The 43,963-nt window shown below is 70.7% G+C and carries 47 protein-coding genes and 2 pseudogenes; 19 read left to right on the top strand and 30 right to left on the bottom strand.

Going from position 1 to position 43,963, the window contains the following annotated elements; all coding sequences use genetic code 11:
- On the top strand, positions 1-562 hold a 562-nt coding region (locus Air01nite_RS32580; RefSeq protein WP_275408320.1), incomplete at its 5' end, for an exodeoxyribonuclease VII large subunit.
- Positions 559-765, top strand: a complete 207-nt coding sequence (locus Air01nite_RS32575) for an exodeoxyribonuclease VII small subunit (RefSeq protein ID WP_203707194.1) — start codon at positions 559-561, stop codon at positions 763-765. The genes Air01nite_RS32580 and Air01nite_RS32575, both read left to right, overlap by 4 nt.
- Positions 766-768: 3 nt before the next feature.
- Here the strand turns inward: Air01nite_RS32575 and Air01nite_RS32570 are convergent, their stop codons facing one another.
- From Air01nite_RS32570 to Air01nite_RS32555, 4 genes are all read right to left on the bottom strand, one after another.
- On the bottom strand, positions 769-1,533 hold the full coding sequence (locus Air01nite_RS32570; protein WP_203707193.1) for a hypothetical protein: 765 nt from the start codon (positions 1,531-1,533) through the stop codon (positions 769-771).
- On the bottom strand, positions 1,533-2,297 hold the full coding sequence (locus Air01nite_RS32565) for a hypothetical protein (RefSeq protein WP_203707192.1): 765 nt from the start codon (positions 2,295-2,297) through the stop codon (positions 1,533-1,535). The genes Air01nite_RS32570 and Air01nite_RS32565 overlap by 1 nt, the downstream gene beginning before the upstream one ends.
- A 77-nt stretch (positions 2,298-2,374) precedes the next feature.
- Entirely contained in the window at positions 2,375-3,109 is a 735-nt protein-coding gene (locus Air01nite_RS32560) for a hypothetical protein (protein ID WP_203707191.1), read from the bottom strand.
- A 50-nt stretch (positions 3,110-3,159) separates the two neighbouring features.
- Positions 3,160-3,711, bottom strand: a complete 552-nt coding sequence (locus tag Air01nite_RS32555) for a DUF4245 domain-containing protein (protein ID WP_203707190.1) — start codon at positions 3,709-3,711, stop codon at positions 3,160-3,162.
- A gap of 146 nt (positions 3,712-3,857) precedes the next feature.
- Here Air01nite_RS32555 and glpX point away from each other — a divergent pair, with 146 nt between their 5' ends.
- Entirely contained in the window at positions 3,858-4,883 is a 1,026-nt protein-coding gene (gene glpX, locus Air01nite_RS32550; protein ID WP_203707189.1) for a class II fructose-bisphosphatase, read from the top strand.
- 538 nt (positions 4,884-5,421) lie between these two features.
- On the opposite strand, the gene Air01nite_RS32545 is transcribed toward glpX, so the two are convergent.
- From Air01nite_RS32545 to Air01nite_RS32530, 4 genes are all read right to left on the bottom strand, one after another.
- Positions 5,422-6,390: an NAD(P)/FAD-dependent oxidoreductase gene (locus tag Air01nite_RS32545; RefSeq protein ID WP_203707188.1), complete on the bottom strand. Its 969-nt coding sequence runs from the start codon at positions 6,388-6,390 to the stop codon at positions 5,422-5,424.
- 104 nt (positions 6,391-6,494) lie between these two features.
- Positions 6,495-7,097, bottom strand: coding sequence for a rhomboid family intramembrane serine protease (locus tag Air01nite_RS32540; RefSeq protein ID WP_239091114.1), 603 nt, complete (start codon positions 7,095-7,097; stop codon positions 6,495-6,497).
- Between the two features lie 27 nt (positions 7,098-7,124).
- Positions 7,125-7,922, bottom strand: a complete 798-nt coding sequence (locus Air01nite_RS32535; RefSeq protein ID WP_203707187.1) for a S1 family peptidase — start codon at positions 7,920-7,922, stop codon at positions 7,125-7,127.
- 77 nt (positions 7,923-7,999) lie between these two features.
- Entirely contained in the window at positions 8,000-8,674 is a 675-nt protein-coding gene (locus Air01nite_RS32530) for an aggregation-promoting factor C-terminal-like domain-containing protein (RefSeq protein ID WP_203707186.1), read from the bottom strand.
- A gap of 220 nt (positions 8,675-8,894) precedes the next feature.
- Here Air01nite_RS32530 and Air01nite_RS32525 point away from each other — a divergent pair, with 220 nt between their 5' ends.
- Positions 8,895-9,485 (top strand): dihydrofolate reductase family protein, encoded by a 591-nt coding sequence (locus Air01nite_RS32525; protein WP_203707185.1) that lies wholly within the window; start codon positions 8,895-8,897, stop codon positions 9,483-9,485.
- Positions 9,486-9,522: 37 nt separating this feature from the next.
- Here Air01nite_RS32525 and phoH2 read toward each other — a convergent pair whose 3' ends face one another.
- From phoH2 to Air01nite_RS32510, 3 genes are all read right to left on the bottom strand, one after another.
- Entirely contained in the window at positions 9,523-10,911 is a 1,389-nt protein-coding gene (phoH2, locus tag Air01nite_RS32520) for an RNA 5'-3' helicase PhoH2 (protein ID WP_203707184.1), read from the bottom strand.
- Positions 10,912-11,295: 384 nt separating this feature from the next.
- Positions 11,296-11,628: a hypothetical protein gene (locus tag Air01nite_RS32515; RefSeq protein WP_203707200.1), complete on the bottom strand. Its 333-nt coding sequence runs from the start codon at positions 11,626-11,628 to the stop codon at positions 11,296-11,298.
- Between the two features lie 15 nt (positions 11,629-11,643).
- Complete coding sequence (locus tag Air01nite_RS32510) at positions 11,644-12,000, bottom strand: hypothetical protein (protein WP_203707183.1); 357 nt, start codon at positions 11,998-12,000, stop codon at positions 11,644-11,646.
- Positions 12,001-12,270: 270 nt separating this feature from the next.
- Here Air01nite_RS32510 and Air01nite_RS32505 point away from each other — a divergent pair, with 270 nt between their 5' ends.
- The 3 genes from Air01nite_RS32505 (at position 12,271) to otsB (ending at position 14,156) form a co-directional block, all read left to right on the top strand.
- Positions 12,271-12,711, top strand: a complete 441-nt coding sequence (locus Air01nite_RS32505) for a helix-turn-helix domain-containing protein (protein ID WP_203707182.1) — start codon at positions 12,271-12,273, stop codon at positions 12,709-12,711.
- Positions 12,712-12,881: 170 nt separating this feature from the next.
- Positions 12,882-13,250, top strand: coding sequence for a hypothetical protein (locus Air01nite_RS32500; RefSeq protein ID WP_203707181.1), 369 nt, complete (start codon positions 12,882-12,884; stop codon positions 13,248-13,250).
- A gap of 81 nt (positions 13,251-13,331) precedes the next feature.
- Positions 13,332-14,156: a trehalose-phosphatase gene (gene otsB / locus Air01nite_RS32495; RefSeq protein WP_203707180.1), complete on the top strand. Its 825-nt coding sequence runs from the start codon at positions 13,332-13,334 to the stop codon at positions 14,154-14,156.
- On the opposite strand, the gene Air01nite_RS32490 is transcribed toward otsB, so the two are convergent.
- The 5 genes from Air01nite_RS32490 to Air01nite_RS32470 are packed head-to-tail and all read right to left on the bottom strand — an operon-like array spanning position 14,153 to position 19,345.
- On the bottom strand, positions 14,153-14,623 hold the full coding sequence (locus tag Air01nite_RS32490; RefSeq protein ID WP_203707179.1) for a hypothetical protein: 471 nt from the start codon (positions 14,621-14,623) through the stop codon (positions 14,153-14,155). The two genes, otsB and Air01nite_RS32490, sit on opposite strands and share 4 nt — an antisense overlap.
- Before the next feature lie 53 nt (positions 14,624-14,676).
- The gene (locus tag Air01nite_RS32485; protein ID WP_203707178.1) at positions 14,677-15,447 is read right to left on the bottom strand and encodes an isoprenyl transferase; all 771 of its coding nucleotides are present in this window, start codon (positions 15,445-15,447) and stop codon (positions 14,677-14,679) included.
- A 10-nt stretch (positions 15,448-15,457) separates the two neighbouring features.
- Positions 15,458-16,612: a geranylgeranyl reductase family protein gene (locus tag Air01nite_RS32480; protein ID WP_203707177.1), complete on the bottom strand. Its 1,155-nt coding sequence runs from the start codon at positions 16,610-16,612 to the stop codon at positions 15,458-15,460.
- A complete protein-coding gene (locus Air01nite_RS32475) occupies positions 16,612-17,469 on the bottom strand; it encodes a hypothetical protein (protein WP_203707176.1) in 858 nt (285 codons plus the stop codon). Before Air01nite_RS32475 ends, Air01nite_RS32480 begins: the two co-directional genes overlap by 1 nt.
- Positions 17,470-17,518: 49 nt before the next feature.
- Positions 17,519-19,345: a phosphoenolpyruvate carboxykinase (GTP) gene (locus tag Air01nite_RS32470; RefSeq protein ID WP_203707175.1), complete on the bottom strand. Its 1,827-nt coding sequence runs from the start codon at positions 19,343-19,345 to the stop codon at positions 17,519-17,521.
- Positions 19,346-19,725: 380 nt separating this feature from the next.
- Here Air01nite_RS32470 and Air01nite_RS32465 point away from each other — a divergent pair, with 380 nt between their 5' ends.
- From Air01nite_RS32465 to Air01nite_RS32450, 4 genes and pseudogenes are all read left to right on the top strand, one after another.
- Entirely contained in the window at positions 19,726-20,481 is a 756-nt protein-coding gene (locus Air01nite_RS32465) for a sigma-70 family RNA polymerase sigma factor (RefSeq protein WP_203707174.1), read from the top strand.
- Positions 20,482-20,598: 117 nt separating this feature from the next.
- Positions 20,599-21,150: a GtrA family protein gene (locus Air01nite_RS32460; protein WP_203707173.1), complete on the top strand. Its 552-nt coding sequence runs from the start codon at positions 20,599-20,601 to the stop codon at positions 21,148-21,150.
- A 70-nt stretch (positions 21,151-21,220) separates the two neighbouring features.
- A pseudogene (locus Air01nite_RS32455) lies at positions 21,221-21,808 on the top strand (GtrA family protein); the annotation flags it as partial.
- Between the two features lie 14 nt (positions 21,809-21,822).
- A complete protein-coding gene (locus Air01nite_RS32450; protein ID WP_203707171.1) occupies positions 21,823-23,004 on the top strand; it encodes a GNAT family N-acetyltransferase in 1,182 nt (393 codons plus the stop codon).
- Here Air01nite_RS32450 and Air01nite_RS32445 read toward each other — a convergent pair.
- The 3 genes from Air01nite_RS32445 to Air01nite_RS32435 are packed head-to-tail and all read right to left on the bottom strand — an operon-like array spanning position 23,001 to position 24,860.
- Positions 23,001-23,561, bottom strand: coding sequence for a PH domain-containing protein (locus tag Air01nite_RS32445; protein WP_203707170.1), 561 nt, complete (start codon positions 23,559-23,561; stop codon positions 23,001-23,003). The two genes, Air01nite_RS32450 and Air01nite_RS32445, sit on opposite strands and share 4 nt — an antisense overlap.
- Before the next feature lie 56 nt (positions 23,562-23,617).
- Positions 23,618-24,499, bottom strand: coding sequence for a biotin--[acetyl-CoA-carboxylase] ligase (locus Air01nite_RS32440; protein ID WP_203707169.1), 882 nt, complete (start codon positions 24,497-24,499; stop codon positions 23,618-23,620).
- A gap of 22 nt (positions 24,500-24,521) precedes the next feature.
- Complete coding sequence (locus Air01nite_RS32435; protein ID WP_203707168.1) at positions 24,522-24,860, bottom strand: hypothetical protein; 339 nt, start codon at positions 24,858-24,860, stop codon at positions 24,522-24,524.
- Positions 24,861-24,962: 102 nt separating this feature from the next.
- Between Air01nite_RS32435 and Air01nite_RS32430 the strand changes: the two genes are divergently transcribed.
- Positions 24,963-26,552 (top strand): acyl-CoA carboxylase subunit beta, encoded by a 1,590-nt coding sequence (locus Air01nite_RS32430; RefSeq protein ID WP_203707167.1) that lies wholly within the window; start codon positions 24,963-24,965, stop codon positions 26,550-26,552.
- A gap of 64 nt (positions 26,553-26,616) precedes the next feature.
- Here the strand turns inward: Air01nite_RS32430 and Air01nite_RS32425 are convergent, their stop codons facing one another.
- Complete coding sequence (locus tag Air01nite_RS32425; protein WP_203707166.1) at positions 26,617-28,155, bottom strand: LLM class flavin-dependent oxidoreductase; 1,539 nt, start codon at positions 28,153-28,155, stop codon at positions 26,617-26,619.
- Positions 28,156-28,240: 85 nt separating this feature from the next.
- Between Air01nite_RS32425 and Air01nite_RS32420 the strand changes: the two genes are divergently transcribed.
- Positions 28,241-28,738, top strand: a complete 498-nt coding sequence (locus tag Air01nite_RS32420; RefSeq protein WP_203707165.1) for a MarR family winged helix-turn-helix transcriptional regulator — start codon at positions 28,241-28,243, stop codon at positions 28,736-28,738.
- A gap of 5 nt (positions 28,739-28,743) precedes the next feature.
- Here the strand turns inward: Air01nite_RS32420 and Air01nite_RS32415 are convergent, their stop codons facing one another.
- The 5 genes and pseudogenes from Air01nite_RS32415 to Air01nite_RS32395 form a co-directional block, all read right to left on the bottom strand.
- Positions 28,744-29,667, bottom strand: a complete 924-nt coding sequence (locus Air01nite_RS32415) for a hypothetical protein (protein ID WP_203707164.1) — start codon at positions 29,665-29,667, stop codon at positions 28,744-28,746.
- Complete coding sequence (locus Air01nite_RS32410) at positions 29,660-30,163, bottom strand: SigE family RNA polymerase sigma factor (RefSeq protein WP_203707198.1); 504 nt, start codon at positions 30,161-30,163, stop codon at positions 29,660-29,662. Before Air01nite_RS32410 ends, Air01nite_RS32415 begins: the two co-directional genes overlap by 8 nt.
- A 30-nt stretch (positions 30,164-30,193) precedes the next feature.
- Positions 30,194-30,934 carry a M50 family metallopeptidase gene (locus tag Air01nite_RS32405; RefSeq protein ID WP_203707163.1) on the bottom strand — a complete coding sequence of 247 codons (741 nt, stop codon included), beginning with the start codon at positions 30,932-30,934 and terminating at the stop codon, positions 30,194-30,196.
- Between the two features lie 14 nt (positions 30,935-30,948).
- Positions 30,949-31,146, bottom strand: coding sequence for a hypothetical protein (locus Air01nite_RS32400; RefSeq protein ID WP_203707162.1), 198 nt, complete (start codon positions 31,144-31,146; stop codon positions 30,949-30,951).
- Positions 31,147-31,197: 51 nt separating this feature from the next.
- Positions 31,198-33,174 (bottom strand): annotated as a pseudogene (locus Air01nite_RS32395) (serine/threonine-protein kinase).
- An 83-nt stretch (positions 33,175-33,257) separates the two neighbouring features.
- On the opposite strand from Air01nite_RS32395, the gene Air01nite_RS32390 reads away from it, so the two are divergent.
- Both Air01nite_RS32390 and Air01nite_RS32385 read left to right on the top strand, forming a co-directional pair.
- On the top strand, positions 33,258-33,455 hold the full coding sequence (locus tag Air01nite_RS32390) for an acyl-CoA carboxylase subunit epsilon (RefSeq protein WP_203707160.1): 198 nt from the start codon (positions 33,258-33,260) through the stop codon (positions 33,453-33,455).
- An 87-nt stretch (positions 33,456-33,542) separates the two neighbouring features.
- A complete protein-coding gene (locus Air01nite_RS32385) occupies positions 33,543-33,944 on the top strand; it encodes a hypothetical protein (RefSeq protein ID WP_203707159.1) in 402 nt (133 codons plus the stop codon).
- 1,089 nt (positions 33,945-35,033) lie between these two features.
- Here Air01nite_RS32385 and Air01nite_RS41375 read toward each other — a convergent pair.
- On the bottom strand, positions 35,034-35,315 hold the full coding sequence (locus Air01nite_RS41375) for a hypothetical protein (RefSeq protein ID WP_239091117.1): 282 nt from the start codon (positions 35,313-35,315) through the stop codon (positions 35,034-35,036).
- On the opposite strand from Air01nite_RS41375, the gene mycP reads away from it, so the two are divergent.
- Positions 35,259-36,212 (top strand): type VII secretion-associated serine protease mycosin, encoded by a 954-nt coding sequence (gene mycP, locus Air01nite_RS32380; protein WP_239091115.1) that lies wholly within the window; start codon positions 35,259-35,261, stop codon positions 36,210-36,212. The genes Air01nite_RS41375 and mycP overlap by 57 nt on opposite strands.
- Before the next feature lie 6 nt (positions 36,213-36,218).
- The gene (locus Air01nite_RS32375) at positions 36,219-36,851 is read left to right on the top strand and encodes a nucleoside triphosphate pyrophosphatase (protein WP_203707158.1); all 633 of its coding nucleotides are present in this window, start codon (positions 36,219-36,221) and stop codon (positions 36,849-36,851) included.
- Here the strand turns inward: Air01nite_RS32375 and Air01nite_RS32370 are convergent.
- From Air01nite_RS32370 to Air01nite_RS32355, 4 genes are all read right to left on the bottom strand, one after another.
- On the bottom strand, positions 36,795-37,994 hold the full coding sequence (locus tag Air01nite_RS32370) for an MFS transporter (protein ID WP_203707157.1): 1,200 nt from the start codon (positions 37,992-37,994) through the stop codon (positions 36,795-36,797). The genes Air01nite_RS32375 and Air01nite_RS32370 overlap by 57 nt on opposite strands.
- A gap of 138 nt (positions 37,995-38,132) precedes the next feature.
- Entirely contained in the window at positions 38,133-38,897 is a 765-nt protein-coding gene (locus Air01nite_RS32365; RefSeq protein ID WP_203707156.1) for an ABC transporter permease, read from the bottom strand.
- Positions 38,898-38,904: 7 nt separating this feature from the next.
- The gene (locus Air01nite_RS32360; protein ID WP_203707196.1) at positions 38,905-39,864 is read right to left on the bottom strand and encodes an ATP-binding cassette domain-containing protein; all 960 of its coding nucleotides are present in this window, start codon (positions 39,862-39,864) and stop codon (positions 38,905-38,907) included.
- A gap of 62 nt (positions 39,865-39,926) precedes the next feature.
- Positions 39,927-40,544 (bottom strand): PadR family transcriptional regulator, encoded by a 618-nt coding sequence (locus Air01nite_RS32355; protein WP_308439998.1) that lies wholly within the window; start codon positions 40,542-40,544, stop codon positions 39,927-39,929.
- 70 nt (positions 40,545-40,614) lie between these two features.
- On the opposite strand from Air01nite_RS32355, the gene Air01nite_RS32350 reads away from it, so the two are divergent.
- Together Air01nite_RS32350 and Air01nite_RS32345 are read left to right on the top strand one after the other, a co-directional pair.
- Positions 40,615-42,375 carry an acetyl/propionyl/methylcrotonyl-CoA carboxylase subunit alpha gene (locus tag Air01nite_RS32350; RefSeq protein ID WP_203707155.1) on the top strand — a complete coding sequence of 587 codons (1,761 nt, stop codon included), beginning with the start codon at positions 40,615-40,617 and terminating at the stop codon, positions 42,373-42,375.
- Positions 42,376-42,408: 33 nt separating this feature from the next.
- Positions 42,409-43,848, top strand: coding sequence for a GuaB1 family IMP dehydrogenase-related protein (locus tag Air01nite_RS32345; protein ID WP_203707154.1), 1,440 nt, complete (start codon positions 42,409-42,411; stop codon positions 43,846-43,848).
- The last annotated feature ends 115 nt before the right edge of the window (positions 43,849-43,963 follow it).

Genomic DNA, 43,963 nt, shown 5'->3' with positions numbered 1-43,963 from the left:
GTTCTCCGACGAGGCGCTCTGCCGCGCCGTGTTCGCCTGCCGGACCCCGGTGGTCAGCGCGATCGGCCACGAGACCGACGCGCCGCTGCTCGACTACGTCGCCGACGTGCGCGCCTCGACGCCCACCGACGCCGCCAAGCGGATCGTCCCCGACCTGGGCGAGGAGCTGCGGGTCATCCAGGTCGCCCGGCAACGGCTCGACCGTGCGGTGCTCGGCATGATCGACCGTGAGCAGCACCGGCTGGACGCGATCCGGTCCCGGCCGGTGCTCGCCCGCCCGGGCGTGATGATCGAGGCCCGGGCCGGCGACGTGACCGCGCTGCGCGAGCGGGCCGCCCGCAGCCTCGACCACCGGATCCGGGCCGCCGGCGACGAGCTGCGGCACACGGTGGCCCGGCTGCGTGCGCTGTCCCCCGCGGCCACGCTCGACCGGGGCTATGCCATCGTCCAGAGCCCCTCCGGGCACGTCGTGCGCGCCGCGACCGACGTGGCCAAGGGCGATGTGCTGCGGGTACGGCTGGCCCGCGGCGAGCTGTCGACCACAGTGGAGGAGACCCGGTGACCAACGAGAACCTGAGCTACGAGCAGGCCCGCGCCGAGCTGGCGTCGGTGGTCGAGAAGCTCGAGGCGGGCGGCATCTCGCTGGAGGAGTCGCTGGCGCTGTGGGAGCGGGGCGAGCGCCTGGCCGACATCTGCCAGCACTGGCTCGACGGCGCCCGGGAACGCCTCGACGCCGCCCGTCAACAGGCCGGCGCCGAGGCGTGACTCTCAGGACTCCTTGACCTGGTCGGCCGGCGGCGGCTTCGGCGCCTCGACCTTGTCGTAGTCGGAGAATCCGATCGTCGCCTTGTACGCCGGGCTCTTCGCGCCGGCCGGCACGTCCAAGACGACCGAGGTTGCCCTGCCGTCGGCGTCGAGGGTGATGGCGACCGGGATGGCCTTGGCCTTGTCGCCCATCGCCTTAAGTTCCTCGGTGTCGCCGATGACGTCGACCAACGGGGTCGCGAGAACATCGAGAGTGCCCGTGAGGGTGTCGGCCCCCGACTCCTTGAGGCCGGTGACCTTCTTCAGCAGGTCGGCTGCTCCCACGCCGACCTTCTCCTCGGCCGCGGAGAAACTGGCCGCCGCCTCCTCGCGCGACACGTGCCGCCAGACGTTGAACTCCTTGGCGAACTCCTTCATCACCGGGTCGTCGGTGTCGCCGAGGTCGATGTTCATCTTCATCCACCGGTCGGTGCCGATCTCGACCATCTCGAGGGAGAACTCGTTGCCCTCCTCGTCCTTGCCGACCGCGCTCAACTGCTGCGATTCGGAGGGCGCGTGCGCGACACCGGTCATCTTGCCGACCGGAGACTCGATCGAGTAGCGGTAGCTGCCCTTCTCGAGGGTGGTCGCCGCGGCGGCGATGCGCGCGGCCGGGTCGGCGGGCGTCGACGCGGCGTTTGAGTCGCCACCGGACGCGGCGGTCTGGCCGCAGCCGGCGAGGGCGAACAGGACGGCGGTCGCGGCGAGCGCGAGCTTCGGGGTGCGCATCACTTCTCGTTCACCTGGTCCGCGGGCGGAGCCTTCGGCTGCTCGACGTTCTCGAAGTCGAAGAACTTGATCGTCGCCGTCTGCGCCTTGGCCGCGCCGGCCGCCGGGATCTCCATCACCAGCGAGCTGAGCCGCTGCTCGCCGTCGATCGTGATCGTGATCGGCACCGCCTTGGCCTTGTCGCCCAGCGCCTTGAGGGTCTCGTCGTCGGTGAGGTCGAGATCGCTGTTGCTGGTCATGTCGATCGTGCCGGTGAACGTGCCGGGCGCGGTCTCCTTGAGGTTGCTCGCGCCCTTGACCATCTCGGTGCCCATGGCGTCGGCGCCGGCCTTCGCGAGCCCGCCGACGCTGGACTCGGCCTCTTCCTTGCTGATGTGGTTCCACTTGCCGAACGCGTCGGCGAGGCCCTGCAGCGTCTCGTCGTCGCCCGGGTCCAGCCCGAGGTCCATCTTCATCCACATGTCCGCGTCGATCTGGATCAGCTCGATGGTGAACTCCTGGCCTTCGGCCTCACCGGTCATCTTGAGCTGCGTGCTCTCCGACGGCTTGTGCCGAACGCCCTCGGCCTTGACGCCGGCGGACTCGATCGAGAACTTGAAGCTGCTGCCCTCGAGCTTGCGGGCGGCGGCGTTGACCTGCTCGGTGGGGTCGGCCGGCGCGGTGGTGGCAGCGGCCGGCGCGCCACCGGCTTCGGTGACCTGGCCACATCCGGCCAGGGCGAGAAGGACGGCCGCGCAGACGACCGCCAGTTTTGGCGTACGCAAGGGGAAACTCCTGTGAGTTCGCTGAAGAAGAGCCGTAGCGTAGCCGCATCGGGCGACCCGCTGTGGCCCCGCCGGGTTCACTCGGGGAAAGCGGGCAGCTCAAGGGCACCCTCGGGCTTGGCCGGCCGACCGACTTTGCCGTAGTCACGGTAGGTTTGTGCCACCTTCTTCGCCGTTTTCCCGTCGGCGGACGCGACCTCGACGGTGAGCCCGGCGAACCGGCCCCGTTCGTCGAGCCGCACCGTGATCGTCCCGGTCTCGGCCCAGCGCACGGGCTTGGGCGGGTCGGCGATCACGAGTTGCACGGTGTCGACGGTGAAGAGCATGACGTCCCGGCACACCTGCTCCGGCACCGAGCCCGTGAAGGTGCCGGGTGCGGTCTCGGTCAGCCCGGTGGCGGCCGCGACCAGCCGCGTGGCGACCACGTCGGGCATCGGCCAGACCGCCGACTTCGGCATCTTGATCCAGCGGGTCCCACCGCCGCCCGCGACGACGCCGGTGGTCCACTGCTCACCGCCGATCTGGATCGCGCCGCCGGGCCCGCTCGACGGGGTCGTCCGGAAGCTCTTGCTCGGCCCGTGCACCTCCCACACGCTGCGGACCTTGTCGTCCACCTCGACGATCGCGTAGCTGGTCCGCCCGAGGTCCCGGGCGGCGAGCGCGAGCCGAGTCCGCAGGTCGACCGTGGCAGCAGACGGGCTCACCGCCGCGGCGGTGGTCGGCGCGGCCACCGGCGCGGGCGACCCGTTCGAACAGGCGGTCAGCGCCAGCGGCAGGGCGAGCAGCAGTGCGGTGCGGCGAAAGTGCGGCACGGTCGGGCTCCTGGGGGTCGGCGTGAACCCCGGGAGCGTAGCTAACTAGATCAATTCAAGGAGTCGGCGAGCGTGACGAGGTCCGCCTCGCTGGCCTGGCCCACGATGATGACCGTGCGGTCCGGGTCGAGCCTGACCAGGGCGCGCTCGCCGGGCCGGGTCGCGTAGGTCTGCCACGCCGCACCGTCGATCTGGGTGTCGCCCGTGAGCTTGGCGTCCGCGGTCAGCTCGGCCGGGATGATCGTGGTGGGCTCGGCGTCGGTCTGCAGCACCTGGGCGCCCTTGCCGTCGGGGCTGACCAGGCCGAGCCGCAGCGCCTTGCCGCCCTCGATCTGCTGCCACCGGGCACTGACGGTGGTCCAGTCGTCGGACAGCCCGGTCGGCACGAGCACGGGGAAGGCGTTGGCGTGCCGGGCGTCGTCGATCGCGGCCGTGGTGTCGACCGCGATCGGGTCGTTGCCGTCGAGGAAGATCCGGTAGGCGCCGAACGCCAGCAGGATCGGCACGAGCAGCACGAGCATCGAGATCACCATGTCGCGGGGCCGGCGCTCGCTGCGCTGGCTCGACTCGATGATCTCCTCTTTGCTGGCCTGCTGCTCCACGAGGGCAATTGTGCCGACACGCGGCGCAAGCGACCACACCGGGCCGACACGGCCACCCGAACGCCCGTTCAGCGGCAGGGCATGCCAGGATCAGAGGTAACGACCGATCCTCACACTGCAGCGCCGCTAAGCGAGGAGGCCGCCCGATGAATGGAACCCGGGTTCCACAGGATCTTGACCGCAACCTGGCCCTTGACCTGGTCCGCGTCACCGAGGCGGCGGCGATGGCCGCCGGCCGCTGGGTCGGCCTGGGCGACAAGGAGGGCGGCGACGGCGCCGCCGTCGACGCGATGCGCAAGCTGATCAATTCGATCCAGATGCGCGGCGTCGTGGTGATCGGCGAGGGCGAGAAGGACAACGCGCCCATGCTGTTCAACGGCGAGGAGGTCGGCGACGGCACCGGCCCGGAGGTCGACGTCGCCGTCGACCCGATCGACGGCACCACGCTGATGAGCAAGGGCATGCCGAACGCGCTGGCCGTGCTGGCGGTGGCCGAGCGGGGCGCGATGTTCGACCCGAGCGCGGTCTTCTACATGGAGAAACTGGCCGTCGGCCCGGACTGCGCCGACGTGATCGACATCAACGCCGGGGTCGTCGAGAACCTGCGCCGGATAGCCAAGGTCAAGCGGTCCAGCGTCGCCGACGTCACCGTCTGCGTCCTCGACCGGCCGCGGCACGAGCGGCTCGTCGAGGAGGTGCGCCACGCGGGCGCCCGGATCCGGTTCATCTCCGACGGCGACATCGCGGGCGCGATCTACGCGGCCCGCGACACGTCCGAGGTCGACGTGCTGATGGGCATCGGGGGTACGCCCGAGGGCATCACCGCCGCCTGCGCGCTCAAGTGCATGGGCGGGGCGATCCAGGCGAAACTCTGGCCGCGGGACGACGCCGAGCGGGAGAAGGCGCTGGCCGGTGGCCACGACCTCGACCGGGTGCTGCACACCGACGACCTGGTGGCGGGCGACAACGCCTTCTTCGTCGCCACGGGTGTGACCAGCGGCGACCTCCTGCGCGGTGTCCACTACCGGGCTGGCGGCGCCTACACCCAGTCGATCGTCATGCGCTCCAAGAGCGGCACGATCCGCATCATCGACTCCTACCACCGGTTGGAGAAGTTGGCGCTGTACTCGTCGGTGGACTTCGACGGCCGCCCGATCGCCGAGCAGGCGTAGCCCCAGAAGACACCGGCCCGGGGTGAGGGTGACCAACTGCGGCCCGGCAGCGCAGGCAGCTATCACCCGGCAGAGTCGGGCGTCCGCCCGGCCGCCGGGCTCGGGTGGCGCGGACCTGTCCCGGATCGGCCGCAACTGCGATCGGCGGCGGCATGAGCCCCTGACGGCCGGGGATCTGGCGGTCAGATCTCCAGATCCGATGCCCCGGACGGCCGACCTCGCCCCTGGCTTCCGCGACGGCCAGCACCGTCGTCAGCCCCGACACCTGGCGACCCAGGGAGACCAGGCACTCCGACACGGGCAGAGCAGGCGACCAGGCGCGGCGGACGTTGGTAATCGGTTGCTGTTCCGGCAGCAACCGATCACCAAGATCTGCCGCCAAGCACCTCGCCCACCCGTCGGCCGACGCCGGCGGCAGCGCTTTGGAGGCGTTGGCATTCCGCCCTCACGGCGACCCAACGCGGACATGGCAGCGCAGCGAAGCGGAGCGGTGGCTGGCGGGAGCGACGGTCGTGCCGACCGCGCGCCCGAGCAGGGGTCAGCCGTTGTCCGAAGAGTGGCCCGGGAAGAGGTGGGCCGCGGGGTCGATGGCGACCGCGGCGTTGTTGACCGCTGTGGCGGCCTCGCCGAAGCCCGTCGCGATCAGGCGCACCTTGCCCGGGTATTCGGTGATGTCGCCCGCGGCGAACACCCTCGGCAGGTTGGTCGCCATCGTGCTGTCGACCTTGACGTGGCGCCGGTCGAGGTCGAGGCCCCAGTCCGCGAGTGGGCCGAGGTCGGCGGTGAAGCCGAGTGCGGCGACCACCGTGTCGACGGGGATCGTCTCCGTCTCGCCGCCCTTGACCGCGATGTCGGCGTGGGTGACCGCGTCCTCGCCGTGGATCTTGGCCACCTCGGCGTTGACCACGATCCGGACGCTCAGGTCCTGCACCCGGGCCACGGTGGCGGCGTGCGCCCGGAAGCGGTCGCGGCGGTGCACCAGCGTGACCGACTTGGCCAGTGGCTCCAGCGCCAGCGCCCAGTCGAACGCGGAGTCGCCGCCGCCGACGATCAGGACGTCGTGGCCGGACAGGTCGGCCAGGTGTGGCACGAAGAACACGATGCCGGTGCCGGCGAAGGTCTCGGCGGCGGGCAGCGGGCGGGGCTTGAAGCTGCCCATGCCGCCCGTGATGATCACGGCGCCACACCTGAGTTCTTCGCCGCTGGACAGGCGCAGCACCGGCTTGCCGTCGGTGTATGACAGGTCGTCAGCCCTCGTGTCGAGGATGTATTGCGGCTGGAACGGCGCGGCCTGCTCGACCAGGTTGGCCACCAGCTCGCGGCCCTTGACGCTGGGGAAACCGCCGACGTCGTAGATCTGCTTCTCGGGGTACATCGCGGTGACCTGGCCGCCCGGCTCGGGCAGGTTGTCGATCAGCGCGACCGACAGACCGCGGAAGCCCGCGTAGTAGGCGGCGAACAGTCCGGATGGTCCCGCGCCGATGATCGCGACGTCGATTTCCCGCATGGCTCACCAATGCCCTTCAGGCGACCTCTTCCGGTCGACATCGACGGTATGCACAGCGGTGCCACACCGGCAAGGACCGCGCCGTGTCGCGCGCGATCCGGACACTAGCGACGGAACAGGATCGCGGCGACGGCGCCGCTGAGGAAGCCGAAGAGGTGGCCCTGCCACGAGATGCCCGGGTCGCCGGGCAGGAGGCCGAAGAGCACCGACCAGTAGAGCAGGGCGACCAGCGCCACCACGCCCAGGTTCCACCAGGACCGCTCGACGATGCCCCGGGCCAGCAGCAGGCCGAAGTAGCCGAAGATCACTCCGCTGGCGCCGACCACGACCGTGCCGGGGTCGCCGACGAGCCAGACGCCCAGGCCGCTGACCAGGATGATGAACGCGGTCGCCCAGATGCCCCGCCGCGCGCCGGCGGCCATCACGAACGTGCCGAGCAGCAGCAGCGGGACGCTGTTGGCGTAGAGGTGCCCGAAGTCGGCGTGCAGCAGCGGCGAGAAGACGATGCCGTCGAGGCCGTAGACGTTGCGCGGGATGATGCCGCCGCGCGGGTCCAGACCGAGGTGCAGCCAGTAGTCGAGGGCCTCGATCGCGAACAGCACGGGCACCACGGCGCACATGGTCACGAAGGCTCGGCCGACGGCGGCGTAGAAGGGTTCGGTGCCGAAGCGCAGGCGATCGGGATCGGTCGTCCAGTACTGGGACACGCACAAGGGTTATCAGGCGAGAAGCGCTCACGCCAAACGGGAGCGCAGCACCGCCATGCCGACCGCGATGTCTGCCGCGAACGCGGACACCTGGGTGTAGACACCCGGGTAGTTCTTCCGGGCGCAGCCGTACCCCCAGCTCACGATGCCGATCTGCAGCCAGGAGCCGGTCCCGTCGAGACGCACCATCGGCCCGCCCGAGTCGCCCTGGCACGAGTCCTTGCCGTTGCGGGCGGCGCAGATCATGTCGGAGCCGACGATCTCCAGCCCGATCCGGCCGTACTTGCGGTCGCAGGACGAGTCGGAGACGAAGTCGACGTCGACCGCGCGCAGCTTGCGCTGCTGCGTGAGCGAGCCCTCCTTGGTGGACCCCCAGCCCATCACGGTGAACCGGCCCTCGTCGTAGCGCGTGTCCGCGGCCAGCGTCAGCGTAGGCAGGTCCAACGGCGCGTCGAGGGCGATCAGTGCCCAGTCGTCGCCCGTCGTGGCGTCGCTGTAGCCCGGCGCCCGGTAGACCCGCGTCGACCGGACCGTCTTCGCCCGGGCCGAGTCCAGGTCGACCGACCCGCCGGTGATCTTCATCGAGGTGTCCGCTCCGCTGCGCTTGACGCAGTGGCCGGCCGTCAGCACGACCTGCGGCGCGACGAGGGATCCGCCACAACCGACCGAGAGCCGCACCACCCACGGGTACGTGCCCTCGTCGACCCGGCTGCCGCCGACGATCCGCTCCTGGCCGTCGTCCGCCACGGCCGGCGCGGTCACCAGACCCAGAACCGCGGCGATGACCGAGACCAGCACTGCGCTCCGAAAGCGAAACCTTCGCATGATTGAAACCCTAGAGGCCGCAAAAGCCGCAGAGGGTACGAACGCGAGTGTTCGTACCCTCTGCCTCAGGTTTCAGGTCAGTACCAGCCCTCGGCCTGCGAATGCGCCCAGGCGCCGCACGGATCGTCGTAACGGCCCTCGATGTAGCCGAGGCCCCACTTGATCTGCGTGGCCGCGCTGGTCTGCCAGTCGTCGCCGACGGTGGCCATCTTGCTGCCGGGCAGGGCCTGCGGGATGCCGTACGCACCGGAGCTGTCGTTGCGGGCCTTCTCGTTCCAGCCGCTTTCCTTGGTCCACAGCTTGTCCAGGCAGGGCATCTGGTCGATCTTGAAACCCTCGTCGAGCAGCAGCGCGCAGCCGATCTTCCGGTTGCCGCTGAACTCGTTGCAGGACGCCGGGATCGGCCCCGTGTACGGCTTGGCCGGCGGGGGTTCTTCCGCGGCCTTCTCGCGCTTCTTGCGGCTGGCCTCCTCGGCCCGCTTCGCGCGTTCGGCGGCCGCCTTGGCCGCGGCCTGGGCACGCTGTGCGGCGATCGCCTCGGCATCCCGGCGCTGGGCCATCATCGACTCGTGGTCGAGATGGTGCTCCTTCAGCACCACGTTTTCGGCCTGCTGTGCCTCTGCGGCGAATCGCGTATCGATCCCCTGCTCCTGGCTACGGTCGTTGCCCAGGTAGTAGCCGCCGCCCACCCCCGCTGCGAGGATGCCGACCGCCAACGCCCGGACCCCGAACCGGCTCCACAGCCGAGTCACGAAGTCGTTCCCTTCGTCGGGGGCATGGACCCAGACACCATTGCGCACAGTGAGTCGCGAGGGAAATAGGGAGACCATTGTGTGACTTGGGTCACGGGGTAAAAGCGAGCAAGTTCGGGCAAATTGCTGCGTGGACAAAAAGTTTCCGTAACCCTGTCGATCCGCGGCTGCCTCGAACGACGCGTGGGTAAGCCGACAGTCAATCGAGGAGGATCCGCAAATGAAGGTCTGCACCGGCGCCAGCATGTCGCTCGACGGTTACGTCTCGGGCCCCGGCGAGACCGGGTTCGAGCACCTGTTCGCCTGGTACGGCAACGGCGACATCGACATGCCCACCGGCAACCCGGAGATGACGTTCCGCCTGACCCAGGCGAGCTACGACCACCAGAAGGCGTTCACCAGCGAGCTGGGTGCCCTGGTGGTCGGCCGCAAGCTGTTCGACTTCACCAACGGCTGGGGCGGCAAGCACCCGCTGGAGGTGCCCACGGTCGTGCTCACCCACAACCCGCCGACGGGGTACGAGGACAACAAGTGGTTCGCGTTCGTCACCGACGGCATCGAGAGCGCGATCGCCAAGGCGCACGAGATCGGCGGCGGCCGGACGGTCGGCCTCAACTCCGGCACGATCGCGAGCCAGGCGCTCGACGCGGGGCTGCTGGACGAGGTCTGGATCGACCTGGTGCCCGTGCTGTTGGGCGGCGGCACGCCGTTCTTCAGCGGGCTCGGCAGCGCGCCGGTCGAGCTCGAGGGGCCGCTCGAGAGCGTGCAGGGCAACCGGGTCACCCACCTGCGCTACCGCGTCAAGAAATAGGCAGGAAAGGGGCCCCCGTCCGGGGGCCCCTCCGACCTCAGTTGGGGATGTCCTCCAGGAGGTCCGTGACCACCTCGGCGATCGCGGACCGCTCCGAGCGGGTCAGTGTCACGTGCGCGAACAGCGGGTGCCCCTTGAGCGCCTCGATCACCGCGGTGACGCCGTCGTGCCGGCCCACCCGCAGGTTGTCGCGCTGTGCGACGTCGTGCGTGAGCACCACCCGCGAGCCCTGGCCGATCCGGGACAGCACGGTGAGCAGGACCCCGCGCTCCAGTGACTGCGCCTCGTCGACGATGACGTACGCGTCGTGCAGGCTCCGGCCGCGGATGTGGGTCAGCGGCAGCACCTCCAGCATGCCGCGGGCGAGCACCTCTTCCCGGACGTTCTCGTGCACCACCGCACCGAGCGTGTCGAAGACCGCCTGGGCCCACGGCGACATCTTCTCGGACTCGCTGCCCGGCAGGTAGCCGAGTTCCTGGCCGCCGACCGCGTAGAGCGGGCGGAACACGATCACCTTCTTGTGCCGGCGGCGCTCCATGACCGCCTCGAGCCCCGCGCACAGCGCCAGCGCCGACTTGCCCGTGCCGGCCCGGCCGCCCAGCGAGACGATCCCGATCGACTCGTCGAGCAGCAGGTCGAGGGCGATCCGCTGCTCGGCCGAACGGCCGCGCAGGCCGAACGCCTCCCGGTCGCCGCGGACCAGCCGGACCACCTTGTCGGGCAGCACCCGGGCCAGCGCCGAGCCGCGCGACGAGTGCAGCACCAGGCCGGTGTGACACGGCAGCTCGGCAGCGGCGTCGAGGGCCAGGTCGGCGCCCGCGTAGAGCTCGTTGACCTCGTCGTCGGCCACCTCGATCTCGGCCATGCCGGTCCAGGTCGGATCGCTGGCCTGGCCGTGCCGGTATTCGTCGGCGGACAGACCCACGGCGGCCGCCTTCACCCGCAGCGGCATGTCCTTGCTGACCAGCGTGACCGCGCGCCCCTCCCCGGCGAGGTTGAGGGCCACCGAGAGGATCCGCGCGTCGTTGGACTCGTTGCGGAACCCGGGTGGCAGCACGCCGTCGTCGGAGTGGTTGAGCTCGACCCGCAGCGTGCCGCCGAGGTCGTTGATGGGCACGGGTTGGTCCAGCCGGCCGTGCTTGATCCGCAGTTCGTCGAGCATGCGCAGCGACTGCCGCGCGAACCAGCCGAGCTCGGGATGGTGACGCTTGCCCTCCAGTTCGGTGATCACCACCAACGGGAGCACGACCTCGTGCTCGTCGAAGCGGCGGAAGGCCGCGGGGTCGGACAGCAGGACCGAGGTGTCCAGGACATAGACGGGCTTCGGTGGCCCGTCCTCCTTCGCCGCGGACTTGCGCGCGCGGGTGGCGCGGCCGGTCGCGGGGGTGTCCTGGGTGGCCCGGGAAGTGGTGCGCTGAGTCGTCACAGGCCTGCTCCGGCGAGCGTGCACCCGGTCCGCCCGCGTGTTCCGCTTCCTCCGGTGCCCGGGAGCACGGGGTCGGATGCAGGCCCCGTGGCGAAGTCGTCGCAGGTCCGGGCCGTCCGGCTGGCGCGGGACGACCCCTCGCCATGGCTAGACGCTAACCGGCGCAAGGGGTCCGGGGGAAGTACACGCCGAACTAAGCAGCACTCGTTTACCCGGATTTCGCATAGGGGTTGGCCGGCCCGGCGGGCGCTCGCCGGGCCGGCCACCGGCTACGACACGCGCCCCTCACGCGTCGTCGCCGTTGGGATCAGGCCACCGGACTGGCCCGATCCCGGGGTGCGCGAACCGCCGGTCACCTGGCGGTCCACGCTCGTGAGTGACCACTCACACCGCGGGTTGGCTCGCGATCTCGCGAACCCCCACGGCGTGCCGTCCGCCGTCGGTTGTGGTCCCCACGAAGGAGGCGCTGAGATAGGTGGTTCCCGAACCGATCATGGTGGTCGGGACGTCCGATGCTGACCGTTGCCGCGGTTGCACCCGGAACGTCGCCGCCACCGTCTGCGTCTCCCGGCGCCGGCGGTTCCACGCGCCCCGGTCGCCGTCGGTGTAGCCCTGTCGGTATCCGTTGCGGTAGCTGAACCCACCGTGCAGCCGGCCCGCCGCGTAGCTGGACGAGCCGAGCAAGAGCACGAGGAAGATCGCGAAGTACGGCGTCATCGGTCCGTGCTGTCCTTACCGCTCGTCCGGATAGCGCGGGGCGCGGTCGACGTGCGGGCGACCGGCCAGCAGGTGGTCGATGTCGTCGACGCCGACTTCCTCGACGAGCTCGACGGCGACCCGGCACCGGTCGATGACGACCTCGGCGACGGAGGTGCGGCGCACCTCGCTGCCGGTGTCGTAGACCCGGATCCGCAAGTCCGGGCACCCGAGGTGGATCCGCCACGCGTCCCACTCGGCCATGTCGGCGACCTGTAGCGACACGTACCTGGCCCCGTGGGCGAGGTAGAGCCGCCACGGCGCGGTGATGCCAGCCGCGACGCCCGCCGCGATCAGCCCGAAGGCCTGCTCGCGGCTGGCCAGCTCGGTCACCGCTCGAACCCTTCTGGTGTCCCGTGTTGGGGACGCCATTCCCCACGCATTGTCTCGTTCACGTGACACACCGTAATCCGTATCACGCGCGTGACAGCATCGGCTTTTCGGCCGATTAGCGTGAGACCTGTGTCCACTTAGTCTGACCACGTGACGCCCCCCGAAAATCCCGCCCGATCGTTTACCGGCGACCACTTCGGACCGTCACGTCCGCGATACACGCCCCCGCCGGGCGGCCAGAAGATCGAGAACTGGCCGTACCGTCGCCCGGTGCCGGACACCTCCCCCGGACGCAAAATCGCGTTCGCCGCCTTCGTCCGCAAGGCGCTCGACGACGCCCGCGCCATCCGCGCGTGGAGCGGCTCCGAGGTGTCCCGCCGCACCGGCGTGTCCCGGCAGACCATCAACCGCTGGGTCCGCGCCGACTGGTCCAGCGATCCCGAGGCGGAGCGGGTGGTCGCGTTCTGCGCCGGCCTCGGCCTCAATCCGTCCGTGGCCTTCGGCGTGCTCGGCTGGGACACCGGCGCCGCCGGCCGGCCGGCTCCGGCCGCACCGCCGATGGACCCGGACGTCGAGGCGTTGCTGCGCCGACTGGTCGACCCCAACGTTTCCGACGCGGAAAAGTTCCATATTCGCGAGACCATTCGCTATCTCGCCTACCGCCCGCTATTGCCGTCCGATCGCGGATCCAAGCGCGGAAAAGCGGTCTGAGCGCGGCCTTATGCGCAAATGGCGAAAGAAGCCGAGTCTCTTGTGTCGAATGGCACGATCTTTACCTTCGTAGCGCAGTAACCTGCGCGTTTGTACTGCTTGGGCTCGGGTCGGGTGGGGAGCACCGGAGGTCAGCCAAGCCCTGCGGGACAAGGAGGAGGGGTCTGTCGATGGCCCTGAAATGGGGGGCGGTCGTGGTCGCGGCCGTCTCGGCAACGTTGTTCATGAGTTCCAACATCATCGTGGGAATTCTGGAGGGGAGAGAGGAACTCCCACTCGCCTTCAACTTGGCCACCATCGCCATCTCGGCGGTCGGCGTCGTCGTGGCGGTCATGGCCGAGATGTACAACCGGGTCGTCGGGCGGTTGAACGCCCTCGCTGAGTTCGTGGCGGCACGCCTCAACGAGGTCGACGCGCACACCGGCGACCGCAACGCCGGCTTCGTCGAGGGCTATTTGCTCAGTCACGGCGACGAGCCGGGTGCGGTGGTTCCCTTCAACCAGCGTCCCGCACGGCGGATGGGCGTGGTCGACGACTGAGGTCCGACAACCGAAAACGATCCACTGTCAACCGGTTGATCTGTCGGCGCGGAGCCGACCGGCACCCGGTAGGCTTTGGTTGTGCGGGGGTCAGAACAGGGCCACGGGCGCGACGACCGCCCGCTGAGTGCGGAGAGCGCATGGCGCTTGACCGCCGACCGGGCCGACGAGTGCGTGCTCTTCTTCGACTTCGACGGCACCTTGGCGCCGGTCGAGGACGATCCGACCTCGGTGCGGCCCGTGCCGCGGGCGCTCGCCGCGATCTCGGCGCTCGCCGCGGTGGTCCGGCGGGTCGCGATCGTGTCGGCGCGGCCGGTCGACTTTCTGCGCGACCGGTTCCACGGTGCGGCCGACGTCGACCTCTACGGGCTCTACGGGCTGGAGCAGAGCCACGGCGCGGGGCCCACGGTAACCGAGCCGGCGGCGCTGCCCTGGGTGCCCGCGATGGCCGACCTGGCCGAGCGGGCCCGGGCCGAGCTGCCGCCGGAGATCCTGGTCGAATACAAGCGGCTGTCGGTGGCCCTGCACTACCGCACGGCGCCGGAGCTGGCCGGCGAGGTCGAGCGCTGGGGCGGCGCCGAGGCGGAGCGGCTCGGCCTCAAGGTGCAGGTCGGCCGGATGGTGCTCGAGCTCAAGCCGCCGGTCGACCGCGACAAGGGCCTGGTGATCGGCGAGGCCGTGGCCTCGGCCGGCTGTGCGTGGTACTTCGGCGACGACGTCTCCGACCTCAAGGCGTTCGCGGCGCTGCGCGACCGTGAGGAGCGCGACCCGTCGTTCTTCGGGGTCTGCGTCGCGGTGGCCAACCCCGAGACCGGCCAGGCGGTGGCGGGCGCCGCCGACCTGACCTTCGACTCACCCGAGGCGCTCGGCGACTTCCTCGGCAAGGCGGCCGCCGCGCTGCGCTAAGCGGCCCAGGGTGCGCAGGCGGTGTTGAGCAGGCTCGTGTAGGCGCGCAGGTCCGGCTGCCCCGGTGACCAGGAGGCGATCTCGTCGGCCACCTTGGTCAGGTCGCTCGCGAGCTTGGGGTCGCGGGCCTCCTTGGCCCGTTCGCGAATGAAGCCCGACCATTTCTTGCCGACGGTCGCCTTGTCGGCCTGCGCCGCGTTGTCGTACGACCGCGAGTAGTCGTTGGTCGCGGTGCGCACCCGCCCGCAGACGTTGCGGTCCTGCGGCGGCGTCATCTCGGTGCCCGGCACGCTGGTGGCGGTGGGCGTGGCCGCGCCCTTGGGCGGGATGGCCGGCACCGCCGTCTGGGGCACGCCGCTCACGGACGGCAGGGGTGCCGCCTGGCGCTCCACCGTGGACGAGCAGCCGAGGGCCAGCGCCCCGGCGGCGATCACGAGCCCGACCTGGAAGACGCCACGCAACCTCATGCGAAGCAAGTGTGCCGTCTCACATCGACGGCCGCCACCCGCCCTTGGTCGGTCTAGGCGCCGTAGCGGCGTTGGCGGCTCGCGTACGAGCGCAGTGCACGGAGGAAGTCGACGCGGCGGAAGTCGGGCCAGTTGGCGTCGCAGAAATAGAACTCGGAGTGTGCCGACTGCCACAGCAGGAAGCCGGACAGGCGCTGCTCGCCGCTCGTGCGGATGACCAGGTCCGGATCGGGCTGGCCGCGGGTGTAGAGATGCTCGGCGATGTGGTCGACATCGAGCACCTCGGCCAGCTCCTCGAGCGTGCCGCCGCGGGACGCGTGCTCCTGGAGCAGCGAGCGGACCGCGTCCGCGATCTCCCGCCGGCCGCCGTAGCCGACCGCGATGTTGACCTCGGCCCCGCCGACCCGGTCGCGGGTGCGCTCCTGCGCGGCCTTGAGGGCGGTCGCGGTCTGGGCCGGCAGCAGGTCGAGCGCGCCGACGATGCGCAGCCGCCAGGGGTTGGCGTCCTCGGCGAGCTCGACCACCAGGTCCTCGATGATCTGCAGCAGCGGGTCGAGCTCGGCCGCCGGGCGGCGCAGGTTGTCGGTCGCCAGCAGGTAGAGCGTGACGTGCTCGATGCCCGCCTGGTCGCACCAGCCGAGCAGATGCTTGATCTTCGCCGCGCCGACCCGGTGGCCGTCGTTGGGGTCGACGTAACCCATCTCTTTCGCCCACCGGCGGTTGCCGTCGCACATCACGCCGACGTGCCGAGGCACGGGCCGGCCGGCCAACCGGGAGGTCAGCCGCCGCTCGTAGATCGAATAGACGAGATCACGCAGATTCATCACTTGCAGACTAGCGACCTCCGCCATAGACGAACGGACGAGCTTGTTGTGTCCGAACGGTCAACTCGCGGGCGATACGGCCCAGCGTACGGGCCTGCAACAGCCCGTCACCGAGGCCCAGCTCGACGATCGAGTCGAAGACCCGGCGGTCGTTCCCGGCTGCCCGGACAGCGGCCTGGATCACCGCGGGCGTGCGGGCCAGCCAGGCCGCCGCCGCGCTGTGCCGCAGGTGCCGCCCCAGCCGCCGGCGCAGCGCCGTGGCGTACTGCCGGGCGGCGTGGGCCGGTGCCACCGCGGCCGCGTGCCCCGCCAGCGAACCGGACAGCACCGCGTAGAAGATCCCCTCGCCGGTGAACGGGTTGATCAGCGACTGCGCGTCGCCGACGAGCAGCACCCGGCCGTCGCCGTGTGGCGGCCGCTTGGTCGACAGCGGCAGGTGGTGGGCCCGCAGGCGGGTCACGTCGGCGAGATCGATCTCGGGCAGCAGCTCGGCCATCCGGTCGAGCAGGTGGGCGCGGCTGAGCGGCCGACCCCGCATCACCTCGCCGTAGCCCACGTTCGCCGTGCCGTCGCCGATCGGGAACGCCCAGGCGTACGCGGGCCAGCGCGGCCCCGAGGTGACGATCCGCTGATCGGTCAGCCCGGGGAAGGCCACGTAACCGCGCATCGCGACGGCCAGGTGCCGGCCCCGGTTGGCCGGGTGGCCCAGCGAACGGCGGACCAGCGAGCCCGCGCCGTCGGCGCCGATCACGGCCTTCGCGGCGAACTTCTCGTCGACGACCACGCGGTCGGCCTCGACCCGCACCTCGCGGACCGTGTGCCGGCGCAGCTCCGCACCGGCGCCGACGGCCGCGTCGACGATGCGCGCGTCCAGGACGTACCGCGGGATCGTGTAGTCGGGCCGGCGCAGCCGCCCGCCCGCCTGGCCGTTGGGCGTCTCCAGACTCAGCGAGAGCACCGGCGCGTAGCCGGCCGCGACGTCCTCGACGCCGAGGCCGCCCAGCACGTCGAGCACGTGGGGGGCGATGCCGTCACCGCACGTCTTGTCGCGAGGGAAGCTGGCGCGGTCGAGCAGCAGCACGCTGGCACCGGCGCGGCGGGCGGCAACCGCCGCTGTCGCACCGGCCGGGCCGGCGCCGACGACGAGCACGTCGTAATCGATCATCACGGAACCGTATCCGGGATCGGGGCCTCCGCGCGCGGTGCCGGCAGGCGCACACCGGCCGTGGCCCGCGAGCGCGCGACGCCCCAGACCGCGACGGCGGCGGCGACCAGCAGTGGTCCGCCGTCGCGGACCAGGCCGTCGAGGCCGAGCAACAGATAACAGAGCGGCAGGTCGACCGCGAGCACCACGACCGTGACCACGACCAGCGCGACCCGCGCCCAACCGCGGTCACGCACCAGGAAGATGGCGATCGGCAGCAGCGCGTTGCCCACGACGACCGCGAACGCCAGCCAGGCCACCGCGAACGGCAGTCGGCGCAGGCCGCCCTCGCCGAGTGCGACCAGCGCGGGCACCGCGATCAGCGCGGGATAGGTGAACGCGGCGACCCGGGCGGTCAGCGTCCACCCGGCGACGGGCGGGCGGCGCGGCACGCTCTCCTGCCAACCGATGCCGCGCCGGTCGATGACCAGGCGGTTGGGGTGCCGCACCAGATGGGCGCCGACGACCGGCGCGCGGTAGAGCAGCACGACCACGGCCAGGCACAGCGCGGTCAGCACGGCGAACCCGATCGCGCCCGCCAGCGGCGGCACGCCGGAGCGGGGCACGATCAGCCGGCCGACAGCGAACACGGTGGTGACGGCGAGGATCAGCCCCAGCGGCTTGGCGCCGGCCCGGCCGCGCCGGACGTGCCAGACCAGGATCAGGAAGCCGAACGCGCGCAGCACGGCCCAGCCGGTGCGCACCGCCAGGCCGAACTCCCGGTCGGGCGCGTAGGCCAGGTTGAGCAGCTCGACCGCGACGGTGGCGGCAGCCGTCGCGTAGAGGAGCGCGACCAACGCGCGCACCGTCGGGGCCATGCCCGTGAGTGTAAGGAGGCCCGGCGCGCCGGGCCTCCTTAGCGAAAAACTAAGAAAGGCGGGCCTTCAGGGCGTCGAGCTCCGCCCAGAGCACGCCCGGCAGCTTGTCGCCGAACTTCTCGAACCATTCGGTGACCTGCGGGATCTCGGCCCGCCACTCGTCGGCGTCGACGCGCAGCGCGGCGGCGACGGCGGCCGGGTCGACGTCGAGACCCGACAGGTCGAGCGCGTCCGCGGTCGGCACGTGACCGATCGCGGTCTCCACCGCCTTGCCCTCCCCGTCGATCCGCTCGACGATCCACTTGAGAACCCGGGAGTTCTCGCCGAAGCCCGGCCAGAGGAAACCGCCGTCGGCGTCACGCCGGAACCAGTTGACGTAGAAGATCTTCGGCAGCTTGGCGGTGTCGGCGCCGGCGCCCTTGCCCATCTCGATCCAGTGCGCGAAGTAGTCGCCCGCGTTGTAGCCGATGAACGGCAGCATCGCCATCGGGTCGCGGCGCACCACGCCGACCTGGCCGGCCGCGGCGGCGGTGGTCTCCGACGAGAGGGTCGCGCCCAGGTAGACGCCGTGCACCCAGTCGCGGGCCTCGGTCACCAGCGGGATCGTGGTCTTGCGCCGGCCGCCGAAGAGGATCGCGTCGATCGGCACGCCCTGCGGGTCGGTGTACTCCGGCGCGATGATCGGGCACTGCTCGATCGGCGTGCAGAACCGGCTGTTGGGGTGGGACGAGGGCGCGTCACTGTCCGGCGTCCAGGAGTTGCCCTTCCAGTCGGTCAGGTGCGCGGGCGGCTCGCCCATGCCCTCCCACCAGATGTCGCCGTCGTCGGTCAGCGCGACGTTGGTGAAGACCGAGTTGCCGCGGGCGAGCGTACGCATCGCGTTGGGGTTGGTCGTGTAGTCGGTGCCCGGCGCGACGCCGAACAGGCCGAACTCAGGGTTGACGGCGTAGAGCCGGCCGTCCGGGCCGAACCGCATCCAGGCGATGTCGTCGCCGATCGTCTCGACCTTCCAGCCCGGGATGGTCGGCTCCAGCATCGCGAGGTTGGTCTTGCCGCACGCCGACGGGAACGCGCCCGCGACGTACTTGACCACGCCCTCGGGCGACGTCAGCTTCATGATGAGCATGTGCTCGGCGAGCCAGCCCTCGTCGCGCGCCATGACGCTGGCGATTCGCAACGAGTAGCACTTCTTGCCAAGCAGCGAATTGCCGCCGTAGCCCGACCCGTACGACCAGATCTCCCGGGTCTCCGGGAAGTGCGAGATGTACTTCGTCTGGTTGCACGGCCACGGCACGTCGTCGGCGCCCGGCTCGAGTGGCGCGCCCAGGGAGTGCAGCGCCGGCACGAAGTCGGCGTCGTCGCCCATCGCGCGCAGCACGGTGGTGCCCATCCGGGTCATGATGCGCATCGAGGCGACCACGTACGCGCTGTCGGTGATCTCGACGCCGAACATCGGGCTCTCGGCCTCGATCGGGCCCATGCAGAACGGGATGACGTACATCGTCCGGCCGCGCATCGAACCGCGGTAGAGGTCAGTCATCTCCGACTTCATCGCTTCCGGGGCCATCCAGTTGTTGGTGGGCCCGGCGTCGGCCTCGTCGACCGAGCAGATGAAGGTGCGCTCCTCGACCCGCGCGACGTCGGTCGGGTCGGTGCGCGCCCAGAACGAGTTGGGGCGTTTCGTCTGGTTGAGACGGACGAGCGTGCCGGCCTCGACGAGCTCCTCGGTCAGCCGGGTCCACTCCTGTTCGGACCCGTCGACCCACACCACGCGATCGGGTGTGGTGAGCTCGGCAACCTCCTTCACCCAGGCGAGGAGGCGCGGATGCGAAGTCGGGGCTTCGTCGGCGCCGGGAAGGGTGGCCGGAACTGTCATGGTGAACTCCTCGCGGTCGACGCTGACCTATGGGTGCACGAACGAGGGCGGGCTCGCGCCACACCAGTGCATCTCGGGGTTCAACTCAGACTAAACCGAAGGACCGTTCAGGGCAGCGCGGCCGGTTGTGAAAATCTGCACAAGGGACGGTGGGTTTGGAATTCGGCGCTGGATGACGCGCTCTTCCGCGCACCTTCGCGCATCCGCCGCTCGCCCGGGTCACCGGGCGGCCCGCGACAGACCACCCATCGGCGCCCCGGGCTGCCAAAACGCCTCTTCCCTCACGCTACGGAGTGACCTACGCTTTTCCTCATAACGAGGGTTTTCTCCCTCACGTTCCCTATAGGCATTTCCGCCCCATTCCTCCCCCTGGAGGCGGCATGACCAGTCCGACGACCACTGACCTACGACCGGAACCCGCTGACGGCGACGACGAACCATCCGACGCGGACCTGGTGGCCGCCGTCCGATCCGGTGACACCGGCGCTTACGGCACCCTCTATGTCCGGCACGCGAGCGGCGTACGCCGCCTGGCCAGCACCCTGGTCCGGGACCGGGCCGACGCCGACGACCTCGTCGCGGAGACCTTCGTCAAGGTGCTCGCCACGCTCCGGGCCGGTCGCGGCCCGGCCCGCGCCTTCCGGCCCTACCTCTACACGACCCTGCGTCACCTGAGGTACGACCGACTGCGCGCCGAACAGCGGGTCGAGTTCACCGACGACCTGAGCCGCTACGAGGCCGGCGTGCCCTTCGCCGACCCCACGGTGGCCCAGCTCGACCGGCTCTACGCGGCACAGGCCTTCGCCCGGCTTCCGGAACGCTGGCGGGCGGTGCTCTGGCACACCGCCGTCCAGGGTGAGTCCGCGGCCCAGGTGGCCGGCCGCCTCGGCCTGACGCCGGGCGGGGTGGCCGCGCTGGCCTTCCGGGCACGGGAACGCCTGCGGCAGATCTACCTGCAGCAGCACGTGGCGCCCGCCGACACGCCGGCCTGCCGGCAGGTCGCCGCCCGGCTCGCCGGCTACGTGCGCGGCCGGCTGGCCCGCCGCGCCCGCAACACGGTCGACGGGCACCTGGCCACCTGCGCCGACTGCCGGGCCGCGCTCGACGAGTTGGCGGACCTCCCGGCGGCCGGTTGATCACCCGTGGCGGTGGCGCGGTCACCGCCCGCACCACCGCCGCCCTCGGTGATCACTGTCTGGTCAACCTTTAGCGCGTGCCGAACGGGGGATGCGCACAGACGGTAGTCTCGGGCCGTGTCCGCAACCGTTGCCGATGACGAATCGTCATCATCGGCCGCCCCGACCGGGGCGGCGGCGCGGTTGCGCGAGCGGTTCGGTCACCTGGTCAAGGAGTTCGGCAAGTTCGGCACGGTGGGCGGCGTCGCCTTCGCGGTCGACCTGCTGATCTTCAACCTGCTGATCAGCGGCGACGGCACCCCGGTGCTGCTCGCGAAGACGATCTCCACGGTGATCGCGGCGACGCTGGCCTTCGTCGGCAACCGCTTCTGGACCTGGCGGCATCGCGAGCGCAGCGGCCTGCGTCGTGAATACCTGCTCTATTTCTTCTTCAATGCGGTCGGCCTCGGCATAGGACTCGCCTGCCTGGGTATCAGCCACTACGTACTCGGTAACTTCTGGCCACAGGTCTTCCAGACCACGCTGGCCGACAACATTTCCGGCCAGCTCATCGGCACGGCGGTCGGCACGCTTTTCCGTTTCTGGTCCTACCGGCGGTTCGTTTTCATCGATGCGGCGGCAGCACCACGAACACCGTCCGCTCCAGCGACGGTGACCAAGGGTGACTAGGGGAGTGAGTTCTCCCCCAGCACTCGCCGTTGGCACAAACTGAACCGCCCGTCTCCTTTAAGGTGGCCAAATGCGCGTGGACCGACTGCTGCCCGAGCGATGGAACAAACTCCTCAGCGAGGCGCTCAAGTTCGGCATCGTCGGTGGCATCAACCTCGTGATCAACTTCGCGGTGTTCAATGCCCTCGCGCTCACGATCTTCCATGGCGGGCAGCTCAAGGCCAACGTCGTCGCCACCGTGTTCGCCACGTTCACGTCGTACTTCATGAACCGGCACTGGACCTACCGCGACCGGCCGAAGTCGGCGATGCGCCGTGAGACGACGCTGTTCGTCCTCTTCAACTTCACCGGCCTCGTGATCGAGCTGGGCGTGCTGGGCATCGCGAAGTACGGCTTGGGCACCGAGAGCCTGCTGGTGCTCAACGTCTTCAAGTTCCTGGGCATCGGCATCGCCACGGTCTTCCGGTTCTACACCTACCGCACCTTCGTCTTCCGAGCCGCGCCGGAGCCCGAGCCCGAGCCCGCCGGGGTGCCGGCGCCCGCGGTGGCGCACGTGCGGCAGTTCGCCCACCACCCGATCAACGGCGACGTGATCGCGACCTTCGACCCGGTGGCCGAACTGGCCGAAGTGGTCAGCGAGTTCGAGTCCGCCAGCCCCGGCCGCCGGCACCGTTGAGAATCCGCCGGATCAGCGGCGACGAGCGGCTGACCACGTCTTTCCCGCTCCAGTCGTACGCCTTCGACAGGTCGCCGACCGAGCAGGCCGTCTCCCGCCACTACCGCGAGTTCCTTCCGTACCACTCCGGCAACCACACGCTGGTCGCCGAGGAGAACGGCGAGACGCTCGCCGCCGTGTCCGGCATACCCATGCAGCAGAACGTGCGCGGCTCGGTGCTGCCGATGGTCGGCGTCGCGGGCGTCGCGACCCACCCGCTGGCCCGCCGCCGCGGCCTCGTCCGCACGCTCCTCAACCAGCTCCTGGAGGAGCTGCGCGACGACGGCAACCCGGTCTCCGTGCTCTACCCGTTCCGGTCGTCGTTCTACGCGCGGTTCGGTTACGTGACCCTGCCGCAGCACCGGTCCGCCACCTTCGCACCGGACGGGCTGGCCGACCTGCTCCGCGCCGACCTGCCGGGCGAGCTGCGCTGGCGCCGGATCGCCGAGGGCTACACGGACCACCGCGCGCTGACCCGGCGGCTGCTCGACGAGCGGCACGGCTTCGCGATGTTCCCGGAGTTCCGCGCGGTGTCGCTGCGGGACGACCGCAAGTGGGTGGTCACCGCCCACGTGGACGGCGAGGTGGCGGGCTCGCTGACCTACCGGATCGACGACCACCTCGGTGAGCTGTCGGGCGACACGCTGCTGCACACCGGGCCGGCCGGCCGCGCGCTGCTGCTCAGCTTCCTGGCCCGGCACGCGGACCAGGTGGACCGGGTCAAGATCGGTCTGCTGCCCGAGGACACACCCGAGCTGTGGGCCGACGACTTCCGCGTCGAGACCAAGGCCGACGTGCGCAGCCTCGGCGCGAACGCGCCGATGGGCCGGGTGCTCTCCCTCGACGGCCTGGACGGCATCGCGGCGGGACCGGTGGCCATCACGATCGACGTGGTCGACGACCGGCTGCTCGCGGGCCGCTACCACCTGGACGGCACCGGCGGCACGCTCGCCGTGGACCGCGGCGACGCGCCGGCGGCCGCGTCACTGACCGCGGCCGGGCTCTCCGCGCTGGTCTACGGGGTGCTCGACCCGCTCGAGATCACCCTGCGCGGCCTCGGCACGATCCCGACCGAGGCGGCCGAGGCCCTCCGCGACCTCTTCCCCGCGCAACGCCCCTACGTCTTCGCCGAGTTCTAGACGGTTTCGGCTTCGCCCGATTTCGCTTCGCGGTGCTCGCGCATGATGTCGCGCATCTCGCCCTCGTCGAGGGTGTCGCGGTCGTGGTCGGCCTCGACCAGTTCGTAGAGCAGCGTCTGCACCTTCTCGACGTGCGGGATGTCGTGCAGGACCTGCTGGCCCCGCTCGCCCGCCGACTCGATGACGAGCGTGCCGGTGCCGAGCAGGCGCTCCACGAAGTGCTGGTTCATCGAGTGGTCGTTGACCCGGCTCAGCGGGATGTCGCGGCGGTCGCGGTTGAAGACGCCGAGCTGGAGCAGGATCCGCTGGTCGGTGAAGACGTAGTGGGTGGTCTGCCGGACCATGATCGGGCGCAGCAGCAGCCAGACCAGCACGACCAGCGCGACGGCGCCGATGATCAGCTGCCCGATGCCGCTCGGCACGAAGATCAGCGCGACCACCGCCGCGGCGGCGACCACGACGGCGAGCAGGATCGGGCGCGTGAGCGTCTTCCAGTGCGGGTGCACGTGTAGCACCACCCGCTCCTCACTGGTCAACACGTCCTCTGGGAAAGCCACGGGGTGAACCTACTGCCTCGCCCCTCCGGCGCGTACCCCTGGTTTGTTGTCGGGTCTCAGCGCAGGTGGACCACGTCACCCGCCGCGACGGTCCGGTCGCCGCCGGGGGTACGCACGACCAGCCGGCCGTTGTCGTCGACGCCGGTCGCGGTGCCGGTGAACTCGGCGTTGCCGGGCAGCACGACCCGCACTTCCTTGCCGACCGTGCCGCAGCGGCTCAGGTAGGCGCCGCGCAACCCGCTGGCGGCCGCGTCGCCGCCGGCCGCGCGCCAGCGGTCGTACCAGGTCGCGATGCCGCGCAGCGTGGCCCGCACCAGCGGGTCGCGGTCGGTCACCTCGGCGCCGGCCAGCCGCAGCGACGTGGCCGGCAGGCCGGTCGGGCTCGCGGGGAGCTCGTCGGCGCGGAGCGTGACGTTGAGCCCGATCCCGATCACCACGGCCGGGCCGCCGGAGCCGTCGGGGACGCCCTCGGCCAGGATCCCGGCGCACTTGGCACCGTCGAGCAGCAGGTCGTTGGGCCATTTGAGCTCGGGCACCAGGCCGTCCGGCAGCTCGGCCAGGCGGATCACCGCCTCGGCGAGGGCGACGCCGGCGAGCAGGGGCAGCCAGGCGTACGCGCTGGTCGGCAGCGCCGGCCAGCCCCGCTCGGGGTCGGCGGCGCCGGGTCGGAGCAGCACGCTGACGGCGATGCCGGCGCGCGGCGGTGAGACCCAGGTGCGGCCCAGCCGGCCACGGCCGGCGGTCTGCCGCTCGGCGATCTCCACGAGCCCCTCCGGCGCGCCGGACCGGGCGGCCTCGGCGACGTCGGCGTTGGTGGAGGCGGTCTCGGGTCGCAGGTCGATCTTGTTCCACAGCTCGCCGGGACCGGTCAGCGCGCGCTCGAGGGCGCGGGCGTTGAGCGGCGGTCGGTCGAGATCGGTGTACGGCGAGCCGGGCACCCGGCAAGCCTACGTCCAGCGGTTACCTGGCCCGGCGGGCGCCGCCGTAGACCCGGCCGGCCGGGGGCGCGGTGCGGCGCGGGGGCTGGCGGTCGGGCACGGTGACCACCCGCAGCCGGGCCCGCGCGGACCCGGCCGCCGGCTGGTCCGGTCGGGCATGCCGGCCCGCTCGCGCCGCGACGGGCGGTGGCTGCCGGACGCTCGGAGCCGCCGGCGGTCGGTGGGCGATCGGCGGGGCCTGGGGTGCCGCGGGCGCACCGCCGGTGGCGCGGCCGCCCTCGGTGAGCGGCCACAACAGCCGGTTCATCGTGAGGAGGACGCCGACGCCTCCGAAGAGGAACAGCAGCCCGACGACCATCATCACGAGACGTGTAACGAATCGGGCAATACTCGCGAAACGCAACGGCTGTGTCGAGACCAACCGCACACGGCCGGGTTACTGAACCGTAGTTACGATCGGGCCGTGACAGATCAACGCAGCGCCGACGTCGACATCCACACCACCGCCGGGCGGCTCGCCGACCTCGCGGGCAGGAGCGACGACGCCACCCACGCGGGCTCGGCGCGCGCGGTCGAGAAGCAGCACGCCCGGGGCAAGAAGACCGCCCGCGAACGCATCGAGATGCTCATGGACGAGGGCAGCTTCGTCGAGCTGGACGAGCTCGCCCGGCACCGCTCGGTCGCGTTCGGACTGGAGAGGACGCGGCCGTACGGCGACGGCGTGATCACCGGCTACGGCACGGTCGACGGCCGCCAGGTCTGCGTGTTCGCGCAGGACTTCACCGTCTTCGGCGGCTCACTCGGCGAGGTCTTCGGCGAGAAGATCGTCAAGGTCATGGACCTCGCGATGAAGACCGGCTGCCCCGTGATCGGCATCAACGACTCGGGCGGCGCGCGCATCCAGGAGGGCGTGGTCTCGCTCGGCCTCTACGGCGAGATCTTCTTCCGCAACGTCCGCGCCTCAGGCGTCGTACCCCAGATCTCGCTGGTCATGGGTCCCTGCGCGGGCGGCGCGGTCTACTCCCCCGCGGTCACCGACTTCACCGTGATGGTCGACCAGACCTCGCACATGTTCATCACCGGCCCCGACGTGATCAAGACGGTCACCGGCGAGGACGTCGGCATGGAGGAGCTGGGCGGCGCCCGCACACACAACACCCGCAGCGGCAACGCGCACTACCTGGCCTCCGACGAGGACGACGCGATCGACTACGTCAAGGCGCTGCTGTCCTACCTGCCGTCCAACAACCTCGACGAGCCGCCGGTCTTCCCCACGCCGGCCACGCTGGAGGTCACCGACACCGACCGCGAGCTGGACACGCTCGTGCCAGACTCGGCCAACCAGCCCTACGACATCCACACGGTCATCACCCACGTGCTCGACGAGGGCGAGTTCCTCGAGGTGATGCCGCTCTACGCGCAGAACATCGTGGTCGGCTACGGCCGGGTCGAGGGGCGGCCGGTCGGTGTCGTGGCCAACCAGCCGATGCAGTTCGCCGGCACGCTCGACATCGCTGCGTCCGAGAAGGCGGCCAGGTTCGTCCGCACCTGCGACGCGTTCAACATCCCGGTGCTGACCTTCGTGGACGTTCCCGGCTTCCTGCCCGGCACCGGCCAGGAGTGGGACGGCATCATCCGCCGAGGCGCCAAGCTCATCTACGCGTACGCCGAGGCCACGGTCCCGAAGGTCACCGTGATCACCCGCAAGGCCTACGGCGGCGCGTACGACGTGATGGGTTCGAAGCATCTCGGCGCCGACCTCAACTTCGCCTGGCCGACGGCGCAGATCGCGGTGATGGGCGCGCAGGGCGCGGTCAACATCCTCTACCGCGGTGAGCTGGCGGAGGCGGACGACCCGGTCGCGCTGCGCGCCGCGAAGATCCAGGAGTACGAGGACACGCTGGCCAACCCGTACATCGCGGCCGAACGCGGCTACGTCGACGCGGTGATCCCGCCGCACGAGACCCGGGTGCAGATCGTCCGCGCCCTGCGCGCCCTGCGCACCAAGCGCGAGACGTTGCCGCCGAAGAAGCACGGCAACATCCCGCTCTAGGCTTGCGTTAGGAACGGTCCGTTCCAATCGGAATCCGATTGGAACGGACCGTTCCTAACGCAAATCAGTGGGCGCCGTAGGCCGCCAGCGGCTCGACCAGTGAGCGCTCCTCGTAGGACAGGTGCGAGAGCAGCGTGTCGGTGAGCAGGTCGACCTCGTCCCGCAGGCCCTTGAGGTCGCCCTCGCCGGCGACCAGCGCGACCAGCGCCCGGTCGACGGCCTCGATCACCTCGTGGATGACCTTGTGCTCCTCCTCGAGCCGCAGCGTCACCGGGCCGAGCCGGGCGTCGGCGCGGCGCAGGTTCGGCAGCATCGAGGCGTCCTCGATGGTGTGGTGGGTGGTGACCAGCCGGCAGTACGACTCGCAGTAGGTGCCGAGCGTCCAGTTGTTCTGCCGCAGCGTCATCTCGTTGATCGCCGAGCGCGCCTCGCCGATGCCGAGCATCCCGGCCTCGACCTGGTCGACCAGGTCGCGCACCTGGGCCAGCTCCTGCCGGAGGTGGTCGTGGATGTCGATCAGCTGCTGGCCACGGGCCCGCTCGTGCCGGCTGTACCTGCGGTCCTCGTCGATCCGCGGCGCCACCGGGCGCTCGCTCTCGTCCCAGAGCGCGCGGGCGGAGAGCCGCTTGCCGTCGTCGGGGGTCGGGGTCAGGCCGAGGCCGGGGATCTCGCCGCCGATGGTGACCTGCTCCCGTTGGGGTTCGGGTGTGGCCTCGACCGGCGGTGTGCTCGGGTGGGTCCGTTCCGCGGCGACCAGCTCCCGCACCGCCGGTGCCACCTCGACACCGAACCGCTGTATCGAGGTCGCGTCGTCGCCGGCCAGGATGAACGTGCTCAGGCCGTGCGTCAGAGCCAGCTCCGCGAGCTGCTCGGCCCATTGGTCGGCGGTGCCGGTGACGCCGCCACCCGGGCTGAAGTTGGCCAGGCGCCGGATGTCCGCTGGCGACCGGCCGGCCTTGACGGCGGCGTCGTCGATCAGCTTGTTCAGCTCGGGCAGCTGGTCCGGCTGGACATAACCGAGCGTCGGCAGCCAGCCGTCGGCGAGCCGGCCGATCAGGCGGAGCATCCGCGGCTTGTAGGCGCCGACCCAGATGCCGATGTCGTGCGCGGGCTCGGGACCGACCTTCGCGCCGCGCACCTGGTAGTGCTTGCCGTCGACGCGTACCGAACGGCCGGCCTGCCCCCAGATCCCGCGGATCACCGCGATGCCTTCCGCGAGCGCCTCCACCGACTCGGCCGGGGTGCGGGTCGGGCCGCCGTTGGCGGCGATCGCGTCCCAGAAGGCGCCGGCGCCCAGGCCCAGCTCGACGCGCCCGCCGCTGAGCAGGTCGAGGCTGGCGGCCGAGCGGGCCAGCACGGCCGGCGGGCGCAGCGGCAGGTTGGCCACGTTGGGCGAGACCCGGATCCGCTCGGTGCGGCCGACGATCATCGACAGCAGAGTCCAGGTGTCGAGGAACGCGGCCTGATAAGGGTGGTCCTGCGCGGTGACGAGATCGAGCCCGGCCTGCTCGGAGAGCTGTGCGAGCGCCACGACCCGCTCGGGCGCGTCGGCCCGCGGCGTGATGAAGGTCCCGAACATGAGCTCATGCCCGTAGTCGGTCACTGGGGGTACTCCTCCGGGAGACACGGTTGACGCGTCAACCATAACGCAACTGGATGATGCGTCAACCAATGGCTATCGTCACAGCATGGGCACTCTTCCGCTGTCCCCGCGCGAGGCGCGGGCCTGGGACGGGTATCGGCGCATGCAGGGCCTGCTCGCGAGCCAGCTCAACCGGCAGCTGACGGCCGACACCGGGCTCTCCGACGCCGACTTCGCGATCCTGTCGGCGCTGCTCGGCGCGCCCGGGCACCGGCTGCGCGGGCTGGCGCTGCGCTGTGAGGTCCAGTGGGAGAAGAGCCGGCTGTCCCACCACCTCGGCCGGATGCAGACCCGCGGCCTGGTGGTCCGGGAGGAGTGCGTCGAGGACTCGCGCGGCGCCGTCTTCCAGCTCACGGACGCGGGCAAGGCGGCGGTCGAGGCGGCCACCGACGACCGGGTCGCCGCCGTCCGGACGTACCTCCTCGATCTGCTCACCCCCGAACAGCTCGACGCGCTCACCGAGATCAGCGGAGCCGTGCTGGCCCGGCTGGCCAAGGACGACTCGCACCAGCGCGCGGTGGCCGAACTGGCCCGCGGCACCTGACCGGGTCAGCAGGGCGGCGTCGCCGCCGTGCACAGCCAGCGGGCGGCCCGGGTGGCGAGCTTGCGGGTGCTGGCCACGCTCTCGCCGTCGACCTGCTCGACGGTGGCGACCAGGTCACCGACCCGGAGCACGACCACCGCGGACGCGCCCAGGTCGGCGGAGCGCACGCCGGTCGACGCGGACATCCGGTGCTCGAACAGCAGCGACTCGTCGCCGGCGAAACCGCGGTCGAGCAGTTGCCAGGCGTGCGTGGTCTGCACCGGCATCTGCTTGACCACCTTGTCGCCGCGCGCGGCGTCGGCCGCGGACAGCGTCCCCTTCGACACGTACTTCGGGCACACCTCGTTGACCGTGACCGCGTCGCTCATCAGCTGTCGCGCCGCGTCGCCGGGCAGCCGCATGACGGTCTGGTGCACCACCGCCATCCCGGTCTCCGGCTGGTCGGGAATCTTCGGCGGGAACTGCAGGGTCTGCTGGCGACGGAACTGGTAGACGCCCTCGTAGGTGCGCAGGGTCAGGAACTCCCGGCACGGTGCGAGCGTGAACATCCAGTCGCCGACCGGCCGATCCTGGTCGACCGAGACCTGGGAGGCGATCAGCCCCTGGCCGACGTCCTCGGGAGTCAGCAACGCCTCCGGCGGTATCCACGCCGGATCGGTGGGGCCGATCGTGGTCGGCACGGGCTGGGGCTGGGCCTGGGGCTGGGCCTGCGCGGCGAACCCGGTGGCGGTCTGCGCGGGCGGTGCCTGGAACGGGCGCATGGCCGCGACCCAGACACCGGAGAACAGCAGGAGCACGGACAGCGTGGCGGCGAGAACGCTGCGCCGCGTGCGCCGGCGGCCGGTGCGGCGGATCTCCTCCGCCGCCGGCCACTGGACGCGACCGAGGTCGGCCGCGATCCGGGCGGCGAGGTCGGCGTCGTCAGGCATCGGCCACCTCCCCCAGCTCGACGGCGAGCAGGCCGGCCAGCGCGACCCGGCCGCGGGCGAGCCGGGCCTTGACCGTGCCCTCCGGTGCGCCGGTCTCCCGCGCCACCTCCGCGACCGGCATGCCCATCAGGTAGTACAGCGCGATCGCGGTGCGCTGCTCCTCCGGCAGCCGGCGCAGCGCCGCGACCACCTCGACGGTGTCGGTGTTCGGCGGTGGCACGGACTCGACCGCGCCGTGCCGCAGGTAGGCGCGGGCCCGGCTGCGCAGGCTGCGCCACCGGCTCACCGCGATCCGGGCGGCCACCACCCGCATCCACGCCTCGGGGTCGTCGTAGTCACGCACCGTCGACCAACGCTGCCAGGCCCGGATGTAGGCCTCCTGGACGGCGTCCTGCGCCTCCGACAGGTCGCCGGTCAGCACGTAGACGAATCCGAGCAGCCGCTGCCGGCTGGCCCGGTAGAACTCGTCGAAGTCCGTGCCGTCCACGAAAGGCAACACGCTCGGGCGGCGACTTCGGTTGCCTGGTTACGACGTGATTCCCGCGGCGGTCAGGATCGGGTCACCGAGCAGGTACGCACCGATGACCAGGGCGACGAGGGCGACCGCGCCGAACAAGGTGACCCAGAGCAGCGCGGGCACGTGGGTGACCCGGGCGAGCTGGTCCGCGTCCGAGTCCGGCAGGCGGCCCCGGCTGCGCAGCGTCTGCAGCTCGCCGACCGGGCGGACGCCGCCGATCAGCAGGAACCAGACCGCCAGGTACGCGAAGATCGCCTGGACCTGCGGCGAGCCGAACCAGGAGACGGCGAACACCACCGCGCCGGTCAGCACCACCGAGAAGACGCCGTACGGGTTGCGGATCAGCAGCAGCATCGCCAGCAGCAACGCGACCGTGACCCAGAGGAGCAGCGTGATGTGGTTGCCACCGAGCAGCACCGCGCCGCCGAGGCCGAGCAGCGACGGTGCGACGTACCCGCTGAAGAGGGTTATCGCCATGCCCGGACCGGTCGGCCGCCCCGCCGAGAGCGTCAGCCCCGACGTGTCGGAGTGCAACCGGACGCCGCGCAGCCGGCGGCCGGTGAGCAGCGCCGCGAGCGCATGGCCGCCCTCGTGCGCGATCGTGATCGCGTTGCGCGCCACCCGCCAGGGCCCGCGCACGGCCACGACCGCGAGCGCCAGCAGCGCGGTCACCACGACCAGCCAGGACGGTGGGTCGGGCTGCGCGCCGAACAGGCGATCCCAGATGTTCGTGACCTCGTCGAGCCGCATGGCCCGCGACAGTACTACGCGCCGCGCTTGATGGGCATCGGCCGGCGCCGCATCCGCGAAGCGCACCCGGCCACCGCGCCACCCGTGGCGAGGCAGAGGAGCGTGATCAGCACGGTCACGCCCGCGTTGACCACGACGAGCATGAGGTCGCCCATCACGACCAGGGCCCAGAGCAGATAGCTCGGCAGAGTCCCGTGTCTCCGGTGAACCATTGTCGTCACCTCCTTCCGTGCCGCGGGTGTCATTACCCACCGGAAGGTTTTTCAGTCACGCCGGGCCGGCTCGAACCCCTTCAAGATGACGTCGAGCATGTCGCGGCTGGCCTGCCACTGGCTGTCGGGCGTGCTCCAGTAGATCGAGTAGGCCTGGTCGTCGGCGGTGACGAAGCCGCGGTTGAGGACGTGCAGCCGGGTGCCGCTGTTGGAGGTGTAGGTGAACTCCCAGTCGGCGGCCTTCTGCCAGTACCGGACCGTCGCGATCCTGATCCGCTGGTAGTCGGCGTAGCCGCTGCGCCGCGCGCGCTCGTTGTTGAGCCAGTCCTGGCGCGGATCGGGCCGCGGTGTCCGGGTCTGGTCCATGAGCAGGAAGCGGTTGCCGTTGGGCTCGCTCCACCGGGGCCGGCCGTCACCGTCGCGGCTGAACGTCCAGCCCTCGGGCACCGGCACCTTGAAGCCGCTGCCGTCGTCGCGCATCCGCCAGCCGCTCGGGAGGACGAACGCCGCCGGCGTGGTCGGTGCGGGCGGGTTGGTGGTCGGCTCGGTGGTCTGTGGCTGGCCTGCCGTGGTCTGGGTCGGCGCCGGCTTGGTGGCGTTGGCGGGTGGGTTGGCGGTGCGCTGGTCGGCCGGCTCGTCGTCGCGGAGGAAGAGCAGGACGACGGCCATCATGAGTACGACGGCGGCTAGGGCTCCGGCCAGCACGGCGAGGGAGCGGGTGCGCTGGTCTTTGCGGCGCTTGGCGGGCGGGAAGGTGCCGGGCGGCGGGACGCTGGCGCGGCCGGCCGGGGAGGTCGGTCGGGCGGTGAGGCCGGCGGGCGAGATCGGGCGCGTGGCCGGGGAGATCGGGCGGGTCGCCGGGGAGGTTGGGCGGGCCGTCGGTCCGGCCGGGGATCCTGGGATGACGGCCGGGCGGTCCGTTTCCTGATCGTCGTCGGCCGGTGAGGTCGGTGCGGCCGGGCTCGACGGGGCGGCGGTGGGGCTGGCGGGTGAGATCGGCCAGACGCCGGCGCCGGGTGGGTCGTGCGGCGCGCGGGGTTGAGGTGCGCGGCCTTGCGGCGCAGGGCTTTGCGGTGTGGGTGCCGGGCTCTGCGGAGTGGGCGCGGCCGGTGAGGCGGGGGCGGCCGGCAGGGGCGGGAAGCCGTGGCGGTCGCGCAGCGCGGTGGGCCGGCGTACCCCTTCCAGCAGCGGGCGACGCGCGACGGTCTTGCGGCCGGACGCGCGCCGCAACAAGCGGTCGGCCTCCTCCGGGTCGATCCGGTCGGCCGGATCTTTGCGGAGCAGTCCATTGAGGACGGGCCGCAGCTGCCCGGCCCGACGCGCGGGCGCCGGCGGCTCGGTGGCGAGCGCGGCGAGGGTGGCCAGCGCCGACGGCCGCGCGAACGGCGACTGCCCCTCGACGGCGGCGTAGAGCGTGGCGCCGAGCGACCACATGTCGGTGCGGGGCCCGGAGGTGCCGTCGCGGGCGCGCTCAGGGGCGATGTAGGCGGGAGAGCCGAGGACGAGCCCGGTGCGGGTGACGCTGGGGTCGCCGGGCATGGTGGCCAGGCCCCAGTCGGTGAGCACGACCCGGCCGTCGTCGGCGAGCAGGACGTTGGCGGGCTTGATGTCGCGGTGCACGACGCCGGCCCGGTGCGCGGCGCGCAGGGCGGCGAGCATGCCGAGCCCGATCTCCGCGACGCGTACGGCTGGCAACGGCCCGTCGGCGGCGATCACGTCCTGTAGCGAGCGGGAGGCGACGTACTCCATGACGATCCACGGGTCGCCGTCGGTACGGAGGACGTCGAAGATGCGTACCACGTTGACGTGATTCAGTCGGGCGATCGCCCGCGCCTCGCGGAGCGACCGCTCCCGCATCTCCCGACGCTCTTCGTCGGTCAGTCCCGGCGGCGGGACAAGCTCCTTGATCGCGACCTCGCGGTGCAGGACCTCGTCGAGCGCACGCCAGACCCGGCCCATGCCGCCTTGCCCGAGCGGCTCGATCAGTCGATACCGGTCGGCGACGAGCGGCGGCTGAGTCATCGACATCACCCAAAACCGTACCTGTGGCCGCTGATCGCCACACGGGCGGCAGTTGCCCATGTGACGCAGACCGACCGTACGCTGGTGGGATGTCACAGGAACCCCTGTTTCGTGTCACCCGCGGCATGCCGACCGCGGAGGAGTTGGCGGCCTTGGTCGGCGCGTTGTCGCTGCGTCCGGGCCCGCCGGCGGCGGCGCCGGTTTCGTCGCTTTGGGCCCGATCCGCCCGTCCGGGCCCGCTGCCGGTGGGGCCTGGGGCCTGGCGGGCGTCGGCGCTGCCGCGCTAGTCGCACATTTGGGGCTGCGCGCTCTGGCGCGCGGGGTCTAGCCTCACGGTCAGCAACCACTCGGTGACCGCGAGGAGGGTTTGACGTATGGCGCAGTCCAACGAGGACCTTCCCCCGGCGTGGCTGCGCGACTACGCCACGATCGAGGCGGACATCCAACGCCTGGAGGAGTTCGCCACCAAACTGGACGCCGAGGTCCGCGACAACCTGGCGCCCCACGTGGCGCCGATCTTCGACGACATCCTTGCGGAGCTACCGCCGGCTTACACGGATTTTCCGGAACTATTGCTTTTCCTGGAGAGCCATACGGCGACCGCGCAGGACACGGCCTACACCGTGTACTACTACCAGGACGTCACCGGCGGCTTCGCCGTCGCGGCGGGCGAGGTGAGCCGCAACTACCGAGGCTCGGACGCTTTCGCTGCGGCCCGGGTCACGGACGTCGAGGCGGCCCTGGACAAGACGGCCGCCGGAGCCACCGATGCGTGAGACGCTGGCCGGCACGACCCCGGCGGCCGCGACGGACTGGTCCCGCCACGACGCTCCGTCGATGTGGCGGATGCTCGCGCCACAGGAAACGGAGTCGCACTGGCGGCACGCGACGGGCTTGCGCAAGCTGACGGAGCTTACGGCCACACACATGGCGCGGCTGCAGGTCTACCGGGACGAACTCGCGGAAGCGTGGCCCCCAGAGAAGAGCGGGGCGGCGAGGACGTTCATCGCCCGCCTGGACTATCTGATCGACCACGTCCGCAAAACGCACGAGGTGGCGGCGGGCAACTACACCGCCCTAACCACAGCAACCACCACTTTGGAATCGGCCCGCAAACAGGTCGCCGCGATCCACACGGAATATGCGGAAAAGCTTGAAACCAGAAGGAACTACGACGCCCTAGTCGAGTCAGCAAAGGCCTCGCAACTCCCAGGAACCTCCCTCGGCCCACCCCCCGTCTCCGACGGAGACCTAGAACGCCTGAACCTTAGGGCCCGCGCAGTCATGGCAGACCTCAGCCAGACCCTGGTCGTTGCCCAAGGGAGGCTCCGTCAACCCATCCCCTACCACTCGTCCGACCGCTGGGAGACTCCTTCAGGCGGGAGACAGCCACCTATCGCGGCGACTCCGGTAGTCGCGGCGCTAGAGCCTCCGAGAGCATCGCAAAAACGCGCCGCTGCTGACCACCGAACGCGCGCGCATCCAATGGCGTATGCCCGGCAACATATCGCCCCCTTCATGCCACCTCGCGCGATCCCAAGATCTTTTGGCGAGGCCGCGAGTTCCTCACATGCGCAAACCGCCGGCACGATTCCAGCGCCCGCTTCGTCGCGGGCGCTAGAAGACCGCAGGCTGCCATCAAGTTCCACGTCCTCCGGCGGCCAACACGGTCTGCGACCCAGCAACGCCCTACCCGCCGGAGGGGTGATCGGGACGCCGCATACCGGCGCGGATCATGCAACGTCGCCCGGCACAACTCGCGTCAACCCACCCGGCGGCGTGATCACTGGAGGCCAGTCCACTCCCCCTCCTCCGCAACGGGGGCAACCGAGCGAGCCCAAGATCAAGAGAATGGACGCCGACTATCACTGGGCAACGCGCGAAGGTGTACCGCCGGTCATGATGCCGCTATCAGTCAGTTCGGAAATCGATCCCGGCCCAGCCATAGGGCTGAAGCGGTGATTTCGGTCCGGCACGCCGTCCACGTAATCGTGTGCCTGACACTCGCAGCGGCCACCAGCGTGCGCAGCGACGACGTCCGTAGCGCCCAATGGCATCTTGGAGCCCTTGATGTCTCCGCGGCACACAAGATTAGCGAGGGTGCGGGCGTAACCGTAGCCGTAATAGATAGCGGCGTCGATCTTCATCCAGACCTCCGCCTCAACGTCCTGCCTGGGGTGAACCTTTTAGGCAACTCGGCTTCCGACGGAGCCCTCGACCCGACTGGCCATGGCACGGCGATGGCCGGCATAATCGCCGCCCACGGACGAGGCGGGACCGGCGCAATCGGCATCGCCCCGAAGGCAAAGATACTGCCGGTAGCAGCGAGCCTGGGCACCGACCTCGGTGGACAAGACAACGTGGCGCTCGGGATTGCTTGGGCAACGGCGAATGGCGCAACAGTCATCAACATCTCTGGCGGCGGGAACCCGTCACCGGATCTACGGTTGGCTGTTGAGGATGCGTTGCGGAAGAACATTGTGGTGGTTGCGGCCGCAGGAAACAGGCCGATGTCGCAAGTAGGTTTTCCTGCCGCCTACCCCGGCGTATTGGCCGTCGGAGCAACCGATCGCTCAGGCAATCATGCTGACATTTCAGTGACTGGCGAGAGCATTGTGATCGCCGCGCCTGGAGTGGAAATTATGACAACCCGTCGGCGTGGGGCTTACGGCACCGGAACAGGTACCTCGGATGCCGCCGCAATCGTGTCTGGAGCTGCTGCTCTGGTCCGAAGTCGATTCCCTCAGCTGACCGCTGCCGAGGTGATACGTCGCCTCACGGCCACTGCGACGGACAAAGGGCAGCCAGGCCACGACGACCAGTATGGCTACGGCGCGCTCAACCTGGTTGCCGCCCTCACGGACGACATCCCTTCGATCGCGCCACCCAACACTACGATCGCGACCAATGCTCCGGAGCCGTCGCCGCAGGGTGGGAGGTGGGTTGCTATCTGGGGTTTGGTTGCGGTTGTGGTTGTTATCGCGGCGTTCGCGGTCCATGTGTATGCCCGTCGGCATCGCGGCCGAAGGGGGCCGGTAGCGTAGCTGCTCGTGCGTACCGCTGGATCTACGACCTTGGTGTTGGCGTCCGCGAGTCCCGCCCGGCGGGCGTTGCTCAGTGCGGCTGGGATCGACGTGGAGGTGGTGGTCAGCGGCGTCGATGAAAGCTCCGTCCAGGAACCCACCGCCGCGGAGCTTTGTCTCACGCTTGCGCGGATGAAGGCCACCGAAGTGGCTCGGCGGCTTGGGGTCGAAGGGATCAGCGTTGGTCCTGGTGGGCGGCTGCTCGTGCTCGGGTGCGACTCCGTGCTCGAGTTCGACGGCGAGATCCTTGGCAAGCCGAGAGACGGCGCCGATGCGGTTCGGCGGTGGCAGGGCATGCGGGGGCGGTCCGGGGTGCTGCACACCGGGCACTACCTGATCGATCTGGCCGGCGTGACCGTCGGGGCCGTCGGGTCCACCACCGTGCACTTCGCCGAGCTCGATGATGACGAGATCGCCGCCTACGTGGCCACCGGGGAACCCTTGCACGTCGCCGGGGCCTTCACCATCGACGGGCTCGGTGGGCCGTTCGTCGAGCGGATCGAGGGCGACCACGGGACCGTCGTGGGGCTGTCGCTTCCCTTGCTACGCCACCTGCTCGACGATCTCGGTGTGCGGCTCACCGACCTTTGGAAGAGCTAGCACCCGGGCCAGCCACACCGTCAGCAGCACCGCCGCCGCGATGAAGGCCGGCAGCACCAGGAACGCCGTGTGGGTGCCTGAGCGGTCCGCGAGGGCGCCCAGGATCACCGGGGCCACGCCGAAGCCGAAGGCGACCGGATATGAGGTCAAGCCTGATGCCCGGTCCGCCTGGCCCGGGGCCGCGGCCAACGCCAGCGAGATCACCAGTGGGTACTGGACCGCCATGCCCAGGCCCACCACGAACAGGCCCGTGACCGCCAGCCACGCCGCCGTCGCCACCCAGAACACCGCGAAGCCCGCCAGCGTCAGGCCCAGCGACAGCAGCAGCAGGCGGACCGTGGGGACATGCAGCGCGACCCGGCCCGCGGCCAGGCGCCCGGCGAACATGCCGGCCAGGACCGCGGCGAAGGAGGCCGCCGCCGGGCCCGAGGCCATGCCGGCGTGCGTGCGGAGCACCTCGACCGCCCACAGCGAGAAGCACACCTCGATCGACGACGTCGCGGCCAGCAGGATCAGCGTGATCCAGTAGGGGCGCGGCAAGGGTGCCGTGCCCACCGGAACCGAAGCGGAGACCGGCCGTGCCGGCACCGGCACCCGCCACCGGGCCGCGAGCAGCAGCACGACCAGGATGAGCACTGCCACCAGCGACAGCGCCGCCCGCCAACCCAGACCGGCAGCCACGAAGCCGCCCACCACCAAGGGTGCGACTACCCCCGTGAAGGCCGCCGTCGCGTTCGCTTCCGACAGGGCCGCCGGTGCGGCGGCCGCGTGGTGGTCCGACAGGGCGGCGTTGACCCCGTTGACGATCAGCGAGCCGAAGACCGAGGCGAGCACCGCGGCGCCGACCGTCACGGGCAAGGGCCGGGCCACCCACAGGATCCCGATGACCAGGGCCACGCCCGCCAGGCCGAGCCAGATCGTGGGGCCGCGGCCGAGCCGGCGGGACACCGGCGAGAAGATGAAGCCCGCGATCACGATGCCGACCGCGAGGCCCGTGCCGTGCAGGCTCGCCTGCGCCGCGGTCACACCCTGCTCGTCGCGCAGCAGCGGCACGACCGGGCCGAAGCCGTAGAGGAAAAAGCCCCAGACACCCAGCTGGAGATAGAGCAGCAGGGTGATCCGGTCATGGACGAGGCGCGGCACGACCTCACGGTAACCGGAGAACGCGCTCTCACAGACCGTCGAAAATCGCGCGGTGGCACAGCACACACCGCACGCACCACACAGCGGAGGCGATGTGGTGCCCGCCAGGCGGGCACCACATCCTCACCCCCGAAAAAGTCAGCGCACGCTGCGCGCGAACTCGCGCGCCGCCCACCAGACGGACAGCACCGTCAGCACCGCCACGATGAGCAGGCCCTGCCAGACCTTGTCGTTGCCGACGTCTCCCGCGAACAGCGCGCGGGTGCCGTCGACCGCCCAGGAGAACGGGTTCCACTTGGCCACGTTTTCCAGCCAGCCCGGCGCGAACTGCAGAGGCAGCAGGATGCCGGACAGCAGCAGGACCGGTTGGGCCACGGTGTTCATCAGCGGGGCCAGCGCGTCCTCGCTCTTCACGGCCAGCGCCACCCCGTAGGACACGGCCGAGGTCATCAGCGCGATCAGCGCCAGCATCAGGTAGGCCAGCAGCAGGTCGCCGATGAACACCCGCAGGTCGAAGAAGAGCGCCAGGATCGTGATGATGCCGGCCTGGGCGATCAGCGACACCACGTCGCGCAGAGACCGGCCGAGCAGCAGCGCGAACCGGCTCACCGGCGTGACCCGGGACCTCTCGATCACACCGGCCCGTAGCTCGGCGATCAGGCCGAAGCCCTGGAACAGGCCGCCGAAGATGGCCAGCAGCACCAGCAGGCCCGGGACGAACACCCGATAGGCCTCCGCGTCGGTCGTGACACCGAGCGGCGACAGCGCCGGCTTGAGCAACGGCGCGAAGAGCAGGAGGTACATCACCGGCTGGAAGACGCCGACGAAGACCCAGACCGGGTTGCGCAGCAACAGTTGCATCTGCCGAGCGAAGATCAGCCAGCAGTCACGGAGAAACTTCATGAGGAGGTCACTTCTCCCGCAGCGAACGGCCGGTCTTGGTCAGGAAGACGTCGTCGAGGCTCGGCCGGTGCAGCTCGATCGACTTCAGGGTGACGCCGTTGCGCTCGAGCTCGCGCAGCACCTGCGGCATCGCGGTCGCGCCGTCGTCGACGAACAGCCGCAGGCCGTCGCCGGTGTCGAGCTTCTCCAGCCGCGCCACGAAAGCCGCCGAGTCGAGCACGGACGCCGCCTCGCCGATCGCCCCGTTGAGACCGACGGTGATGACGTCGTGCGCGATCGACCGCTTGAGCGAGGTCGGGGTGCCCTCGGCGACCACCTCGCCGTTGTCCATGATCGCGATGCGGTCGCAGAGCGCGTCGGCCTCTTCCAGGTAGTGCGTGGTGATGAAGACCGTCATGCCCTCGGACCGCAGCCGGCGGATCTCATCCCACATGTGCGCCCGGCTCTGCGGGTCGAGACCGGTGGTCGGCTCGTCCAGGAACACCACCCGGGGCTCGTGGATGATGCCCAGCGCGATGTCGACGCGCCGCCGCTGGCCGCCCGAGTAGGTCTTGCACTTGCGGTCCGCGTACTCGGAAAGCTGGAAGGCAGCCAAAGCCCGGGCCGCCCGCTCCAGCGCGACCGATTTGCCGATGCCGTAGAGCCGGGCCTGGAGCACCAGCTCCTCACGCGCCGTCGAGTCGTCCCACGTGCTGCCGCCCTGCGCCACGTAGCCGATGCGGCGGCGCACCTCGCCCGGGTCGCGCAGCAGGTCGGCGCCCGCGACCGTCGCTTCCCCGCCGTCGGGGACGATCAGCGTGGCGAGCATGCGCAGCGTGGTGGTCTTGCCCGCGCCGTTGGGGCCGAGGAAGCCGAAGATCTCTCCCTCGTCGACGCGCAGGTCGACGCCGCGGACGGCCTCGACCTGCTTCTTGTGTTTGCCCTGGCGGGAGCGGAATGACTTCCGCAGCCCGCTCGTCTCGATGATCACGAACCACCCCCGGGTCAACTAACGTCACCCGGGACTCTAACGCGATATAACTCGACTGGTCAACTTTGAGTATTGCTTGACCCTTCGAGATATTCACGGAACTCGGGAGACTCGCGGAGGCTGTCCGGGAGGTACGACACTCCCGAGTCGATCAACTCGGCGATCCGTTCGCACCAGGCGATCTCCCCTTCCATCCGGGCGATGCTGAGCTCGAACATCCAGGCCACGTGCGTCGGCTTGAGCTCGCTGATCCAGCGCGACTCGAGCGACGAGCGCATGCCCGAGACGGACGCACGCAACACGCTCGCCCGGTTGCGCAACGCCGCCGACGCCTCGGAGCGGGGCAACGCGGGCAGGAACGAGAAGGCGGCGAAGAAGGGGTCGGTCGGCGGGGAGACGTTCCACCACAGATCACGCAACAGCGTCTCGAACTCGGCCTCGCCCCTGTCCGTGATCTCGTACGACGTCCGTGCCGGCCGCCCGCCGACCTGGTCGGTGCCGACCTCGCGCAGCAGGCCCTCCTCGGTCAGCTTGCGCAGCCCGTGATAGATCGATCCAGGTTGTACGTTGGCCCACCGGTCAGCGCCCCAACTGAGCAGCTCACGCCGCACGTCGTAGCCGTGAACGGGCTGCGCCAGGCGCACCACGCCGAGGATCATCATCCGGGTAGCCGACACGCCCCAAGCGTTGCACATCCCACAGCAACTCCCAGGTAAGTGGATCATCCTCGCCGATACACTCCCGAATATGCGTAAGGTTCTGATCGCCAACCGGGGAGAGATCGCGGTACGGGTCATCCGCGCCTGCCGCGACGCCGGGCTCGGCAGTGTCGCGGTCTACGCCGACTCCGACCGGGACGCGCCGCACGCGGTGCTCGCCGACGAGGCGTACGCGCTCGACGGCGAGACGGCCGCCGACACGTACCTGCGCATCGACAAGCTGATCGACGTCGCGACCCGGTCCGGCGCTGACGCCGTACACCCTGGATATGGCTTTCTGAGCGAAAATGCCGAGTTCGCGACCGCGGTGATCGACGCGGGCCTCACCTGGATCGGCCCGAGTCCCCAGGCGATCCGCGACCTCGGCGACAAGGTCACCGCGCGGCACATCGCCCAGCGCGCGGGCGCGCCGCTGGTCCCCGGCACCCCCGACCCGGTCGACGGGCCGGACGAGGTGGTCGCGTTCGCCGAGCAGCACGGCCTGCCGGTCGCGATCAAGGCGGCGTTCGGCGGCGGCGGCCGAGGCCTCAAGGTCGCCCGCACGATCGGGGAGATCCCGGCGCTGTTCGAGAGCGCCACGCGGGAGGCGGTCGCGGCGTTCGGGCGCGGCGAGTGCTTCGTCGAGCGCTACCTCGACCAGCCCCGGCACGTCGAGGCCCAGGTGCTCGCCGACCGGCACGGCAACGTGGTGGTCGTCGGCACCCGCGACTGCTCGCTGCAGCGCCGCCACCAGAAGTTGGTCGAGGAGGCGCCGGCGCCGTTCCTCGACGACGAGCAGCGCAAGCAGATCCACGAGAGCGCCAAGGCGATCTGCCGGGAGGCCCACTACGAGGGCGCCGGCACCGTTGAATACCTGGTCGGCGCCGACGGCACGATCTCGTTCCTGGAGGTCAACACCCGGCTCCAGGTCGAGCACCCGGTGTCCGAGGAGACGTCCGGCATCGACCTGGTCCGCGAGCAGTTCCGGATCGCGGCCGGCGAGCCGCTGCGCCACACCGAGGACCCGACCCCGCGCGGACACTCGTTCGAGTTCCGAATCAACGGCGAGGACCCGGGCCGCAACTTCCTGCCCGCTCCCGGCACCGTCACGAAGCTGCGGATGCCGGCCGGTCCGGGCGTCCGGGTCGACGCGGGCATCACCGAGGGTGACGTCATCGGCGGCAACTTCGACTCGCTGCTCGCCAAGATCATCGTTTCCGGCGAGACCCGGGCCGAGGCGATCGAGCGGTCCCGGCGCGCGCTCGACGAGATGGTCGTCGAGGGCATGGCCACCGCGCTGCCCTTCCACCGGCTGGTGGTGCGCGACCCGGCCTTCACCGACGAGCCGTTCCGGGTGCACACGCGGTGGATCGAGACCGAGTGGGCGGGCGGCGTCGAGCCGTTCGACGCGTCGGCGGCGGCCGCGGCCGCGCCGCCGCAAGAACGCGAGACCGTCGTGGTCGAGGTGGGCGGAAAGCGGCTCGAGGTGCGCCTTCCCGCCGGCTTTTCCCAGGGTACGGGCGCCAACTCGGGCCCGGTTCCAAATGTGCGCCCAGGCAGGCGGGCGGGTGCCCGCAGCGGCCCGGGCGCCGCGGGCGGCGACACGCTGACCTCGCCGATGCAGGGCACGATCGTCAAGGTCGCGGTGGCCGACGGTGACGAGGTGGCCGAGGGCGACCTGATCGTCGTACTCGAGGCCATGAAGATGGAGCAGCCGATCAACGCGCACAAGGCCGGCACGGTCTCCGGGCTGGCCGCGGCGGTGGGCGCGACGGTGAGCGCCGGAGCGGCGATCTGCACGATCGCTTAGCGTGCACCGCCCCGCCGTGGGAATGATGTTCGAGTGAGGTTTCTCGACGGCAACGTGCCCAACCACGATCTGACGTACAGCGACGTCTTCATGACGCCCAGCCGGTCGGACCTGGTGTCCCGCCTCGACGTGGACCTGGCGACCGACGACGGCAGCGGCACCACGATCCCGATCGTGGTGGCCAACATGACCGCGGTCGCGGGACGCCGGATGGCCGAGACGGTATCCCGGCGCGGCGCGATGGCGGTGATCCCGCAGGACATCCCGATCGACGTGGTCGGCGAGGTGATCGGCTGGGTCAAGCAAAGGCACCTGGTGCACGACACCGCGATCACGCTCGGCCCGACCGACACCGTCGGCGAGGCCATCCACCTGCTGCCCAAGCGCGCCCACAGCGCGGTCGTGGTGGTCGACGCCGAGCACCGCCCGGTCGGCGTGGTGACCGAGGCCGACGTGGTGAGCGTGGACCGGTTCGCGCAGGTGCGGCACGTGATGTCGACCGAGTTGCTGACGGTCCCGGCCGAGGCCGACCCGAGGCGCGGGTTCGACGCGCTCTCCGCGGGCCGGCGCCGAATCGCACCCGTGGTCGACGTCGAAGGCCGCCTGGTCGGAGTGCTGACTCGGGCGGCCGCGCTGCGCGCGACGCTCTACCGGCCGGCGCTCGACGCCAAGGGCCGCCTGCGGATCGCGGCGGCGATCGGCATCAACGGCGACGTGGCCGGCAAGGCCGCGGCATTGCTGGAGGCGGGCGTCGACACGCTGGTGGTGGACACCGCGCACGGCCACCAGGAGCGGATGCTGACCGCGCTGCGCGCGGTCCGCGCCCTCGACCCGGCGGTGCCGATCGTCGCGGGCAACGTGGTCACGGCGGCCGGCGTGCGGGACCTGGTCGACGCGGGCGCCGACATCATCAAGGTGGGCGTAGGACCGGGCGCGATGTGCACGACCCGGATGATGACGGGGGTCGGCCGGCCGCAGTTCTCCGCGGTGCTCGACTGCGCGATCGCCGCACACGGCCTGGGCCGGCACGTCTGGGCGGACGGCGGCGTGCGCCACCCGCGCGACGTGGCGCTGGCACTGGCCGCGGGTGCGTCCAACGTGATGATCGGATCCTGGTTCGCGGGCACCTACGAGTCGCCGGGCGACCTCTACACGGACCCGGACGGGCGGCGCTACAAGGAGAGCTACGGGATGGCGTCGGCGCGCGCGGTGAGCGCCCGCACGGCCGACGACAGCCCGTTCGACCGGGCCCGCAAGGCGGTGTTCGAGGAGGGCATCTCATCGGCCCGGATGTACCTCGACCCAGAACGCCCCGGCGTCGAGGACCTGATCGACGAGATCATCGCGGGGGTACGCAGCGCGTTCACCTACGCCGGCGCAAGATCGATCCCAGAGTTCCACGAACGCGCGGTGGTGGGCATCCAATCCCAGGCCGGCTACGCCGAGGGCATGCCGCTGCCGACGAGTTGGTGAGCCAAGGGGGTGGCGCGCTGACTCACGAGCCGACCCCTAGCCCCGGGCGCCGCTGATCATCTTGCGGCCGGCGTCCTCGGGAGACGTCGCCCAGGCCGGGCGCCGCTGCCGACGA

It is taken from the genome of Asanoa iriomotensis (assembly GCF_016862515.1).
Taxonomy (GTDB): domain Bacteria; phylum Actinomycetota; class Actinomycetes; order Mycobacteriales; family Micromonosporaceae; genus Asanoa; species Asanoa iriomotensis.
The sequence above is the reverse complement of the archived record's forward strand: the minus strand, read 5'-3'. Positions and strand labels throughout refer to the sequence as shown.

What these genes read in the sequence shown, in the direction of transcription:
- Air01nite_RS32570 (WP_203707193.1), bottom strand. Translation starts at nt 1,533, where the DNA reads ATGCGCACCCCGAAGCTCGCGCTCGCCGCGACCGCCGTCCTGTTCGCC.
- glpX (WP_203707189.1), top strand. Translation starts at nt 3,858, where the DNA reads ATGAATGGAACCCGGGTTCCACAGGATCTTGACCGCAACCTGGCCCTT.
- Air01nite_RS32545 (WP_203707188.1), bottom strand. Translation starts at nt 6,390, where the DNA reads ATGCGGGAAATCGACGTCGCGATCATCGGCGCGGGACCATCCGGACTG.
- Air01nite_RS32535 (WP_203707187.1), bottom strand. Translation starts at nt 7,922, where the DNA reads ATGCGAAGGTTTCGCTTTCGGAGCGCAGTGCTGGTCTCGGTCATCGCC.
- Air01nite_RS32525 (WP_203707185.1), top strand. Translation starts at nt 8,895, where the DNA reads ATGAAGGTCTGCACCGGCGCCAGCATGTCGCTCGACGGTTACGTCTCG.
- Air01nite_RS32515 (WP_203707200.1), bottom strand. Translation starts at nt 11,628, where the DNA reads ATGACGCCGTACTTCGCGATCTTCCTCGTGCTCTTGCTCGGCTCGTCC.
- Air01nite_RS32500 (WP_203707181.1), top strand. Translation starts at nt 12,882, where the DNA reads ATGGCCCTGAAATGGGGGGCGGTCGTGGTCGCGGCCGTCTCGGCAACG.
- Air01nite_RS32490 (WP_203707179.1), bottom strand. Translation starts at nt 14,623, where the DNA reads ATGAGGTTGCGTGGCGTCTTCCAGGTCGGGCTCGTGATCGCCGCCGGG.
- Air01nite_RS32485 (WP_203707178.1), bottom strand. Translation starts at nt 15,447, where the DNA reads ATGAATCTGCGTGATCTCGTCTATTCGATCTACGAGCGGCGGCTGACC.
- Air01nite_RS32480 (WP_203707177.1), bottom strand. Translation starts at nt 16,612, where the DNA reads ATGATCGATTACGACGTGCTCGTCGTCGGCGCCGGCCCGGCCGGTGCG.
- Air01nite_RS32475 (WP_203707176.1), bottom strand. Translation starts at nt 17,469, where the DNA reads ATGGCCCCGACGGTGCGCGCGTTGGTCGCGCTCCTCTACGCGACGGCT.
- Air01nite_RS32470 (WP_203707175.1), bottom strand. Translation starts at nt 19,345, where the DNA reads ATGACAGTTCCGGCCACCCTTCCCGGCGCCGACGAAGCCCCGACTTCG.
- Air01nite_RS32465 (WP_203707174.1), top strand. Translation starts at nt 19,726, where the DNA reads ATGACCAGTCCGACGACCACTGACCTACGACCGGAACCCGCTGACGGC.
- Air01nite_RS32435 (WP_203707168.1), bottom strand. Translation starts at nt 24,860, where the DNA reads ATGATGGTCGTCGGGCTGCTGTTCCTCTTCGGAGGCGTCGGCGTCCTC.
- Air01nite_RS32420 (WP_203707165.1), top strand. Translation starts at nt 28,241, where the DNA reads ATGGGCACTCTTCCGCTGTCCCCGCGCGAGGCGCGGGCCTGGGACGGG.
- Air01nite_RS32415 (WP_203707164.1), bottom strand. Translation starts at nt 29,667, where the DNA reads ATGCCTGACGACGCCGACCTCGCCGCCCGGATCGCGGCCGACCTCGGT.
- Air01nite_RS32405 (WP_203707163.1), bottom strand. Translation starts at nt 30,934, where the DNA reads ATGCGGCTCGACGAGGTCACGAACATCTGGGATCGCCTGTTCGGCGCG.
- Air01nite_RS32400 (WP_203707162.1), bottom strand. Translation starts at nt 31,146, where the DNA reads ATGGTTCACCGGAGACACGGGACTCTGCCGAGCTATCTGCTCTGGGCC.
- Air01nite_RS32390 (WP_203707160.1), top strand. Translation starts at nt 33,258, where the DNA reads ATGTCACAGGAACCCCTGTTTCGTGTCACCCGCGGCATGCCGACCGCG.
- Air01nite_RS32385 (WP_203707159.1), top strand. Translation starts at nt 33,543, where the DNA reads ATGGCGCAGTCCAACGAGGACCTTCCCCCGGCGTGGCTGCGCGACTAC.
- Air01nite_RS41375 (WP_239091117.1), bottom strand. Translation starts at nt 35,315, where the DNA reads ATGAAGATCGACGCCGCTATCTATTACGGCTACGGTTACGCCCGCACC.
- Air01nite_RS32365 (WP_203707156.1), bottom strand. Translation starts at nt 38,897, where the DNA reads ATGAAGTTTCTCCGTGACTGCTGGCTGATCTTCGCTCGGCAGATGCAA.
- Air01nite_RS32350 (WP_203707155.1), top strand. Translation starts at nt 40,615, where the DNA reads ATGCGTAAGGTTCTGATCGCCAACCGGGGAGAGATCGCGGTACGGGTC.